Annotated in this window: 56 protein-coding genes and 5 pseudogenes; 42 read left to right on the top strand and 19 right to left on the bottom strand. The window is 56.8% G+C overall.

What is annotated here, in order from left to right:
• Positions 1 to 389 (top strand): IS66 family transposase (locus AACY49_RS24325; protein WP_339526892.1); only part of this gene is annotated, 389 nt, incomplete at its 5' end.
• 69 nt (positions 390 to 458) lie between these two features.
• Positions 459 to 719 (top strand): DUF6429 family protein, encoded by a 261-nt coding sequence (locus AACY49_RS24330; RefSeq protein WP_339526894.1) that lies wholly within the window; start codon positions 459 to 461, stop codon positions 717 to 719.
• Between the two features lie 52 nt (positions 720 to 771).
• Here AACY49_RS24330 and AACY49_RS24335 read toward each other — a convergent pair whose 3' ends face one another.
• On the bottom strand, positions 772 to 1,158 hold the full coding sequence (locus AACY49_RS24335) for a hypothetical protein (RefSeq protein ID WP_339526896.1): 387 nt from the start codon (positions 1,156 to 1,158) through the stop codon (positions 772 to 774).
• Positions 1,159 to 1,832: 674 nt separating this feature from the next.
• Here AACY49_RS24335 and AACY49_RS24340 point away from each other — a divergent pair.
• From AACY49_RS24340 to AACY49_RS24350, 3 genes are read left to right on the top strand one after another with little or no spacing between them, the layout of a single operon-like run.
• The gene (locus AACY49_RS24340) at positions 1,833 to 2,378 is read left to right on the top strand and encodes a PAAR domain-containing protein (protein ID WP_339526898.1); all 546 of its coding nucleotides are present in this window, start codon (positions 1,833 to 1,835) and stop codon (positions 2,376 to 2,378) included.
• 10 nt (positions 2,379 to 2,388) lie between these two features.
• Positions 2,389 to 3,171: a hypothetical protein gene (locus AACY49_RS24345; RefSeq protein ID WP_339526900.1), complete on the top strand. Its 783-nt coding sequence runs from the start codon at positions 2,389 to 2,391 to the stop codon at positions 3,169 to 3,171.
• Positions 3,168 to 3,539: a DUF7079 family protein gene (locus tag AACY49_RS24350; RefSeq protein ID WP_339526902.1), complete on the top strand. Its 372-nt coding sequence runs from the start codon at positions 3,168 to 3,170 to the stop codon at positions 3,537 to 3,539. Before AACY49_RS24345 ends, AACY49_RS24350 begins: the two co-directional genes overlap by 4 nt.
• Positions 3,540 to 4,056: 517 nt before the next feature.
• On the opposite strand, the gene AACY49_RS24355 is transcribed toward AACY49_RS24350, so the two are convergent.
• Positions 4,057 to 4,902: a DNA adenine methylase gene (locus AACY49_RS24355; RefSeq protein WP_339526904.1), complete on the bottom strand. Its 846-nt coding sequence runs from the start codon at positions 4,900 to 4,902 to the stop codon at positions 4,057 to 4,059.
• Positions 4,903 to 5,094: 192 nt separating this feature from the next.
• On the opposite strand from AACY49_RS24355, the gene AACY49_RS24360 reads away from it, so the two are divergent.
• Positions 5,095 to 5,862 (top strand): hypothetical protein, encoded by a 768-nt coding sequence (locus AACY49_RS24360; protein ID WP_339526906.1) that lies wholly within the window; start codon positions 5,095 to 5,097, stop codon positions 5,860 to 5,862.
• Here the strand turns inward: AACY49_RS24360 and AACY49_RS24365 are convergent.
• Positions 5,854 to 6,402, bottom strand: coding sequence for a lysis system i-spanin subunit Rz (locus AACY49_RS24365; protein ID WP_339526907.1), 549 nt, complete (start codon positions 6,400 to 6,402; stop codon positions 5,854 to 5,856). The two genes, AACY49_RS24360 and AACY49_RS24365, sit on opposite strands and share 9 nt — an antisense overlap.
• Entirely contained in the window at positions 6,384 to 6,947 is a 564-nt protein-coding gene (locus AACY49_RS24370; RefSeq protein WP_339526908.1) for a glycoside hydrolase family 19 protein, read from the bottom strand. Before AACY49_RS24370 ends, AACY49_RS24365 begins: the two co-directional genes overlap by 19 nt.
• Positions 6,948 to 7,366: 419 nt before the next feature.
• Between AACY49_RS24370 and AACY49_RS24375 the strand changes: the two genes are divergently transcribed.
• The 4 genes from AACY49_RS24375 to AACY49_RS24390 all read left to right on the top strand — a co-directional run bounded on the left by AACY49_RS24375 (position 7,367) and on the right by AACY49_RS24390 (position 9,454).
• Positions 7,367 to 7,591 carry a phage tail-collar fiber domain-containing protein gene (locus AACY49_RS24375; protein WP_339526909.1) on the top strand — a complete coding sequence of 75 codons (225 nt, stop codon included), beginning with the start codon at positions 7,367 to 7,369 and terminating at the stop codon, positions 7,589 to 7,591.
• Entirely contained in the window at positions 7,591 to 8,412 is an 822-nt protein-coding gene (locus tag AACY49_RS24380; protein WP_339526981.1) for a tyrosine-type recombinase/integrase, read from the top strand. The genes AACY49_RS24375 and AACY49_RS24380 overlap by 1 nt, the downstream gene beginning before the upstream one ends.
• 22 nt (positions 8,413 to 8,434) lie before the next feature.
• Positions 8,435 to 8,980, top strand: a complete 546-nt coding sequence (gene folE, locus AACY49_RS24385) for a GTP cyclohydrolase I FolE (protein WP_320394541.1) — start codon at positions 8,435 to 8,437, stop codon at positions 8,978 to 8,980.
• Positions 8,981 to 9,082: 102 nt separating this feature from the next.
• Positions 9,083 to 9,454, top strand: coding sequence for a glutathione S-transferase N-terminal domain-containing protein (locus AACY49_RS24390; protein WP_129436949.1), 372 nt, complete (start codon positions 9,083 to 9,085; stop codon positions 9,452 to 9,454).
• Positions 9,455 to 9,654: 200 nt separating this feature from the next.
• Here the strand turns inward: AACY49_RS24390 and AACY49_RS24395 are convergent.
• Positions 9,655 to 9,792: pseudogene (locus AACY49_RS24395) on the bottom strand (PLP-dependent aminotransferase family protein); the annotation flags it as partial.
• Positions 9,793 to 10,063: 271 nt separating this feature from the next.
• On the opposite strand from AACY49_RS24395, the gene AACY49_RS24400 reads away from it, so the two are divergent.
• Both AACY49_RS24400 and AACY49_RS24405 read left to right on the top strand, forming a co-directional pair.
• Positions 10,064 to 11,413 (top strand): NCS2 family permease, encoded by a 1,350-nt coding sequence (locus tag AACY49_RS24400; RefSeq protein WP_445262662.1) that lies wholly within the window; start codon positions 10,064 to 10,066, stop codon positions 11,411 to 11,413.
• 72 nt (positions 11,414 to 11,485) lie between these two features.
• Entirely contained in the window at positions 11,486 to 12,112 is a 627-nt protein-coding gene (locus tag AACY49_RS24405) for a LysE family translocator (RefSeq protein ID WP_339526911.1), read from the top strand.
• Positions 12,113 to 12,289: 177 nt separating this feature from the next.
• Here AACY49_RS24405 and uraH read toward each other — a convergent pair whose 3' ends face one another.
• A complete protein-coding gene (uraH, locus tag AACY49_RS24410) occupies positions 12,290 to 12,643 on the bottom strand; it encodes a hydroxyisourate hydrolase (protein WP_339526912.1) in 354 nt (117 codons plus the stop codon).
• Positions 12,644 to 13,077: 434 nt separating this feature from the next.
• Here uraH and puuE point away from each other — a divergent pair, with 434 nt between their 5' ends.
• The 6 genes from puuE (at position 13,078) to AACY49_RS24440 (ending at position 18,983) form a co-directional block, all read left to right on the top strand.
• On the top strand, positions 13,078 to 14,004 hold the full coding sequence (gene puuE / locus AACY49_RS24415) for an allantoinase PuuE (RefSeq protein WP_339526914.1): 927 nt from the start codon (positions 13,078 to 13,080) through the stop codon (positions 14,002 to 14,004).
• Positions 14,001 to 14,516, top strand: a complete 516-nt coding sequence (gene uraD, locus AACY49_RS24420; protein ID WP_339526916.1) for a 2-oxo-4-hydroxy-4-carboxy-5-ureidoimidazoline decarboxylase — start codon at positions 14,001 to 14,003, stop codon at positions 14,514 to 14,516. The genes puuE and uraD overlap by 4 nt, the downstream gene beginning before the upstream one ends.
• 88 nt (positions 14,517 to 14,604) lie before the next feature.
• Positions 14,605 to 15,600: an allantoicase gene (gene alc / locus AACY49_RS24425; protein ID WP_320391298.1), complete on the top strand. Its 996-nt coding sequence runs from the start codon at positions 14,605 to 14,607 to the stop codon at positions 15,598 to 15,600.
• A gap of 139 nt (positions 15,601 to 15,739) precedes the next feature.
• Complete coding sequence (locus AACY49_RS24430) at positions 15,740 to 16,243, top strand: ureidoglycolate lyase (RefSeq protein WP_258700767.1); 504 nt, start codon at positions 15,740 to 15,742, stop codon at positions 16,241 to 16,243.
• 52 nt (positions 16,244 to 16,295) lie between these two features.
• Positions 16,296 to 17,597: a urate hydroxylase PuuD gene (locus tag AACY49_RS24435; protein WP_339526919.1), complete on the top strand. Its 1,302-nt coding sequence runs from the start codon at positions 16,296 to 16,298 to the stop codon at positions 17,595 to 17,597.
• Between the two features lie 600 nt (positions 17,598 to 18,197).
• The gene (locus AACY49_RS24440) at positions 18,198 to 18,983 is read left to right on the top strand and encodes an outer membrane protein OmpK (RefSeq protein WP_339526921.1); all 786 of its coding nucleotides are present in this window, start codon (positions 18,198 to 18,200) and stop codon (positions 18,981 to 18,983) included.
• Between the two features lie 119 nt (positions 18,984 to 19,102).
• Here AACY49_RS24440 and AACY49_RS24445 read toward each other — a convergent pair whose 3' ends face one another.
• Together AACY49_RS24445 and AACY49_RS24450 are read right to left on the bottom strand one after the other, a co-directional pair.
• Positions 19,103 to 20,275 carry a patatin-like phospholipase family protein gene (locus AACY49_RS24445; protein WP_258696838.1) on the bottom strand — a complete coding sequence of 391 codons (1,173 nt, stop codon included), beginning with the start codon at positions 20,273 to 20,275 and terminating at the stop codon, positions 19,103 to 19,105.
• Positions 20,276 to 20,310: 35 nt separating this feature from the next.
• Entirely contained in the window at positions 20,311 to 21,243 is a 933-nt protein-coding gene (locus AACY49_RS24450) for a lipid A biosynthesis lauroyl acyltransferase (RefSeq protein WP_339526923.1), read from the bottom strand.
• A 118-nt stretch (positions 21,244 to 21,361) separates the two neighbouring features.
• Between AACY49_RS24450 and minC the strand changes: the two genes are divergently transcribed.
• The 6 genes from minC to AACY49_RS24480 all read left to right on the top strand — a co-directional run bounded on the left by minC (position 21,362) and on the right by AACY49_RS24480 (position 26,024).
• Positions 21,362 to 22,099 carry a septum site-determining protein MinC gene (gene minC, locus AACY49_RS24455; RefSeq protein ID WP_258696840.1) on the top strand — a complete coding sequence of 246 codons (738 nt, stop codon included), beginning with the start codon at positions 21,362 to 21,364 and terminating at the stop codon, positions 22,097 to 22,099.
• A 201-nt stretch (positions 22,100 to 22,300) separates the two neighbouring features.
• Complete coding sequence (minD, locus tag AACY49_RS24460; protein ID WP_030131659.1) at positions 22,301 to 23,113, top strand: septum site-determining protein MinD; 813 nt, start codon at positions 22,301 to 22,303, stop codon at positions 23,111 to 23,113.
• A complete protein-coding gene (minE, locus tag AACY49_RS24465; RefSeq protein ID WP_007898843.1) occupies positions 23,113 to 23,367 on the top strand; it encodes a cell division topological specificity factor MinE in 255 nt (84 codons plus the stop codon). Before minD ends, minE begins: the two co-directional genes overlap by 1 nt.
• 180 nt (positions 23,368 to 23,547) lie before the next feature.
• Positions 23,548 to 24,183: an RluA family pseudouridine synthase gene (locus AACY49_RS24470; RefSeq protein ID WP_007940846.1), complete on the top strand. Its 636-nt coding sequence runs from the start codon at positions 23,548 to 23,550 to the stop codon at positions 24,181 to 24,183.
• A 187-nt stretch (positions 24,184 to 24,370) separates the two neighbouring features.
• Positions 24,371 to 25,660: a M18 family aminopeptidase gene (locus tag AACY49_RS24475; protein ID WP_258696841.1), complete on the top strand. Its 1,290-nt coding sequence runs from the start codon at positions 24,371 to 24,373 to the stop codon at positions 25,658 to 25,660.
• 187 nt (positions 25,661 to 25,847) lie between these two features.
• Entirely contained in the window at positions 25,848 to 26,024 is a 177-nt protein-coding gene (locus AACY49_RS24480) for a hypothetical protein (protein WP_258696842.1), read from the top strand.
• Positions 26,025 to 26,053: 29 nt separating this feature from the next.
• Here AACY49_RS24480 and phnR read toward each other — a convergent pair whose 3' ends face one another.
• Positions 26,054 to 26,767: a phosphonate utilization transcriptional regulator PhnR gene (gene phnR / locus AACY49_RS24485; protein ID WP_258696843.1), complete on the bottom strand. Its 714-nt coding sequence runs from the start codon at positions 26,765 to 26,767 to the stop codon at positions 26,054 to 26,056.
• A gap of 351 nt (positions 26,768 to 27,118) precedes the next feature.
• Here phnR and AACY49_RS24490 point away from each other — a divergent pair, with 351 nt between their 5' ends.
• From AACY49_RS24490 to AACY49_RS24515, 6 genes are all read left to right on the top strand, one after another.
• Positions 27,119 to 28,186 carry an ABC transporter substrate-binding protein gene (locus AACY49_RS24490; protein WP_258696844.1) on the top strand — a complete coding sequence of 356 codons (1,068 nt, stop codon included), beginning with the start codon at positions 27,119 to 27,121 and terminating at the stop codon, positions 28,184 to 28,186.
• Between the two features lie 181 nt (positions 28,187 to 28,367).
• Positions 28,368 to 29,174: an alkaline phosphatase family protein gene (locus AACY49_RS24495; RefSeq protein WP_258696845.1), complete on the top strand. Its 807-nt coding sequence runs from the start codon at positions 28,368 to 28,370 to the stop codon at positions 29,172 to 29,174.
• Between the two features lie 5 nt (positions 29,175 to 29,179).
• Positions 29,180 to 30,016, top strand: a complete 837-nt coding sequence (locus AACY49_RS24500) for an ABC transporter permease (protein WP_258700768.1) — start codon at positions 29,180 to 29,182, stop codon at positions 30,014 to 30,016.
• A complete protein-coding gene (locus AACY49_RS24505) occupies positions 30,003 to 30,803 on the top strand; it encodes an ABC transporter permease (protein WP_339526929.1) in 801 nt (266 codons plus the stop codon). Before AACY49_RS24500 ends, AACY49_RS24505 begins: the two co-directional genes overlap by 14 nt.
• On the top strand, positions 30,800 to 31,789 hold the full coding sequence (locus AACY49_RS24510; RefSeq protein ID WP_258696847.1) for an ABC transporter ATP-binding protein: 990 nt from the start codon (positions 30,800 to 30,802) through the stop codon (positions 31,787 to 31,789). Before AACY49_RS24505 ends, AACY49_RS24510 begins: the two co-directional genes overlap by 4 nt.
• A 34-nt stretch (positions 31,790 to 31,823) precedes the next feature.
• Positions 31,824 to 32,477 carry an HAD family hydrolase gene (locus AACY49_RS24515; protein WP_258696848.1) on the top strand — a complete coding sequence of 218 codons (654 nt, stop codon included), beginning with the start codon at positions 31,824 to 31,826 and terminating at the stop codon, positions 32,475 to 32,477.
• Between the two features lie 111 nt (positions 32,478 to 32,588).
• Here the strand turns inward: AACY49_RS24515 and AACY49_RS24520 are convergent, their stop codons facing one another.
• Positions 32,589 to 33,551: a zinc-binding dehydrogenase gene (locus AACY49_RS24520; RefSeq protein WP_339526932.1), complete on the bottom strand. Its 963-nt coding sequence runs from the start codon at positions 33,549 to 33,551 to the stop codon at positions 32,589 to 32,591.
• Positions 33,552 to 33,691: 140 nt separating this feature from the next.
• Here AACY49_RS24520 and AACY49_RS24525 point away from each other — a divergent pair, with 140 nt between their 5' ends.
• Together AACY49_RS24525 and AACY49_RS24530 are read left to right on the top strand one after the other, a co-directional pair.
• Positions 33,692 to 35,773, top strand: a complete 2,082-nt coding sequence (locus AACY49_RS24525; RefSeq protein WP_339526934.1) for a carboxy terminal-processing peptidase — start codon at positions 33,692 to 33,694, stop codon at positions 35,771 to 35,773.
• Positions 35,774 to 35,907: 134 nt separating this feature from the next.
• Positions 35,908 to 37,698, top strand: a complete 1,791-nt coding sequence (locus tag AACY49_RS24530) for a bifunctional diguanylate cyclase/phosphodiesterase (protein WP_339526936.1) — start codon at positions 35,908 to 35,910, stop codon at positions 37,696 to 37,698.
• Positions 37,699 to 37,944: 246 nt separating this feature from the next.
• On the opposite strand, the gene AACY49_RS24535 is transcribed toward AACY49_RS24530, so the two are convergent.
• Together AACY49_RS24535 and AACY49_RS24540 are read right to left on the bottom strand one after the other, a co-directional pair.
• Complete coding sequence (locus AACY49_RS24535) at positions 37,945 to 38,268, bottom strand: hypothetical protein (protein ID WP_339526938.1); 324 nt, start codon at positions 38,266 to 38,268, stop codon at positions 37,945 to 37,947.
• A gap of 619 nt (positions 38,269 to 38,887) precedes the next feature.
• Positions 38,888 to 39,217: pseudogene (locus AACY49_RS24540) on the bottom strand (hypothetical protein).
• An 894-nt stretch (positions 39,218 to 40,111) separates the two neighbouring features.
• On the opposite strand from AACY49_RS24540, the gene AACY49_RS24545 reads away from it, so the two are divergent.
• The 3 genes from AACY49_RS24545 (at position 40,112) to AACY49_RS24555 (ending at position 43,111) form a co-directional block, all read left to right on the top strand.
• Positions 40,112 to 41,155: a DUF262 domain-containing protein gene (locus AACY49_RS24545; RefSeq protein ID WP_339526940.1), complete on the top strand. Its 1,044-nt coding sequence runs from the start codon at positions 40,112 to 40,114 to the stop codon at positions 41,153 to 41,155.
• The gene (locus tag AACY49_RS24550; RefSeq protein ID WP_339526942.1) at positions 41,148 to 41,741 is read left to right on the top strand and encodes a HEPN domain-containing protein; all 594 of its coding nucleotides are present in this window, start codon (positions 41,148 to 41,150) and stop codon (positions 41,739 to 41,741) included. Before AACY49_RS24545 ends, AACY49_RS24550 begins: the two co-directional genes overlap by 8 nt.
• A 503-nt stretch (positions 41,742 to 42,244) precedes the next feature.
• Positions 42,245 to 43,111, top strand: a complete 867-nt coding sequence (locus AACY49_RS24555) for a DUF6216 family protein (RefSeq protein WP_223488762.1) — start codon at positions 42,245 to 42,247, stop codon at positions 43,109 to 43,111.
• 68 nt (positions 43,112 to 43,179) lie between these two features.
• Here the strand turns inward: AACY49_RS24555 and AACY49_RS24560 are convergent, their stop codons facing one another.
• On the bottom strand, positions 43,180 to 44,340 hold the full coding sequence (locus tag AACY49_RS24560; RefSeq protein ID WP_339526946.1) for an IS30 family transposase: 1,161 nt from the start codon (positions 44,338 to 44,340) through the stop codon (positions 43,180 to 43,182).
• A 205-nt stretch (positions 44,341 to 44,545) separates the two neighbouring features.
• The gene (locus AACY49_RS24565) at positions 44,546 to 45,502 is read right to left on the bottom strand and encodes a GlxA family transcriptional regulator (RefSeq protein WP_084321207.1); all 957 of its coding nucleotides are present in this window, start codon (positions 45,500 to 45,502) and stop codon (positions 44,546 to 44,548) included.
• A 115-nt stretch (positions 45,503 to 45,617) separates the two neighbouring features.
• Between AACY49_RS24565 and AACY49_RS24570 the strand changes: the two genes are divergently transcribed.
• Together AACY49_RS24570 and AACY49_RS24575 are read left to right on the top strand one after the other, a co-directional pair.
• Positions 45,618 to 46,619, top strand: a complete 1,002-nt coding sequence (locus AACY49_RS24570) for an SLAC1 anion channel family protein (protein ID WP_339526949.1) — start codon at positions 45,618 to 45,620, stop codon at positions 46,617 to 46,619.
• 64 nt (positions 46,620 to 46,683) lie between these two features.
• Complete coding sequence (locus tag AACY49_RS24575) at positions 46,684 to 47,010, top strand: DMT family transporter (protein ID WP_084321209.1); 327 nt, start codon at positions 46,684 to 46,686, stop codon at positions 47,008 to 47,010.
• 164 nt (positions 47,011 to 47,174) lie between these two features.
• Here AACY49_RS24575 and AACY49_RS24580 read toward each other — a convergent pair.
• Positions 47,175 to 47,750, bottom strand: a pseudogene (locus AACY49_RS24580) (GGDEF domain-containing protein); the annotation flags it as partial.
• Positions 47,751 to 47,868: 118 nt separating this feature from the next.
• Positions 47,869 to 48,438 (bottom strand): annotated as a pseudogene (locus AACY49_RS24585) (YceI family protein).
• Between the two features lie 169 nt (positions 48,439 to 48,607).
• Between AACY49_RS24585 and AACY49_RS24590 the strand changes: the two are divergent.
• Positions 48,608 to 48,931: pseudogene (locus AACY49_RS24590) on the top strand (NmrA family transcriptional regulator); the annotation flags it as partial.
• 39 nt (positions 48,932 to 48,970) lie between these two features.
• Here the strand turns inward: AACY49_RS24590 and AACY49_RS24595 are convergent.
• The 3 genes from AACY49_RS24595 to AACY49_RS24605 form a co-directional block, all read right to left on the bottom strand.
• The gene (locus AACY49_RS24595; RefSeq protein WP_339526953.1) at positions 48,971 to 49,618 is read right to left on the bottom strand and encodes a hypothetical protein; all 648 of its coding nucleotides are present in this window, start codon (positions 49,616 to 49,618) and stop codon (positions 48,971 to 48,973) included.
• A gap of 558 nt (positions 49,619 to 50,176) precedes the next feature.
• Positions 50,177 to 51,520, bottom strand: a complete 1,344-nt coding sequence (locus tag AACY49_RS24600) for a sensor histidine kinase (RefSeq protein WP_339526955.1) — start codon at positions 51,518 to 51,520, stop codon at positions 50,177 to 50,179.
• Positions 51,517 to 52,176, bottom strand: coding sequence for a response regulator transcription factor (locus tag AACY49_RS24605; protein ID WP_027926047.1), 660 nt, complete (start codon positions 52,174 to 52,176; stop codon positions 51,517 to 51,519). Before AACY49_RS24605 ends, AACY49_RS24600 begins: the two co-directional genes overlap by 4 nt.
• Before the next feature lie 132 nt (positions 52,177 to 52,308).
• On the opposite strand from AACY49_RS24605, the gene AACY49_RS24610 reads away from it, so the two are divergent.
• From AACY49_RS24610 to AACY49_RS24625, 4 genes are all read left to right on the top strand, one after another.
• Entirely contained in the window at positions 52,309 to 52,632 is a 324-nt protein-coding gene (locus tag AACY49_RS24610) for a PepSY domain-containing protein (protein ID WP_339526957.1), read from the top strand.
• A gap of 92 nt (positions 52,633 to 52,724) precedes the next feature.
• Positions 52,725 to 53,195 (top strand): DUF2271 domain-containing protein, encoded by a 471-nt coding sequence (locus AACY49_RS24615; RefSeq protein WP_339526959.1) that lies wholly within the window; start codon positions 52,725 to 52,727, stop codon positions 53,193 to 53,195.
• Positions 53,196 to 53,220: 25 nt separating this feature from the next.
• Positions 53,221 to 55,401 (top strand): PepSY domain-containing protein, encoded by a 2,181-nt coding sequence (locus tag AACY49_RS24620; protein ID WP_339526961.1) that lies wholly within the window; start codon positions 53,221 to 53,223, stop codon positions 55,399 to 55,401.
• Complete coding sequence (locus AACY49_RS24625; protein WP_339526963.1) at positions 55,385 to 56,362, top strand: FAD:protein FMN transferase; 978 nt, start codon at positions 55,385 to 55,387, stop codon at positions 56,360 to 56,362. The genes AACY49_RS24620 and AACY49_RS24625 overlap by 17 nt, the downstream gene beginning before the upstream one ends.
• The last annotated feature ends 15 nt before the right edge of the window (positions 56,363 to 56,377 follow it).

The raw sequence follows: 56,377 nt of genomic DNA on the forward strand, positions 1-56,377 counted from the left end.
TGCTGGCTCAGTTGAAAAGCTGGATGGAAAAGACCCAACCCCAGGTCACCGCTCAAAACGCCCTGGGCAAAGCCATCAGCTACCTGGCGAGCAACTGGAACAAACTTGAACGGTACGTCGAGGAAGGCTATTTGCCAATCGACAACAACCCTGCCGAAAGAGCCATCAGGCCCTTCGTGATCGGAAGAAAGAACTGGTTGTTCAGCGACACGCCCAAAGGTGCGACGGCTAGTGCCCAACTTTACAGCTTGGTCGAGACCGCCAAAGCCAACGGCCAAGAGCCCTATGCGTGGCTGCGCCACGCACTTGAGCGCCTGCCGACGGCTTCTTCGGTTGAGGATTACGAAGCTTTACTGCCCTGGAACTGCTCGCCGGTATCGCGTAGTTAAACGCGCTATCCATCTTGCTGGCTGGTAGGGTTTACGGTGAGCTTAAAGAATACGAGCGGAGCAACGATCATGGAATACGACGATAAACTGATTGAAGAAGCCGTGCTTGCCCTGTTGGCAACCTTCAGCTTTGATAACGGCAATGCTTGGAAAGGGTTCGACTTCGAGACCATGAGCCGATTACATGAACAGGGTTTCATCAGTAATCCGGTGAACAAGAACAAATCGATTTGGTTAACGGCTGAAGGGCTGGAGCGAGGTCGGCAGATAGCCGACCGGTTGTTTGGGGTAGGAACCCAAGGGGAGCATGTATCCGACTCGGATACCTGACTTCATACCCCGGCCATCCGGTAGGTGGGGTTTATGGATCGCATACGCTAAATCAAGGCCGACCATAAACAGCAAAGTTCAGATTGGTCGAGCTCTTGCCGGCTGGGAAGAGACCTCTAAGGTTGTTCATCGAGACATTACGGATGTTGAACGACTCAGAGGAAGCGTTGGGTGTCACTTCAACGTAGTGAAGGTTCTTGTCGCTACCGCCGGCGTAATCCAGTCGAACCATGAAGGTTCCCGACCCGCCAGCCGAAACCAGCTTGAAGGATTTGTACTGCTGAATTGCAGACTCAACGAAGTTGATGCCTGCCCTCTCTCCTTCTTTGTTTTTGATTTCGCAACGACCGTTGCCTAAGAAAGTGAATCCATCCAGATCTGCTTGCGCTGCAGCAGTAAAGGATTCGCGCGGATCAATCGAATCTTGTTCATCAAGCATGACTCATCTCCTTATAAGTTGAACTTCCTTACAGCACGGCGAACTCTAGTCCAGGGCCGCCTGATATCAAGCTCAGAGCTCTGCGCCACTGACAGACGGTGCCCTCGCTTATCTCCTCACCTTCGGTAATCGGTCAGTACGACCCCTCACGCATGGCGCGGTTTTCTCGAATCTGATTGGCAACGCCGTGCGCCACGACCACTTACAGCGTCCAATTAATGTCATATTGACCGGGGATGGCACACCGCCCTTTTGCGTACAGAATCATGGAAAGCCAATTCCTCCCGCTGCATTGTCTGCTCTCTTCAATCCGGAAAGATGTTATTCCCGCTATGCTGAGGGAGAACCAGGCGCTTGGCGGCAGCATCAATTTAACAGGGAGTTGGTGTCCTGTCTTTCATGGGGCTCGTTCATTTACTTTCTAACACCTAATTTATTGGATTACTCATTGTTCAGAGCATAGTCATTCCGTAGCCAGCAAAAATATCTTTTTGGAATAACGCAACTCAATGCTTGCATTCCGCCATCTACCCTACCTAAAGGACAGGTTTTTCTACCCGGAAAACTCGGCCTGCTGTAGCCGATACGCACGCTCAAGCGCCAAGCCGTGAGTCACCTTTCAAAGCAAGTCTGATACAGTCGCCTTGGTAAATTCGTTGACAGCAAGTCAAAACATGGCAAAACCAGCCGCACGCATCACCGACCCCACCGGTTGTCCCCTGCCAGGGCACGGCCCCAAAGTGATCGCCTCCGGTTCTCCCGACGTGTTCTTCGACGGACTTGCAGCCGCGACCAAAGGCGATACCTGTACCTGTGGCAGCGCTTTAGCGTCGGACGTATCAGCTACGGTGCTCATCAATGGCAAGAATGCTGCACTGGTCGGTACTGTCGGCACCCATGGCGACGTCGTGATCGGCGGCTCGGGTACGGTCATCATCGGTGATTCCCATACACCGGCACCGTTCATTCCGCCTGCCCCTATGACCATCCATGGGAACTGGATCGGCTTTAAAATTCCGGTCGTAGAGAGCTATGAAGGGCTATCCTGCGTTGCACACTTCGAAGACGGATCCGTGATGCAAGGCGTGTTTGATGCAAAAAACACCGTAAAATTTTCAAACCCCACAGGCAATGCCTGTACCGCCATCGATTACGGCACTGAAGATGCCTCAGACGGTATTTCAATCCTCGATAGCATCCTCAGTAAAATCCAGAGATAAGGATCATCTCGTGACAGAACCAATGGTCATTACGGGCAGCTACATTTTAAAAAGAGAGCATGACCTTCACAGCTCACCTTTGGAAATGGCGATTGCCGGCATGGAAGGCGCAGCAGCGCGCTTTGCTACCGATGCTATAAAGGACGCCAAAACCCGCTTGAAGTACCAAAGCAAAATTCAAGAGATGTCTCGACTGGTTGAAGCTGAGGTCATGGCAGGCAAGATCAGCGCTAAAGATGGCGTAGCGTATTGTCAGGAAATGCGTAACAACATCATGACCGAGCATCGAAAATTCACATCCGCCCAAGGCGTCGCTGTTGCGGAAAATATCAAGCTCAACGGCCCCACATTGCAAACCACTTTGGACAAGTACGCTCACTCACTTTACAAAAAGAAATTCGACCTTTTAACCGATTTAGAGAAGTCCAAAGTCCACTACCTGATTTTGAAGAAGTCCGGTGTAGATAATCCCAAGGTTACTCGCGGCACAAAGATCATGAAAGTGACTGGGAAAGTTGCCTGGATCGTGACCGCAGCCTTTGCAGCGTCTGAAATCTATAAAGCCGATAACAAAACCAAGGAAACCGGACGCCAGGGCATCATTCTGGGCGGTGGTGCTGCCGGAGGCGCATTGGCCGGCCTAAGCGTGTCGATGCTGTGCGGCCCCGCCGCTCCGGTTTGCGCCATTGCTGTAGTGTTGGCGGGCAGCGTAGCCGGAGGTATTCTTGGCGAAATCGCAGCGGACAGCATTGACGATGAGCTGGAGGAGTTCCTAACATGGGGCGTTCGATGACCGACGAGGAACGGTCCTATGTCTACTGGGCATTATCCGATGCGTTTGTCGATACCGAGGTTGACTATGAAGCCATTGCACGCGAGACCGAGGACTACGATCCAGAAGAGATCAAGAGAATTCTTTATCATGAAGTAGCCCCCGTCTGTCATACAAACCTTGAATCAGTAATACCCATGATATGGTCAGCTTTCAACTTGGAAAATTTGGAAGCTGACATAAAAAAGACCTTGGAGGCTCGAAAAAAAAACTACTTCAGGCAGCAGAAGGATAGACTGCTAATTCGCTGGCTCAAGTTCAGATACAAATATATATGGGCAGAAATAGCCAAGCACTACAACAAAAACAAACCCACCCTTCCTACATAAACAGCATCGGTGATACCGATAATTCGTTGAGCATGCGCCGGGCAAGTAATAGAAAGCCAGCAGCCGCAAACAAAATGAGAACTGTTTAGTCGCGTTCAACTCAAAGCAGACATTCGGCAATGACCTTCATGAGTCGATAGCGATCAATCCACTACATTGGGCATGACCTTTCTTTCGGATATAGGCATTAAAAAACTGCGACCACCAATAAGTGGTTGCAGTTCCTAGAGAGGTTCAAGTAAATTAAAACTCTAGGTACTCAAACAATGGGAGTGCATGGAAGTATTTGTCGGATACCCCCGCGCGTCGCTTTGCCCACGCCATGATAATCGCGCCCAAACTACTGTACATGCAACCAGCAAATATAATGACTTGTCCTCATGAATTTCGACCAAGCTTAGGCATCGGACTTCAGCAGTGACGGTCGCCCCTCAACGATCACGAGTTTCGAATGCAGTCCCCGATGCCCACTCTCAATGAGCGCTACTTTGGCCAGCGAGGGGTAAATCAATGAACCTCAGCAGTTGGCCTGAACAATATGGACCGTTCCCAATAGGGTCCCCCAAGTCAATAATAGCCCTCCTAATTCAGCCAGCTCCCAATTCATGATCACCAACTCGCCGCTCACCTCAGCCTTCCCCTGACGTTGGTTGGTGTTGCTGTAGCGAATGTCCAAGGTTTCGAAGTGGAAGCCTTCGAACACCCGCCGAATGTCCGGGTGATCGTTGATGCTGACCATCACCTTGCCTTTACAGCGGCGCATGAAGTCGGCCATGCGCTCATAGTTCTCGAACGGAAAGTCCACGCCGTAGCCGGCGGTCTGCCAGTAAGGCGGGTCCATGTAATGGAAGGTATGAGCACGGTCATAGCGTTCAGCGCATTCAAGCCAAGGGAGGTTTTCGACGTAGGTGCCGGACAAGCGTTGCCAAGCAGCCGAGAGGTTTTCTTCAATCCGCAGCAGGTTGATCGTCGGGCCGGTGATGGCAGTGCCGAACGTTTGCCCGGTAACCTTGCCGGCGAAGGCATGGTGCTGCAGGTAGAAGAATCGGGCGGCACGCTGGATGTCGGTGAGGGTTTCGGGGCGGGTCATCTTCTGCCACTCAAATACTTGGCGTGAGCTGAGCGCCCATTTGAATTGGCGCACGAATTCTTCCAAGTGGTTCTGCACGACGCGATACAGAGTGACCAGGTCGCCGTTGATGTCGTTGAGGACTTCAACCGGCGCGGCCTGAGGCCGCATGAAGTACAGCGCGGCAACGCCGGCAAAGACTTCGACGTAGCATTCGTGCGGTGGGAAGAGCGGGATGAGGCGGTCGGCCAGGCGGCGTTTGCCGCCCATCCAAGGGATTATGGGTGTAGACATGAAATGCAAGACCTTTACTGTATGAATAAACAGGCGCTAGGCTCGCCGCGCTTTGTGCACGAAGCAGGAGCCTTGGCTGGACTTGCAGGGGCAATCTGCAGGTGAGGCGACGGGGTGGATGTTGACGCATCCTACCCGTCGCTCCTTTTTTAGAACGGATTATTCGGGCAACCAATCAGGGAGTTCATGAGCATGAAGCGATTTTGGCAACGAAGTGAAAAAATTGTAAAAGTTGAGATTGTAAATCAGCAACTATCTTGCCAAGAGAAAGATAACGCTCAAACCTCATCATTCGGCACTCCGCAAAAACCGCCTGGAAAAGAATTAAATTTTGATCTTTCATTGAAAGTACTGGCGTTCACAGCGGTAGTACTCAACAGCTGTCTCGCGATTATGGGGTATGTAGACTTCACGGGGTATCTGCAAGCGTTTGGAATAAGTACAAATGAGTTAGACCTGAGCTTATCCACCTTACTTTTTCAAGGTTACATAGAAATTATAGTTACCTCTTTCAACGCAGCCGCAGATCACTCTCTTCTAGGCGCCCTAGCAATACTGATCGTGATGACTTGTATCTTTTTGTTTCCCGTATCGATTTTTTTTAAGAACAGAGATCGTATTGACAAAACCGTAGCTGCCATGATGATTGGTTATCTCGCCTTTATAGTACTGATAATCCCTTTGGTTGGACTCCACAGAGGTGAAGAAAGAGCCAACAAACTCTTCGACAAACAAAACAGCATTGACCCAACGCAAAAACTTAAAGTCAGCCTCTCGATGAAAACCAAAGAAGGAGTCTCTGTCTCGGGAGAAACTATTTTTGCTTCGCCACAATATACCTATATATTGCAACGACGCGAACTGTATAAGATCGCAAACAGAGACAACCACATTGTGAGCATCGCAAATGTACTAGAAACCCCCAAAAGAAGCGCTGCATCTTCCGGCAACTCACAATGATTTTTCCTCGATTACTAACTTTATGTAATTTTGACACGCAGATAGGGCGATCAGTCCTTGGTCGCCGGCATCGGTGATGCCGATAATTCGTTGAGCATGCGCCGGGTCAAGTTGGGCTCTTGTGGGGCCATGAACCACGCCGCTGGTTGAGGGGGTGGCTGACATTGAGCCGCTGCTGGCCGACTGGGTGGTGTCGAGTAGGACTGACAGGCGCAGATCAGCAGTGGCAAGACGGTCGCGCAGGCGACCTTGATCACGTTGGGCATCGCTCAGAACTCGGTAATGGGTTTGTTCGCTGGCGGAGAGCTGCTGCTCCAGGGCCAGGCGCTTGGCCTGCTCAGCCTGTTGTTGCGCTGCAGCGGCCAGTGTTTGTTGATTGAGACTTTCCGCCTGCAGGCGGGCTTGTTGGTCCAGCTCCCGGCCGTAGCGCCAGTCCTGAACCTGCCACGCTAACGCGGCAGATCCGCCGGCCAATGCGGCCAGCAGCACGCCTTGGGCCAACAGCCGATACGGTGCCGGGATCAGGTCGACGAGACGCATAGCACCGCCCTCGCCCGAGCCCACAACTCCAGCCGATCCTTCAGGCCGTTGAGTCCGCCGTTGATTTGGCGGGTGATCGCATTGAATTCATCCCGATCCGCCAGGGCGTTCAGCTCACGACCCCACCAAAACCACGCGGCCGACTCGGCAGCCCATTGCGGCAGCTCCATCAGCTCCGGGGTGCGCAGCAATCGTTCGTCGCCGAACAGCGCCAGGCTGCAGCGCAGGTAGTTGCTGCGACCAGTGATCTGGATCAGGCCACGACCGCGATAGCGCTGACCGTCACCATCCGGCTCGGGCGTATTGCCCAGTTTCGTGGCCAGATTACCGGTGTCGTACTTGCTCAGGTACTGATCGCCCCCCAGTTCGCGGACGTACTGCAACTGGCCGGATTCGTGCCCGACCTGAGCCAGGAGCGCGGCTTGGCGCTGGGGGGTGTTGATTTGCCGATGAGCCATCGCTGTGTTTAGGGCGGATACAAAAACGCCCGCTTGGCGGCGGGCGTTGGGCATGATGAATTGGATCTGCTGGGTCGTTATCTGCATAGATGCTCCAAATGCAAAAAAGCCCGCTTTGCGCGGGCTTTTCGGTTAATAGACCTTCCCGATCAGAAGGTACATTTCGAGGTGGTAGGGTGACGGATCATTTCATGTACGCACTCTGATTTAGCGTTCTGCCTCTCAATAAATGGCGGGTAAACCAAGGCTGCGCACAGGAGCAATGGCACGAGATAAAATGACAGGTACAGTCTTCCAAGCATTACGAGCTACCTTTCTGGTTGGTCTTCAGAAAAGCTAACGAAAAACAAAACGCCCTGCCACCGAACTCGTGCGATTTACGCACAGCAGAATCTATTCGTACGACTCTTAACTCAGTAACGCTGCGCTACTGCTTATCGACGTGGTGATTCAGGGTTACAAGGGCGTCAGCAATTACATACTCGACGAATTGGACGTGTACCCCCATGGTTGATACGAACACTCTTTTTGGCGGCATGCTCACGACTCTGGGGGCGGCGAAGAAAACCAACTGTGACGCGCTGGGGATTCCCTGGGAGCCCAAGTATTTGTCGATCGGTGATGCAAACGGCACCGATCCAGTTCCAAGTCCCACGCAGACGGCGCTGATCCATCAGGTTCATCGCGCCCAGCTCAATCAACTGCGCGTGTCGACAGCATCACCTCGGTGATGCTGCGCAAGGTTGTAGCGAACACCGAATGGCCTTCACCGGGGGTGAAGCGCTCAGCGATCCAGCGCCTGACCACGGTGCTTGGTACGGCGGTGAAAGACGGGCTGATCACCCGCAACCCGGTCGAGTCCCTCGAACTGCCGGCGAAAGCCAAGAAGCCGATCAACCCCTTCACGGTGGGCGAGGCGAACAAGATCATCGATCACCTATATAAGTCGCTGACCCATTCGATGCGCATCTACGCGGCGTACTTCGAGTTCGCCTTCTATACCGGCATGCGCCTGAGTGAAATGGCGGCGTTGCGCTGGGAGGAGGTCGACAAAGAGAAGCGCCTGGTGAACGTGTGTCGGATCGTCGCGGACTACAAGATCGAGGAGCGGACCAAAACCCGCAATATCCGCCAGGTCATGCTCAACAGTCGCGCTTTGCATGCCATAGAACAAGCCGAGCACATGGCCAAACAACGCACACAGCAGAGCCGCCGGAAGCAGGCAAAGTCGTCGTTTGTGTTCCCGCCGACCAAGAACTTCGAGCTCATCCAGCAGTCGAGTGTGACCGACAAACACTTCCAGGTGGCGCTGACCGATTTGAAGCTTCGCGCCCGCCGGCAATACAACTGCCGACACACATACGCTACCATGTGCCTCATGGCGGGGATGAACCCTGCGTTTATTGCCACTCAGCTCGGTCATAGCGTTCAGATGCTGCTATCGACCTACGCCCGATGGATAAACTCCAGCACCGACTGGGGTGAACTCGGGAAGCTCGAAAACAGCTGGATTGGTACAAAATTGGTACAGGCAGAAACAGTACCCCTCTGAAACCCTTATGGAATCAGCCTCTGTGACACTGGAACAGAATTACACCGAGATTCTCGGCCAATTGGGCGAGGACGCCTCCCGCGAGGGCCTGCTCGACACGCCAAAACGTGCCGCCAAAGCCATGCAGTACCTCTGCCGCGGTTATGAACAGACACTGGAAGAGGTCACCAACGGTGCCTTGTTCAGCTCCGACAACAGCGAGATGGTGCTGGTCAAGGACATCGAGCTCTACTCGTTGTGCGAGCACCATCTGCTGCCGTTCATCGGCAAGGCCCACGTTGCCTACATTCCGAGCGGCAAGGTCCTGGGGCTGTCGAAAGTCGCGCGCATCGTCGATATGTACGCCCGCCGCCTGCAGATCCAGGAAAACCTCAGCCGCCAGATCGCCGATGCGGTCCAGCAAGTCACCGGCGCACTGGGCGTGGCGGTGGTGATCGAGGCCAAGCACATGTGCATGATGATGCGCGGTGTGGAGAAACAGAATTCGACGATGATCACCTCGGTGATGCTCGGCGAGTTCCGCGAAAACGCAGCCACCCGCAGCGAGTTTCTCAGCCTGATCAAGTAACGCGCAGCACGAAGAAAACCGGCACTCATCGCCGGTTTTTTTTCGCCCGTGAAAAATCAGGTAAGCTGCGCGCCTTCTGTTTGCCCCTGAGAGGCTTATACCGTGTTCGTAAAAGCGCTTCGTGTCGGCCTCGGCCAACTGATCATCTTCATCGACTTCATTACTCGTCCAGGCAAGAAGCAGCGCCCCGCCGCCGCTCAGGCTCAGGTCGAAACGGCCGCCAAGGACCTGACCCTGTATCAGTTCCACGCCTGCCCGTTCTGCGTGAAAACCCGCCGCACCCTGCGTCGCCTGAACGTTCCAGTGGCCTTGCGCGATGCCAAGAACAACGAACAGGATCGCCAGGCCCTGCTGGAGCAAGGTGGCAAGATCAAGGTGCCGTGCCTGCGCATCGAAGAGAATGGCCAGACTACCTGGATGTATGAGTCCAAGGTGATCATTGATTATCTGGATAAGCGGTTTGCTGCGGCCTGATGGTTTTTGTGGTGCTTCGACCGGCGCCATCGCGGGCAAGCCCGCTCCCACAGGGATTTGTAGAGTAAATGGGATCTGTGTTTAAGACAGATCCACTGGTGGGAGCGAGGCTTGCCCGCGATGAGGCCAGACCAACCGCCACAAACTTCAGACAAAAATAAACCGGCCCATAGGCCGGTTTATTTGTTTACGCCCTCCCCTCAAGCTGCTTCTGCCGCCTGTGCCTGACGCACCACCGCCGCCAAACGCTTGAACCCTTCGTCCAGATGCGCCGGGTCGATGTGACTGAAGTTCAGCCGCAGATGACCGGGGTTATTGTCCGGCTCAGGGAAAAATGGGGCAAGCCTCGCTCCTACAGTCGTACACATACCCTGCAGGAGCGAGGCTTGCCCGCGAAGGCGTCCTTCCTGGCGATATATCCCTATTGCCAAACTTTTCGTCCACAAAATCAAAAACATTATTTGCATTATTTGTATACAAAAGCATAATTCGCTTCGTGCGAGTTCCTGACCAACAAGTCAACAAATTCGCAAGTACCTCAAAGGGTCGCTGCCACCCTCATGGGTCCGGCCCTGGAAATAACAATAAAACTCTTGAGGAGTACTCGCTGTGGAAAGCCGCAAATCCGAAGCCTCGACGCTGGAACTCTCGCCGCCATTACGCAATGGCTGGCTGGAGCGCATCTTCAAACTCAGCTTGCACGGCACCACGGTGAAGACCGAGCTGATCGCCGGCCTGACAACCTTCATCACCATGGCTTACATCATCTTCGTCAACCCCAACATCATGGCCGACGCCGGGATCGATCACGGTGCCGCGTTCGTCGCCACCTGCATCGCCGCCGCGCTGGGTTGCCTGCTGATGGGGCTGTACGCCAACTGGCCGGTCGGCCTGGCACCGGGCATGGGCCTGAACGCGTTCTTCACCTACACCGTGGTCGGCACCATGGGCTACAACTGGGAAACCGCTCTCGGCGCGGTGTTCGTGTCCGGTGTGTTGTTCATGTTCCTGACCTTCTCCCGGATCCGTGAATGGCTGCTCAACAGCATTCCAGTGAGTTTGCGCTTTGCCATGGGCGCCGGCGTGGGCCTGTTCCTGGGGCTGATCGGCTTGAAAACCGCAGGCATCGTCGTCGATAGTCCGGCAACCCTGATCAAACTCGGCTCCCTGCGCGAACCTGGCCCACTACTGGCTGCCATCTGCTTCCTGATGATTGCCGTGCTCAGCTACCACAAAGTGTTCGGCGCGATCCTCATCAGCATCATCACCGTGACCCTGGCCGGCTGGGGCCTGGGCCTGGTGCATTACGAGGGCATCATGTCGGCGCCACCGAGTCTGGCCCCGACCTGGATGGCCATGAACATCGCCGGCGTATTCAACGTCAGCATGATCAGCGTGGTGCTGGCCTTCCTCTTCGTGCACATGTTCGACACTGCCGGCACCTTGATGGGCGTTGCCCAGCGCGCCAATCTGGTGAACGCTGACGGCCGGATCGAAAACCTGTCCCGCGCCATGAAAGCCGACAGCGCCTCTAGCGTCTTCGGCGCCATGGTCGGTGTTCCGCCAGTTACCAGCTACGTGGAAAGTGCCGCTGGCGTAGCCGCTGGTGGTCGGACTGGTCTTACCGCTGTGACCGTAGGTGTGCTATTTATTGCCGCGATGTTTTTCGCACCGCTGGCTGGCATGATTCCCGCTTACGCCACCGCCGGTGCGCTGATTTATGTGGCGATGCTGATGATGGGCGGCATGGCTCATATCGAATGGGACGAAGCGACCGACAGCATTCCGGCGATCGTCACCGCGATCATGATGCCGCTGACCTTCTCGGTCGCCGACGGCATTGCGCTGGGCTTTATCACTTACGTGACGCTGAAGGCTGGCACCGGCAAGTACAAGGAAATTTCCGTCAGCCTGTGGGTGCTCTGCGCGATCTTCATCGCCAAGTTCATCTTCTTGTAAGCGTCACGCGGTACCCGTTTCAAACCAGCCTCACCCCGTCGGGTGGGGCTTTTGCACATAGGGAGGAAAGTGATGAGTCTGGAAACCTGGCTGCTGTTCAGCGGCGCTGCGCTGGTGGCGATCCTGATCCCGGGGCCACTGTCTTTGCTGATGATCAGCAACAGCTTGAATTACGGTTTGCGCCGTTCTTACCCGGCGTTTCTGGGCGGCGTGATTGCGTCGATCTGCCTGCTCAGTGCTTCGGCGCTTGGCTTGGGCGCATTGTTGCTGGCGTCGGAACAGCTGTTCAGCGCCCTGAAAATCGTTGGCGCGCTGTACCTGTTCTACCTCGCCTGGCAGAGCTGGCAGCAATCGCGTCAGCCATCCCAAGGCGCTGAAGTGCCTCAGGCTGCGCCGGTGCCACGCTTTCGTGCGCTGTTTGGGCGCGCGTTCATGCTCGGCGCCAGTAACCCGAAAGACATTTTGTTCTTTGCCGCGTTCCTGCCGCAGTTTCTGAGCGCCGAGCAACCGTTCCTGCCGCAGTTGCTGGTGATGATTGCCACCTGGACGGTGCTGGATCTGCTGTGCAAGCTGGCTTATGGCCTCGGTGCCCATGGCGCGGCGCGGTATCTGCGCAGTGGCAAGGGGCAGAGCTGGTTTAACCGGGTCAGTGCGGGGTTGTTCAGTGGCGCCGGTGCGGCGTCGTTATTGAGCCGCTAAAAGCAAAAGCTTCGCGAGCAAGCCCACACATTGGAATGCGTACTCCTGTGGGAGCGGGCTTGCTCACGAAGGCGTCATTCGCAACACCACATTATCTACAGACAAAAAAAAGCCCGCAGTGTGAGCGGGCAAAAGACCAAAGAAGCTATATGCGCAGGATTCTTGGGGGGGAGAGTCCTAGCTTCCTCTATAGGTCGAATAGCTGTAAGGCGAAATAAGCAACGGCACATGGTAGTGATCCTGTTCGGCAGAGATACCGAACCGCAGCACCACCACATCCAGGAACGCAGGCTCTGGAAGCTGAACACCACGGGCGCGGTAGTAATCGCCCGCGTGAAACTGAAGCTGATAGACCCCGGACCGATAGTCATCGCCTTGCAGCAGCGGCGCGTCGACCCGGCCATCGCCATTGGTGAGCGCCGTGGCGACCAGTTCCAGCTGCGAACCTTCAACGCGGTACAGCTCGACCTTGATCGAGCTGCCCGGGCAACCGTGTGCAGCGTCCAAAACGTGTGTAGTCAAACGTCCCATTGATTCTGCGCGCCTGCCTGCGTGGAGCAGTCAGACCTCGCGCCTCCCGAAGTCAGTTGAAAAGGAGGCCGCACCGTTTCGGAGCACGAAAAGTTGCGGCGAGCGACTGATTAAGACATTTTTCAAAAAAATTGTACACAATAAAAACGACATTTTTACCACCATCGCCGTCATTCAGGGTTTGACGGCGAATCTTGCACCGAACCATAAGATCAGCGGACCTTCTATCCATTAGCTGACCAGTCAGGCAGGTTTCTTGCAGTACCCTCCAAAGAGGGCAGTCAGTGAAAAAGGCAAAAAATCAGGCTTACAAAGTGAATATAAAGTTGTATACAATCAACCCATCGCTGTGACGCCAGCCTGTCATCCCACTGCCTGGCCGCCACACAACCCTGACCTTGAACAAGTCGACACGAACAAGAAGGAAGACTGCAGTGAGCGCTGACTACCCACGCGACCTGATCGGTTACGGCAGTAACCCTCCTCACCCACACTGGCCGGGCAATGCCCGCATCGCCTTGTCCTTCGTGCTCAACTACGAGGAAGGTGGCGAGCGCAATATCCTTCACGGCGATAAAGAGTCCGAAGCCTTCCTTTCGGAAATGGTCTCGGCGCAGCCGCTGCAAGGCGAGCGCAACATGAGCATGGAATCCCTTTACGAGTATGGCAGCCGTGCCGGCGTCTGGCGGGTTCTGAAACTGTTCAAGGAATTCGACATCCCGCTGACGATCTTCGCCGTGGCCATGGCCGCCCAGCGCCATCCGGACGTGATCCGTGCCATGGTCGAGGCCGGCCACGAAATCTGCAGCCACGGCTATCGCTGGATCGATTACCAGTACATGGACGAAGCGCAGGAACGCGAGCACATGCTCGAAGCGATCCGCATCCTCACCGAAATCACCGGCGAGCGCCCGTTGGGCTGGTACACCGGCCGCACCGGCCCGAATACCCGTCGGCTGGTGATGGAAGAAGGCGGTTTCCTCTACGACTGTGACACCTACGACGACGACCTGCCCTACTGGGAACCGAACAACCCGACCGGCAAGGCGCATCTGGTGATTCCGTACACCCTGGACACCAACGACATGCGCTTCACCCAGGTCCAGGGCTTCAACAAGGGCGACGACTTTTTCGAATACCTCAAAGACGCCTTCGACGTGCTGTATGCCGAAGGCGCCGAGGCACCGAAAATGTTGTCGATCGGCCTGCACTGCCGGCTGATTGGCCGCCCGGCGCGCCTGGCCTCGCTCAAACGCTTTATCGAATACGCTAAAAGTCATGAACAGGTGTGGTTCAGCCGTCGCGTCGACATCGCCCGTCACTGGCACGAAACCCACCCGTATCAAGGGGCCGCGAAATGAGCCACTTCCAAACCCTGAAGCCCTCGACCCTGAGCCGCGACGCGTTTGTCGCCGCCTTCGCCGACATCTACGAGCACTCGCCATGGGTGGCCGAGAAGGCCTTCGACCTGGGCCAGGACGCTTCGATCGATGAGATCGAAACCCTGCACCAGCGCATGAGCGACATCTTGTTGAGCGCTGATCACACAAGCCAACTGGCCCTGATCAACGCTCACCCGGACCTGGCCGGCAAAGCCGCCGTCCAGGGCCAGCTTACCGCAGCCAGCACTGAAGAACAGTCTGGCGCGGGTATTCACCAATGCACGGCCGAAGAGTTCCAGCGCTTCACCGAGCTGAACGACGCCTACAAGGCCAAGTTCAAGTTTCCCTTCATCATGGCGGTAAAAGGCAGCAACCGGCATCAGATCCTCGCAGCGTTCGAAACGCGCATTCACAACTCGGTCGACACCGAATTCAAATGCGCGCTGGCGCAGATCAACAAGATCGCGTTGTTCCGATTACTGACCCTATAGCAAGCCTGGCCCGACGTTGACGAACGCAAAAAACGCCCCGGGCCCTGCAAGCATCCCAAGCCAACTTATTTAAAGGCAGACAAGAAGAATGAAAGCTTACGCCGTACCTTTCGAGAAGTTCGTCAACCTGGCCGACGCCCGCCTGGGCACCAAAATCATCTCGGTCACCGATGACTGGTTCGCAGACGCCAACCGTCTGTTCCAGCCGACCCCGGCCGTGTGGAAGGAGGGCGTGTTCGATGACAACGGCAAGTGGATGGACGGCTGGGAATCGCGCCGCAAGCGCTTCGAAGGCTACGACAGCGCGGTGATCCGCCTGGGCGTACCGGGTTCGATCAAGGGCGTGGACATCGACACTTCATTCTTCACCGGTAACTACCCACCATCGGCCTCGCTGGAAGCGTGCTTCCTGGCCTCGGGCGAGCCGGACGAAAACACCCAGTGGACTGAAGTGCTGTCGGCCGTCGAGCTGCAAGGCAACAGCCACCACTACCACGAAATCAACAACGACCGGGCGTTCAGCCACCTGCGCTTCAACATCTACCCGGATGGCGGCGTGGCCCGTCTGCGCGTGTACGGTATTCCGCACCGCGACTGGTCCGCTGTGGGTGACAACGAGCAAATCGACTTGGCCGCAGCCCTCAACGGTGGCCGCGCCCTCGCCTGCTCCGACGAACACTTCGGCCGCATGAGCAACATCCTCAACCCGGGCCGTGGCATCAACATGGGCGATGGCTGGGAAACCGCCCGTCGTCGCACGCCGGGCAATGACTGGGTGATCGTCGCACTGGGTCATGCCGGCGAGGTCGAGAAAGTCATCGTCGACACCCTGCACTTCAAGGGCAACTACCCGGACACGTGCTCGATCCAGGGTGCATTCGTGAAAGGCGGCACCGACAGCCAGATCGAAACCCAATCGCTGTTCTGGCGCGAATTGCTGCCGAGCCAGAAGCTGGAAATGCACGCCGAACACACCTTCGCCGAGCAGATCAAGGCACTGGGCCCGATCACCCACATCCGCCTGAATGTGTTCCCGGATGGTGGTGTGAGCCGCCTGCGCGTTTTGGGCAAGGTCGCGAAGTAAGATTGCGATGATCGTTCCCACGCTCTGCGTGGGAATGCATACCGTGACGCTCCGCGTCACAGTGGACGCGGAGCGTCCATGGCGGCGTTCCCACGCAGAGCGTGGGAACGATCAAATTCAAAAGATTAAGAAGACCAGCATGCGCACATTGACGATTGAACCGCTGACCAAAGAAGCCTTCGCCCCTTTCGGTGACGTGATCGAAACCGACGGTAGCGATCACTTCATGATCAACAACGGTTCGACCATGCGCTTTCACAAACTGGCTGTGGTCGAAACCGCCACGCCAGAGGACAAGGCGATCATCAGCATCTTCCGCGCCGACGCGCAGGACATGCCGCTGACCGTCCGCATGCTGGAGCGCCATCCGCTGGGCAGTCAGGCTTTCATTCCGCTGCTCGGCAACCCCTTTCTGATCGTGGTCGCGCCACTTGGCGATGAACCTGTATCAGGCTTGGTCCGCGCCTTCGTCACCAACGGCAGGCAGGGCATTAATTACCATCGCGGCGTCTGGCACCACCCGGTGCTGACGATCGAAAAGCGGGATGACTTCCTGGTGGTTGATCGCAGTGGCACAGGCAACAACTGCGATGAGCATTTTTTCAAAGAGGATGAGTGTTTGATCCTCGCCCCCCACCAATAAGAGAAGAGTCCGATCACTTGACAACAAAAGTGACGGGCGAGAGGTAAAGACTGTGGAAGCACATCTGTTGGAATGGCTGAACCTGAGCGTGCGCTGGGTTCACATGATCACTGGCGTGGCCTGGATCGGTGCATCGTTCTATTTCGTCTGGCTGGAAAACAACCTCAACCGGGTCAACCCGAAAAACGGGCTGGCGGGCGATTTGTGGGCGATCCACGGCGGCGGCATCTACCACCTGGAAAAATACAAACTGGCTCCACCGACCATGCCGGACAACCTGCACTGGTTCAAATGGGAAGCCTATTTCACCTGGCTGTCGGGGGTCGCGCTGCTGTGCGTGGTGTTCTACTCCAACCCGACGCTGTACCTGCTGGCACCGGGCAGCACCTTGAGCGGCCCTGAAGGCGTGGCCATCGGCCTCGGCTCGCTGTTCATCGGCTGGTTCATCTACTCCTTCCTCTGCGACTCGGCCCTGGGCAAACGCCCTGCCCTGCTGGGCTTCATCCTGTTCGTGCTGATCATCGGCGCCGCTTACGGCTTCAGCAAAGTGTTCAGCGGTCGGGGTGCGTACCTGCATGTCGGCGCCATCATCGGCACCATCATGGTCGGCAACGTGTTCCGCATCATCATGCCGGCCCAGCGCGCCCTGGTGGCGGCGATTGCCGAGAACCGCACGCCCGATCCGACGCTGCCAGCCAAAGGCTTGCTGCGTTCGCGGCACAACAACTACTTCACCTTGCCGGTGCTGTTCATCATGATCAGCAACCACTTCCCGAGCACCTATGGCAGCCAATACAACTGGCTGATCCTGGCCGGGATCGCGGTGCTGGCGGTGTTGGTGCGTCACTACTTCAACACCCGTCATGACAGCCACAAATTTGCCTGGACCCTGCCCGTCGCGGCAGTTGGCATGATTTGCCTGGCGTACGTCACGGGGCCGGCGCCGATGTCCAGCGCGCCTGAAGTGGCCAAGGCACCTGGGACTATCGAGTACCAGCCGCTGCCGGAAACCGCCCTTGGCGGTGGTGCCAAACCTGAAGCTGCAAAACCCGCTGCACCTGCCGCTGCACCGGCCCAAGCCTCGAATCAGGGCCCGACGTTCGACAAGGTTCACAGCGTCATTCAGGAGCGTTGCGCGGTCTGTCACTCGGCCAAACCCACCAGCCCGCTGTTCAGTGCGGCACCCGCCGGCGTGATGTTCGACACGCCAGAACAGATCCGCCAAAACGCCGCTCGCATTCAGGCTCAAGCCGTCACCAGCCAGATCATGCCACTGGGCAACATCACCCAGATGACCCAGCAGGAACGTGACCTGATCGGTGCGTGGATTGTTCAGGGAGCTGCGACCCATTAAGTAGCAAAAGCTTCGCGGGCACGCCTCCTCCTACAGGATTTGCATTGACCTTGCAGGGGCGAGGCTTGCCCGCGAGTGGCCGCATTGATCTGAACCTGTGACGAGGGGTTCGCCCTCACATCAGGGCAAGCCCCCTTATCACAGTGCACCTCAAACAATAAAAACAAGAGGGAGCAACAGATGATTAATCCCCAGACAAGCCTGTCGCTTGGCAGCGTCGGCCTGACTGCCTACAACCGTGCCCCAAACCTGTCGCCAGTGCTCTGTTGCGGGGCACTTGAGCCGTGGCACGGGAGTCAGCGTTCTCCGCGACCGCCCGAATCCGCTCTAAAAAAAAGCGCAGATTTAATTCCTGACCAGAAAGCCAACTTACCCCGACTCTGGACCGCACCAAGGCAACCCGAATTGACACTCAATCGACTGTTTTCGAACAGCCGAACGGGCGTTTTTTGGCTTTTTTAAAGCCTTGGCTCAGCTCTTGCTAACAGCACCAAAGCTGACCGACTGGATGACTTTTAACCGCAGCAAGAAAAGGCGCCACACCAGAGCGCCGACCTTAGAAAAACAACGTGGAACCACCTACTTTTTGGGAGCAACCGAATGAAACGTACGTGCACCAGCCTGATGCTCGCGGCAACCTTGCTGGCCGGGGGCCAGGCAATGGCCGGCGACTTGCTGCAATGGCAGAACAACAGCCTGACCTACCTCTACGGCAAGGACTTCCAGGTCAACCCGCGCATTCAGCAAACCGTCACCTTCGAGCACGCCGATGCCTGGAAATACGGGGACAACTTCGTGTTCGTCGACAAGATTTTCTACAACGGCAAGGACGACAGCGGCGTTGGCTCGAACACCTATTACGGCGAAATCAGCCCGCGCTTGTCGTTTGGCAAGATCTTCGACCAGAAGCTGGAATTCGGTCCGGTCAAGGACGTACTGCTGGCGATGACGTACGAGTTCGGTGAAGGTGATACCGAGTCCTACCTGATCGGTCCGGGTTTCGACCTGGCCATTCCCGGGTTCGACTACTTCCAGCTGAACTTCTACCAGCGCCACACCGAAGGCAGCCGCCCGGGTGACAACGTCTGGCAGATCACCCCGGTCTGGGCCTACACCATTCCTGTCGGCGATTCGAACATCCTGATCGATGGTTTCATGGACTGGGTGGTCGACAACGACCAGAACAGCAAAGGCACCTACCACGCCAACCTGCACTTCAACCCACAGATCAAATACGACTTGGGCAAAGCCTTGAACATTGGCGAGAAGCAGTTGTATGTGGGTGTCGAGTACGACTACTGGTCCGACAAGTACGGGATCAAGGACAGCCAGGCCTTCAAGACCGATCAAAGCAATACGAGCTTGCTGGTGAAGTTCCACTTCTGATCGCAAAAAGCATCGCGGGCAAGCCACGCTCCCACAGGTTCTGTGTCGTTCACATCATCGGCGAACGACACAAAACCTGTGGGAGCGTGGCTTGCCCGCGAATAGCCACACCGCCAATCTCAAGCCGGCACCGCAGGCTCCATCAACCCCAGAAACCGGCACAACTCATCCCGCTTGGCCAAGGCATCGCGCCGCCCCAGATCGATCAACTCGCTGCAATACCCCGCCTCGAACAACAGATAACTCAGCACCCCCGCCCCGCTGGTCTTGGTCGCCCCCGGCCCGCGTAAAAACAGACGCAAGGCCGCCGGTAATTCCTGTCGATGCCGCGCCGCAATTTCATCGATCGGCTGACTCGGCGAAATCACCAGCACCTCCACCGGCGCCGCCCCCAATGCACGACTCGACATGCCGTCGGGCAGCAGATGGCTGAACTGATTCAGACGCTGCAACAACTCGATGTCACTTTCCAGGCTGTCAATGAACGTACTGTTGAGCATGTGCCCGCCAATCTGCGCCAGGGTCGGCTGCTGACCGGTGTAGGCGCGTTGCAGCGGCTGTTGCGGGTCGACGCCGCGCGGGTTGCCGCTGACGCCCACCACCAGCACGCGGCTGGCGCCCAGGTGCAGGGCCGGGCTGATCGGCGCCGACTGGCGCACTGCGCCATCGCCGAAATACTCTTCGCCGATTTTCACCGGTGCGAACAGCAACGGAATCGCCGAACTGGCGAGCAGATGGTCGACGCTCAATTGAGTCGGTACGCCGATTCGCCGATGGCGCAACCAGGACTCGATGGTGCCGCCGCCCTGATAAAACGTGACAGCCTGACCGGACTCATAACCGAACGCCGTGACCGCCACCGCCTTCAATTGTTTTTGCGCGATCGCTTCGGCAATCCCGGGCATGTGCAGTTTGTGATTGAGCAAACGGCGCAGCGGCGAACTGTTGAGCAGGGCCACTGGCACCGGCGAACCAATGCCCATCAGGTTGTGACTGACAAAACGGGTGGCCTGATGAATCACCCCCGGCCAATCGCTGCGTAATACCAGATGGCTGCGAAAACCTTGCCAGAAGGCCGTCAGACGCTCGATCGCGCCACGAAAGTCCATTGCTCCACTGGCCAGGCTGACCGCGTTGATCGCACCGGCCGAGGTGCCGACGATCACCGGAAACGGATTCGCCGCCCCCATCGGCAGCAGCTCGGCAATCGCCGCGAGCACGCCCACCTGATAGGCCGCCCGAGCCCCACCGCCGGAAAGAATCAACCCTGTAACCGGTTCAGCAGAACTCATTGCAACACTCCATGGTGCTTAAAGGGGTCGGTGACTCAACCGCGTTTGACGTACAGCTTCGGCTCGCCCGGTGGACGGCTCTTGAAGCGGCGATGCGCCCAGAGGTATTGCTCCGGACATTCGCGCAAGGCACTTTCGACCCACTGGTTGATCCGAATGCAGTCAGCCTCTTCCGTCTCGCCGGGAAAGCCTTCGAGCGGCGCGTGAATCACCAACCGATAACCGCTGCCGTCAGCCAGGCGCTCCTGGGTGAACGGCACCACCAGCGCCTTGCCCAGCCGTGCGAATTTACTAGTGGCGGTGACAGTCGCCGCCTGAATCCCGAACAGTGGCACGAAGATACTTTGCTTGGCGCCGTAGTCCTGATCCGGTGCGTACCAGATCGCTCTCCCTGCCCGCAGCAGTTTGAGCATGCCACGCACGTCGTCGCGCTCCACCGCCAGCGAGTCGAGGTTGTGCCGCTCGCGGCCACGACGCTGGATGTAGTCGAACAGCGGATTCTTGTGTTCGCGGTACATGCCATCGATGGTGTGCTGCTGACCGAGCAGCGCCGCGCCGATTTCCAGCGTGGTGAAATGCACGGCCATCAGAATCACGCCCTTGCCCTCCGTCTGGGCCTGCTTCAAATGCTCCAGGCCTTCGACATGGGCCAGTTTCGCCAGACGCTTGCGCGACCACCACCAACTCATGGCCATCTCGAAGAAGGCGATGCCGGTGGACGCGAAGTTTTGCTTGAGCAGGCGCTTGCGCTCGGCCGCGGATTTTTCAGGGAAACACAGCTCAAGATTGCGCTTGGCGATGCGCCGTCGGTCGCCGGCCACCCGGTACATCAATGCACCCAGGGCGCGACCGATCGCCAGCAACGCCGGATACGGCAACTGCACAATCAGCCACAACAGCCCCAGGCCACACCACAGCGGCCAGAAACGCGGAGAAAGAAATGCTGTTCGAAAACGCGGGCGATCCATTAAAGGTTCCGTCAAGACAGTGGCCGCGCATTCTACATCGTTCGACCCGGCTTGCGGCCCGCGGGCGTTCTCGTTATAAGTCTCGGCACTTTTAGTGACAAGCCGTTGTATGCCGACCATGAGCCAAACCGAACCGCTAGACCAAGATCCCGTGTTCCAGTTGAAGGGCAGCATGCTCGCCATTACGGTGCTGGAACTGGCCCGTAACGACCTTGAGAGCCTTGATCGACAACTGGCCGCCAAAGTCGCCCAGGCGCCCAACTTCTTCAGCAACGCGCCGCTGGTACTGGCCCTGGACAAACTCCCGGCCAGCGAAGGCTCGGTCGACCTGCCGGGATTGATGCGCATCTGCCGTCAGCACGGCCTGCGCACCCTGGCGATCCGCGCCAGCCGCATCGAAGACATCGCAGCGGCCATCGCCGTCGATCTGCCGGTGCTGCCGCCGTCCGGTGCGCGTGAGCGCCCGCTCGACCCGCTCGAAGGCGTCGTTGCGAAAAAACCGGAAAAACCACCGGAACCGACCATCAAACCGACGAAAATCATTACCTCGCCAGTACGCGGTGGCCAGCAGATTTATGCCCAGGGCAGCGATCTGGTGGTGATTTCGTCGGTCAGCCCGGGGGCGGAACTTCTCGCCGATGGGAACATCCATGTATACGGCGCGATGCGCGGTCGTGTGTTGGCCGGCGTCAAAGGCGACACGAAAGCCAGGATTTTCTGTCAGCAAATGACCGCTGAACTGGTCTCCATCGCCGGCCACTACAAGGTTTCCGAAGATCTGCGTCGCGATCCGTTGTGGGGCGCGGGCGTACAAGTCAGCCTGTCGGGCGACGTGTTGAACATCATTCGGCTTTAACGGATACTGCCGCATTTTCCAAGCATCTCTAAAACGTAGCGAAAACGGCTCAAACGAAGTAGGAAAAAGGCCAAAAGCAGTGTTTACCGGGGGTAAGCACCGCTCAGAACCGGATTCCAGCCAAGGCTGTCCGACTGCAGTAGTTTTTCAAGAGATGTTTTTCAGGGGCTAAACGTCCTTTTTCCTTAGGGGTAAAACACCTTGGCCAAGATTCTCGTGGTTACATCCGGCAAGGGTGGTGTGGGTAAGACCACCACCAGCGCCGCTATCGGTACCGGCCTCGCTCTGCGTGGTCACAAAACAGTAATCGTCGACTTCGACGTCGGTTTGCGTAACCTCGACCTGATCATGGGTTGCGAGCGCCGCGTGGTATATGACTTCGTCAACGTGGTGAACGGCGAAGCCAACCTGCAACAGGCCCTGATCAAAGACAAACGCCTGGAAAACCTCTACGTCCTGGCCGCCAGCCAGACGCGCGACAAAGACGCGCTGACCGTCGAAGGCGTGGAAAAAGTCCTGATGCAGCTCAAGGAAGACTTCGATTTCGTGGTCTGCGACTCCCCGGCCGGCATCGAGAAAGGTGCCCACCTGGCCATGTACTTCGCCGACGAAGCGATTGTCGTGACCAACCCGGAAGTTTCCTCCGTACGTGACTCGGACCGCATGCTGGGCCTGCTGGCCAGCAAGTCCCGTCGTGCCGAAAGAGGCGAAGACCCGATCAAGGAACACCTGCTGATCACCCGCTACCATCCAGAACGTGTCAGCAAGGGCGAAATGCTCGGTGTCGAAGACGTCAAGGATATTCTCTCGGTGACATTGCTCGGCGTGATCCCTGAATCCCAGGCGGTGCTCAAGGCATCCAACCAGGGTATTCCGGTGATTCTCGACGACCAGAGCGACGCTGGTCAGGCCTACAGCGATACCGTTGACCGCCTGCTGGGCGAAAATCGCGAACACCGGTTCCTCGATGTCGAGAAGAAGGGATTCTTCGAGCGACTTTTTGGAGGTAGGTAATGAACCTTTTTGACTTCTTTCGTGCCAGTAAAAAGGTCAGCACCGCGTCGGTAGCGAAAGAGCGTCTACAGATCATCGTGGCGCATGAACGCGGCCAGCGCAGTACGCCGGACTACTTGCCAGCCCTGCAGAAGGAACTGGTGGAAGTGATCCGCAAGTACGTCAATATCGGGTCCGATGACGTGCACGTCGCTCTGGAAAACCAGGGCAGCTGCTCGATCCTGGAACTCAATATCACCCTGCCAGATCGCTGAGTCGATCCGGCGGGAGCCACGGCGGCTCAGAACCTTTGAGCCTGTGTAGGAGCTGCCGCAGGCTGCGATCTTTTGATCTTGTTTTAAAAGCAAAATCAAAAGATCGCAGCCTGCGGCAGCCCCTACACGGGACAATGGAGGTTCTGAGCCGCCGTTGGCGTTTGTTACGAGGCTGTTTTAATGCCGTTGTCCAACATCCGTATCATCCATCAGGACGCCGCCGTACTGGTGGTGGACAAGCCGACCCTGCTGCTCTCTGTCCCTGGCCGGGCCGATGACAACAAGGACTGCCTGATTACCCGCCTGCAAGAAAACGGCTACCCGGAAGCGCGAATAGTTCATCGGCTGGACTGGGAAACCTCCGGCATCATTCTGTTGGCCCGTGATCCGGACACTCATCGTGAGCTGTCTCGGCAATTTCACGACCGAGAAACCGAAAAAGCCTACACCGCCCTGTGCTGGGGACAACCGGAACTGGACAGTGGCAGCATCGACCTGCCCCTGCGCTACGACCCGCCGACCAAGCCACGTCATGTGGTGGACCACGAATTCGGCAAGCATGCCCTGACCTTCTGGCGCGTGCTGGAGCGTTGCGGCGACTGGTGCCGCGTCGAGCTGACGCCGATCACCGGCCGCTCCCACCAGTTGCGCGTGCACATGCTCTCCATCGGCCATCCGCTGTTGGGTGACGGGCTCTACGCCCATCCGCAAGCCCTGGCCGCCTGGCCACGCCTGTGTCTGCACGCGAGCATGCTCAGTTTCACTCATCCGCAAAGCGGCGAACGCTTGCGTTTCGAGTGCCCGGCACCGTTCTAGAGCAACAACCGAAAAAATGTGGGAGCGAGCCTGCTCGCGATGGCGCAGGGACAGGCAACATGGATGTCACTGAAACGCCGCCTTCGCGAGCAGGCTCGCTCCCACAAGGGACCTTCCACAGCAGCAGCCCGCCGCCAATTCTGCGGCCAATACGTTAGACTTGCGCCACTGCTGTCTGGAGCTGCTTATGCGCGAAGAGTTGAACCAAGGCCTGATCGATTTCCTCAAGGCCTCCCCTACCCCGTTCCATGCCACCGCCAGCCTTGTTCAGCGTCTGGAAGCCGCCGGCTTTGTGCGCCTCGACGAGCGCGAGCCGTGGAACACCGAAGCCAACGGTCGTTACTACGTCACCCGTAACGACTCTTCGATCGTCGCGTTCAAAATGGGCCGTCATTCGCCCCTGCATGGCGGCATCCGCCTGGTCGGCGCGCACACCGACAGCCCGTGCCTGCGGGTCAAACCCCAGCCGGAGCTGCAACGCCAAGGCTTCTGGCAACTGGGTGTCGAAGTCTATGGCGGTGCACTGCTGGCGCCTTGGTTCGACCGCGATCTGTCCCTGGCCGGCCGCGTGACCTTCCGCCGTGATGGCAAGGTCGAGAGCCAATTGATCGATTTCAAGGCACCGATCGCGATCATTCCGAACCTGGCCATTCACCTTAACCGTGAAGCCAACATGGGCTGGGCGATCAATGCCCAGACCGAACTGCCGCCGATTCTCGCGCAATTTGCCGGTGACGAACGCGTGGACTTCCGCGCCGTGCTCACCGATCAACTGGCCCGCGAACATGGCCTGAACGCCGACGTGGTGCTCGATTACGAGCTGAGTTTCTACGACACCCAAAGCGCTGCGGTCATCGGCCTGCATGGCGATTTCATCGCTGGCGCACGCCTGGACAACCTGCTGTCGTGCTACGCCGGCCTGCAAGCGTTGCTGACGGCCGAAACCGACGAAACCTGTGTGCTGGTCTGCAACGATCACGAAGAAGTCGGTTCCTGCTCGGCCTGTGGCGCCGACGGTCCGATGCTTGAGCAGACCCTGCGCCGTCTGTTGCCCGAAGGGGATGAATTCGTACGGACCATTCAGAAATCCCTGCTGGTCTCGGCCGACAACGCCCACGGCGTGCACCCGAACTACGCCGACAAGCACGACGCCAACCATGGCCCGAAACTCAACGCCGGCCCGGTGATCAAGGTCAACAGCAACCAGCGCTACGCCACCAACAGCGAAACCGCCGGGTTCTTCCGCCATTTGTGCATGGCCGAAGAAGTACCGGTGCAGAGCTTCGTGGTGCGCAGCGACATGGGTTGTGGCTCGACCATCGGCCCGATCACCGCCAGCCACCTGGGCGTGCGCACCGTGGACATCGGCCTGCCGACGTTCGCCATGCACTCGATCCGTGAGCTGTGCGGCAGCCATGACCTGGCGCATCTGGTCAAAGTGCTGAGCGCGTTTTACGCCTGCCACGAATTGCCGTAAGAACGCAGTTCCCCGTAGGAGCTGCCGAAGGCTGCGATCTTTTGATGTTGATCTTTTGGCGTATTCAAATGTGCTGAAAATCAAGATCAAAAGATCGCAGCCTTCGGCAGCTCCTACGCCACACATCACCAACGCCCGCCCGAAAGCCGCCTAGACTTGCAGTACACCCTCCGACAAGGCTGGCACCATGATCTCGATGTCTGCGTTTCACGCCATGCTGATCCCGATTCTGTCCGGGATGATCATGCTGGCCATCGGCTTCAACTTTCGCGACAAGAACGCCGGTGTGTTCGCGATGTGGGTCGGCATGCTGATGATCCTCGCCACCGTGATCTACAAGATCCTCGCCAAACTCAACGAGTAAAATCCTCGCGCCTACGCAAGATCAAACAATCAGACCACATCCACCCCGACATGAATCGCATCATGACGCCAAAACTCCAGGTCACAATCGATCAAGCGTCCATGCTGATCATAATTGACCCGGACAATCCGCAACCCGGGGCTCCCCACCGACACCCGTAAAGCCGCCGCCGCATCCACCGACAACGCCGTCGGCACAATCTCGAAACGCACACGCCCATAGTGCAAATCATAGTGCCGTGCATACAGCTCGGTGATCGACTGATTCAGATCGAAGTCCAGAATCCCCGGAAAAAACTGCGGGTTCAGGTAATGCTCCACATACAGCACCAATCGCCCGTCAATCCGTCGCGAGCGGCAGATCTGGATCACACTCGACAGCGCCGGCAACTGCAACCACGCACACACCGCCGCCGACGCCGGCTGCAACCGCGCTGAAATCACCTCGGTGGACGGCACTCGCCCCTGGGCACTGACCATCGCGTGAAAGTGGCTGCGCTGCATCAGGTTATAAGCCAGCCGCGGGGGCGACACGAACCAGCCGCGCCGCTCCTCGCGATAAATCTGGCCCTGGGCCTCCAACTGCAGTAAGGCCTCACGCACGGTGATCCGCGTGGTACCGAACAACTCACTGAGCTTGCGCTCGGCCGGCAACTTGCTCCCGGGCGCCAACAGACCGTGGTCGAGCTGTTCTTGCAGAACCTGCCCGATCGCTGTCACCGCTTTGGTTGTCTCGATGCGCATCAACGTTACCTATCTGGACTAGACCAGCACTGTTTCAGGGCAGAACCGCGATTGAAACCGGGCTCCATCAACTGCCTGCAAGCCTAGGCACTGCACATGACTGGCAGATGACAAAGCCGCCGAACGGTTGTGCCAGACACCTGCAATTTTATGGCCAAGTCCCTTTTATATCAGCCCTTTAGCCATGGTCTACGCTTATCTCGCACCCCGCGTATCCGAGCGCAGGAAATTCAGGCCGACCGGTCGTCGACATCAAAATGTCATCCAGGACGCCTAAATTGGCTCAGGTATTGCTGACCTAGACCAACACAACCGCAATCGCAGCGTTGAAAACGCCCAAAGGAGCTTCGGATGAAACAGTTTTTCCTGGCATCACTGTTAGGCTCGACCATTGCCCTGTGCACTGCCGCCATGGCGGCGGATACCGATCTGAAAACACTCGAAGCCGCTGCGAAAGCGGAAGGCGCCGTCAACAGCGTCGGCATGCCCGATGACTGGGCCAACTGGAAAGGCACCTGGGAAGACCTGGCCAAGAAATACGGCCTGAAACACATCGACACCGACATGAGCTCGGCCCAGGAAATCGCCAAGTTCGCCGCCGAAAAAGACAACGCCACTGCCGACATCGGCGACGTCGGTGCCGCCTTCGGCCCGATCGCGGTCAAGCAAGGCGTGGTGCAACCTTACAAACCCACCACCTGGGCACAGGTTCCGGATTGGGCCAAGGACAAGGACGGTAACTGGGCGCTGGCCTACACCGGCACCATCGCGTTCATCGTCAACAAAAAACTGCTGCACGGTTCCGCGGCGCCGACCAAATGGGCCGACCTCAAGACCGGCAAGTACAAAGTCTCCATCGGTGACGTGAGCACCGCCGCACAAGCGGCCAACGGTGTACTGGCCGCCGCCCTCGCCAATGGCGGTGACGAGAAAAACATTCAGCCGGCCCTGTTGCTGTTCGCTGACATCGCCAAGCAAGGCCGCCTGTCCATGGCCAACCCGACGATCGCCACCATGGAAAAAGGTGAAATCGAAGTCGGCGTGGTCTGGGACTTCAACGGCTTGAGCTACAAGGCCAAGATGGCGAATCCGGATGACTACACCGTGCTGATTCCATCCGACGGCTCGGTGATTTCCGGTTACACCACCATCATCAACAAATACGCCAAGCACCCGAACGCCGCCAAGCTGGCCCGCGAATACATCTTCAGCGACGCTGGCCAGATCAACCTGGCAAAAGGCAACGCCCGTCCGATTCGCGCCGAGCACTTGACACTGCCGGAAGAGGTCAAGGCCAAGCTGCTGCCTAACGAGCAGTACAAAAAGGTTACGCCGATCAAAGACGCCGACGCGTGGGAAAAGACCTCCAAGGCGCTGCCGCAGAAGTGGCAGGAAGAAGTCATCATCAATATGCCGTAATGCAGTAGATCCCCAGCTGGGGATCTGATGGAGATCCAAATGTGGGAGCGAGCCTGCTCGCGATGAGGGACTGTCAGCCAACATCAATGTTGAATGTCAGACCGCTATCGCGAGCAAGCTCGCTCCCACAGGGGATTGGTTGCGTACTTGAATCATCTGTTTTTGCGGAGTTCCAGCCCCTATGAAGCACAACGTCATCCTTGTCGTGCTCGACGGCCTCAATTACGAAGTCGCGCGTCACGCCATGGGGCATCTGCAGGCTTACGTTGGCGCAGGACGCGCAGCGCTCTACAAACTGGAGTGCGAATTGCCGGCCCTGTCCCGCCCGCTTTACGAATGCATCCTGACCGGCGTAACGCCGATCGACAGCGGCATCGTTCACAACAACGTCTCGCGCCTGTCCAGCCAGCGCAGCATTTATCACTACGCCACCGACGCCGGCCTGAAAACCGCCGCCGCGGCCTATCACTGGGTCAGCGAGTTGTATAACCGTTCGCCGTTCGTGGCCGCCCGGGATCGTCACACCGACGACCCGAAACTGCCGATCCAGTACGGTCACTTCTACTGGAGCGACCACTACCCGGACTCGCACCTGTTCGCCGACGCGGAAAACCTGCGCCTGCGCCACACGCCGAACTTTCTATTGGTCCACCCCATGAACATCGACGACGCCGGGCACAAGCACGGCCTCGACACCCCGCAATACCGCAACAGTGCCCGCTCGGCCGACATCATCCTCGCCGACTACCTGCAAGGCTGGCTCGACGCCGGTTATCAAGTGCTGGTGACCGCCGACCACGGCATGAACAACGACCGCTCGCACAACGGCCTGCTATCCGAAGAACGCGAAGTGCCGCTGTTCGTCCTCGGCGACGCCTTCAGTTTCAACGCCAGCGCCGCACCGAAACAAACCGAACTGTGCGGCACCGTCTGCGAACTGCTGGGCGTGCCCCACGACAAACCTGTGTGCCGGGAGTTGCTCAAGTGAACGCCATGACCCGTGGTAAATGGCTGGCCGCTCTGTGCCTGGTGCCCTTCACGCTGTTCTTTATCGTGTTCGAGATTGCCCCGCTGCTCTGGGTGATGATCAACAGCCTGCAATCGGAAGAGTTCGGCTGGGGCCTGGCCAACTTCAGCAAAATCTTCAACTCGAAATTCTATTTGCAGGCGATCCAGTACAGCCTCGAAATCAGTTTCTGGTCCAGCGTGTTCGGCATCATCATCGCCGTACTCGGCGCCTACTCCCTGCGCCGGGTCGACTCGAAACTGCGCAACTTCGTCAACGCCTTCGCCAACATGACCAGCAACTTCGCCGGCGTGCCCCTGGCCTTCGCATTCATCATTTTGCTGGGGTTCAACGGCAGTATCACCATCATGCTCAAACAGGCCGGGATCATTCAGGATTTCAACCTGTATTCGAAAACCGGGCTGATCATTCTCTACACCTACTTCCAGATCCCCCTGGGCGTGCTGTTGCTCTACCCGGCGTTCGATGCCCTGCGCGAAGACTGGCGTGAGTCCGCCGCCTTGCTGGGCGCCAACGGCTGGCAGTTCTGGCGGCACATCGGTTTGCCGGTGCTGACCCCGGCGCTGCTGGGCACGTTCGTGATTCTGCTGGCCAACGCCCTCGGCGCGTATGCCACGGTCTACGCCCTGACCACCGGCAACTTCAACGTGTTGCCGATCCGCATCGCGGCGATGGTCTCCGGCGACATTTCCCTCGACCCGAACCTGGCCAGTGCCTTGGCCGTGGTGCTGGTGGCGTTGATGACCCTGGTGACCATCGTGCATCAGTTGCTGTTGAAGAGGAGCTACCATGTCTCGCGCTGAACTGGGCCCCGTTGGTGTCTACCACCGGGTCGTGGTGTATTTGCTGTTTGCCATTCTGCTGTTACCGCTGCTCGGCACCTTGATCTACTCGATCGCCAGCAGTTGGTCAGCGACGATTATGCCCAGCGGCTTTACCTTGAAGTGGTACATCCAGCTGTGGAGCGATCCGCGCTTTCTCGATGCGTTCGGCCAGTCGTTGCTGGTCTGCATCGGTTCGCTGATTCTATCGGTGGTGCTGATCCTGCCGCTGCTGTTCGTGGTGCATTACCACTTCCCGAAACTCGACGCGCTGATGAACATCCTGATCCTGCTGCCCTTCGCGGTGCCACCGGTGGTGTCGTCGGTGGGGCTGTTGCAGCTCTATGGCTCGGGGCCGTTCGCGATGGTCGGTACGCCGTGGATTCTGATCGGTTGCTACTTCACCGTGGCGCTGCCGTTCATGTACCGGGCGATCACCAACAACCTGCAAGCGATCAACCTGCGCGACCTGATGGACGCCGCGCAACTGCTCGGCGCCAGCACCTGGCAAGCGGCATTCCTGGTGGTGCTGCCGAACCTGCGCAAGGGTTTGATGGTGGCGTTGTTGCTGTCGTTCTCGTTCCTGTTCGGTGAATTCGTGTTCGCCAACATCCTCGTCGGCACCCGCTACGAAACCCTGCAGGTCTACCTCAACAACATGCGCAACAGCAGCGGCCACTTCACCAGCGCGCTGGTGATTTCCTATTTCTTCTTTGTGCTGGTTCTGACCTGGGCGGCCAATATCTTGAACAAGGACAAAAGCGAATGAGCTATGTCAGCGTCCAACACCTGCAGAAAAACTACGCAGGCACTACCGTATTCAGCGACATCAACTGCGAAATCAAGAAAGGCGAATTCGTCACCCTGCTCGGCCCGTCCGGTTGTGGCAAATCCACCCTGCTGCGCTGCATCGCCGGGCTGACCTCGGTGGATGGCGGCAAGATTCTGCTTGAAGACCAGGACCTCGTGCCACTGAGCCCGCAAAAACGCGGGATCGGCATGGTGTTCCAGAGTTATGCGCTATTCCCGAACATGACCGTGGAGCAGAACGTCGCCTTCGGCTTGCGCATGCAGAAGGTCAACGCCGACGACGGCCACAAGCGCGTCGCCGAAGTGCTGAAACTGGTGGAGCTGAACGACTTCGCCGCCCGTTATCCGCATCAGCTGTCCGGTGGCCAGTGCCAGCGGGTCGCCCTGGCCCGTTCACTGGTAACCCGGCCTCGCCTGCTGTTGCTGGATGAGCCGTTGTCGGCGCTGGATGCACGGATTCGCAAGCACTTGCGCGAACAGATCCGTCAGATCCAGCGCGAACTTGGCCTGACCACGATCTTCGTCACTCACGATCAGGAAGAAGCCCTGACCATGTCTGACCGAATCTTCCTGATGAATCAGGGAAAGATCGTACAAAGCGGCGACGCCGAAACCCTTTACACGGCGCCAGTCGATGTTTTTGCCGCAGGCTTCATCGGCAACTACAACCTGCTGGATGCCGACAGCGCGACAAAACTGCTGCAGCGGCCGATCACCCACCGCATCGCGATTCGCCCGGAAGCCATCGAGCTGAGCTTGAACGGCGAACTCGACGCGCAAGTGCGCAGCCACAGCCTGTTGGGCAACGTGATTCGCTACCGGGTAGAAGCCCGGGGCGTGGAATTGGTGGTGGATGTGCTGAACCGCTCGGCGGCCGACCTGCATCCCGATGGTCAGCGCCTGGCACTTTCCATCGATCCAACGGCCCTGTGTGAGGTAGCCTGATGACCTTGCTGATGTTGAAGAGAGAACTGCACTGATGGCCCTGGCAATTTTTGATCTGGACGAAACCCTGATCCACGGCGACTGCGCCACCCTCTGGAGCGAGCAAATGGGTCGCCTGGGCTGGGTCGATCCCGAGTCGTTCATGCGTCAGAACAACGAACTGATGGACGCTTACAGCCACGGCAAGTTGCGCATGGAGGAGTACATGACCTTCAGCCTGGAGCCGATGATCGGTCGCACACCGCAAGAGGTCGAGCACTTGGTGGCGCCCTGGGTGGAAGACTTCATCGAGCCGATCATCTTCAGCGACGCCACCAAAGCCATCGCCGCCCACCGCAAGGCCGGCGATCGGATCCTGGTGATTTCGGCCTCGGGCACGCACCTGGTCAGGCCGATTGCCGACCGTCTGGGCATCGACGAAATTCTCGGCATCGAGCTGGAATTGGCGCACGGGGTATACAGCGGTAACACCGTTGGCACCCTGACCTACCGCGAAGGCAAGATCACCCGCTTGCTGGAGTGGCTGGATGCGCAAGAGGAGAACCTGGAAGGCGCGAGCTTCTATTCCGATTCACGCAACGATTTGCCGTTGTTGCTGAAGGTGGATTTCCCGCATGTGGTGAATCCGGATCCGGTACTGCTCGAACACGCCGAAAAAGCCGGCTGGCCAATCCATATCTGGAAGTAACCAGATCCTTGTGGGAGCGTGGCTTGCCCGCGATGAACGATAACGCGGTTTAACTGACACACCGCGTCGCCTAAATCGCGGGCAAGCCACGCTCCCACAGGTTCAGTGTTGTTAGTTCAAGCTTTCGTCGATCACCAACACCAGTTTGCCCGACACCTTATTGGTCGCCAGCTCAGCAAACGCCGCTTCGGCATCCTCTATCGCAAACGTCCTGGCCAGTTGCGGGCTCAACCGCCCTTCGGCAAACAGCGGCCAGACGTGCTGGCTGAGATCGCTGAACACATCGGCCTTGAACTGCTCATCGCGATTGCGCAGGGTCGAACCCAGCAGTTGCACACGCTTGGCCAGCACCTGTGCCAGATCCAGTTGCGCCTCACGACCGCCCATCAAACCGATCAGCACCCAACGCCCATCGCGGGCCAGCAGCTTTAGGTTCAGTGCAGCATAATTACCGCCCACCGGATCGAGGATCACGTCGAACGGGCCCAGATCATTCAAACGGTCCAGATCCTTGCTGCGCACGACGCCACCCTGGGCGCCCAACGCTTCACAGTAGGCCAGACGTTCCTCGGAGCCGACGCTGACCCAGCACGGGTTGCCAAACGCCTTGCACAGCTGAATGGCAGCTGAACCGATTCCACTTGCTCCGGCGTGCAGGAGAACTTTCTCACCCGGTTTGATTGCAGCCAATTGAAACAAATTCAGCCAAACGGTCGCATACACTTCCGGCAATGCCGCGGCCTCGGCCAGGGACAACCCCTCGGGAACCGGCAACACGTGCCGTCCGTCGACAACTACCTCTTCGGCCATCCCGCCCCCGGCCAGCAAGGCGCAAACCCGATCGCCTACCTGCCAGGACGAGCCCGGACCGACCTCGCTGATCACCCCCGAACACTCAAGACCCAGTACCTGACTGGCCCCCGGCGGTGGCGGATAAAGGCCTGCTTTCTGTAACAAATCGGCGCGATTGAGTCCTGCAGCCGCCACTCGGATACGAACTTGTCCTACATCGCATGTAGGACTCGGCTCTTCAACCCACTCCACTCGCCCCTCAACGCCTTGCAATGCTTTCACAGTGCCTCCATAGTGAGTCTGGACTGAGCCCGTAGCTGTAGCGCCGGGCTTTCTTGCATTATGCGACCGGCCCTTGTGGGAACCGGCGACTTCAAAGACGGCCTAATATGCGTGATCAATTGTCCCCGCGTCGAATCAGCATGAAGCATTTTTTCCCCAGCACCGCCCTCGCGCTTGTCATTGGTCTCGGTCTTTTGCCGATGTCGAGCAATTCGTTCGCAGCCAACAGCTGGGACAAGCTTCAGCCCGATCGTGACGAAGTCATCGCCAGCCTGAACGTCGTCGAATTGCTCAAGCGTCACCACTACAGCAAGCCACCGCTCGACGATGCGCGCTCCGTGATCATCTACGACAGCTACCTCAAGCTGCTGGATCCATCGCGCAGCTACTTCATGGCCAGTGACATTGCCGAATTCGACAAATGGAAAACCCAGTTTGACGACTTCCTCAAGAGCGGCGACCTGAACGCCGGGTTCACCATCTACAAGCGCTATCTGGACCGCGTAAAGGCGCGTCTGGACTTTGCCCTTGCCGAGCTGAACAAGGGCGCCGACAAGATCGACTTCACCACCAAGGAAACCTTGCTGGTCGATCGCAAGGATGCTCCTTGGCTCAAGACCAGCGCCGAGCTGGACGACCTGTGGCGCAAACGCGTCAAGGACGAAGTGCTGCGGATGAAGATCTCCGGCAAAGAGCCGAAGCAGATTCAGGAAACCCTGACCAAGCGTTACAAGAATCAGCTGGCGCGTCTGGACCAGACCCGCGCGGAAGATATCTTCCAGGCGTACATCAACACCTTCGCCATGTCCTACGACCCGCACACCAACTATCTGTCGCCGGATAACGCGGAGAACTTCGACATCAACATGAGCCTGTCCCTGGAGGGCATCGGCGCCGTGTTGCAGAGCGATAACGATCAAGTGAAAGTCGTGCGTCTGGTGCCTGCCGGCCCGGCCGACAAGACCAAGCAGGTCGCACCGGCCGACAAGATCATCGGCGTGGCCCAGGGCAACAAAGAGATGGTCGACGTGGTCGGCTGGCGCCTGGACGAAGTGGTCAAACTGATTCGTGGTCCGAAAGGCACCGTGGTGCGCCTGGAAGTGGTCCCGGCCAGCAATGCGCCGAACGACCAGACCACCAAGATCGTGCCAATCACCCGCGAAGCGGTGAAACTTGAAGACCAGGCCGTGAAGAAGTCGGTCCTCAACCTCAAGCAGGACGGCAAGGACTACAAGCTCGGCGTCATCGAGATTCCAGCCTTCTACCTGGACTTCAAGGCCTTCCGTGCCGGCGATCCGGACTACAAGAGCACCACCCGCGACGTCAAGAAGCTGCTGACCGAGCTGCAGAAAGACAAGGTCGACGGCGTGGTCATCGACCTGCGCAACAACGGCGGCGGCTCCTTGCAGGAAGCCACCGAGCTGACCAGCCTGTTCATCGACAAAGGTCCGACCGTTCTGGTGCGTAACGCCGACGGCCGGGTCGATGTACTGGAAGACGAAAACCCGGGGGCGTTCTACAAAGGCCCGATGGCGTTGCTGGTCAACCGTTTGTCCGCCTCGGCGTCGGAGATCTTCGCCGGTGCCATGCAGGACTACCATCGCGCACTGATCATCGGCGGCCAGACCTTCGGCAAAGGCACCGTGCAGACCATTCAGCCGCTGAACCATGGCGAACTGAAACTGACCCTGGCCAAGTTCTACCGGGTTTCCGGCCAGAGCACCCAGCATCAGGGCGTGCTGCCAGACATCGATTACCCGTCGATCATCGACACCAAGGAAATCGGCGAAAGCGCCCTGCCGGAAGCCATGCCGTGGGACACCATCCGCGCGGCCATCAAGCCGGCGCTCGACCCGTTCAAACCGTACATCACGCAGCTCAAGTCCGAGCATGACGTGCGTTCGGCCAAAGACGCGGAGTTCGTGTTCATTCGCGACAAACTGGCCTTGGCCCAGAAGCTGATGACCGAAAAAACTGTCAGCCTCAATGAAGCCGACCGTCGTGCACAACACGCCGATATCGAAGCCAAGCAACTGGCCATGGAAAACATCCGTCGCAAGGCCAAGGGTGAAGAACCGCTCAAAGAGCTGAAGAAAGAAGACGAAGATGCCATCGCGGCCGAGTCGGACAAGACCAAGCCAGAAGACGACGCCTACCTGAGCGAGACCGGGCGGATTCTGCTGGATTACTTGAAACTCAACACCGCGGTCGCCAAGCACTGAGTGGTTACAATCCGAATGATGGCAATTTAATGCTGACGCTCCCCGGAGCGTCATCAAACAGACATCATTCTGTCGTGAAATAAAGGACTGGGAGCTTTGCGCTCCCGGTCCTTTTTTTATCGCCAGAGATCGCCATGACCACGACCGAACAGCTGAGTGCCTTGAGCTCAATACTGACTCAAAGCGGTTTGCACAGCCTGTTCCAGCCGATCATCTCCCTCTCTGAACGACGTGTCATCGGCTACGAAGCCCTCAGCCGTGGCCCCTCCAACAGCCCGCTGCACTCCCCCGTTGCCCTGTTCGCTGTTGCCCAGCAGGCCGGTCGCCTCAGCGAACTGGAGATCGCTTGTCGCCAAAGCGCTTGCCGACGCTTCAATGAACAGCAACTGCCCGGCAAACTGTTCCTCAATGTGTCCCCGGAATCCCTGCTCGAAGCCGCCCACCAACCCGGCCGCACCCTGCAACTGCTGCAGGATTTCGGCATACCGCCAAGCCAGGTAGTGATCGAACTCACCGAACAGACCCCGACCGACGATTTCCAGTTACTGCAAACCGCCCTGCATCACTATCGGGCGATGGGGTTTTCCATTGCGCTGGATGATCTGGGGGCGGGTTATTCGAGCTTGCGGCTCTGGTCTGAATTGCGGCCGGATTACGTCAAGATCGATCGGCACTTTATCGACGGCATCCACCAGGACGCGCTCAAGCGTGAATTCGTCGGTTCGATCCTGCAAATCGCCAAGGCCTCCCGGGCAAAAGTGATCGCCGAAGGCATCGAATTGCCGGAGGAACTCGCCGTGCTGACCGAAATGGGCGTCGATCTCGTGCAAGGCTATCTGCTCTGCCGTCCCCAGGAGCATCCGCCCCGCGATACCCGGACCTTGATGCCCAAACCCAACAGCACCGCAGCGACACTGAACGAGGAAGTCAGTGACCTCAGCGCCCTGCTCAACGACCAACCGGCGGTCACCAGCGACACCCCAACCGCCACCGTGCTGGAAGCCTTCCGCCGCCAAGCCAACCTGAACTCCCTGGCAGTGCTCGACGAGCAAGGCCAGCCCTGCGGCATCGTCCACCGTCATTCCCTCTCGGACGCCCTGCTCAAGCCCTTTGCCACCGACCTGTTCGCCCGCAAACCCATCAGCCGCTTGATGAGCGACGACTTCCTCGCCGTAGAGCTGAGCCAGTCGCTGCAACAGGTCAGCCGCTTGATCACCAGCCGCGCCCGACAGCGCATCGAAGAAGACTTCATCATCACCCTCAACGGCAGCTATCTGGGCTTGGGCCGAGTGATCGACGTGCTCAAACTGATTACCGAACTGAAAATCCAGCAAGCCCGCTACGCCAACCCGCTGACCCTGCTGCCGGGCAACGTACCGATCCAGCAATGCCTGACACGGCTGCTGCAACAGGAACGGGAATCGGTGATCTGCTACGTAGACATCGACAGCTTCAAACCCTTCAATGACATCTATGGCTACGGCCGCGGGGATGAAGTCCTACTGTGTTTGGCGCAATGCCTGAACGACCGCGTCGACCCGACCCGCGACTTCGTCGGCCATATCGGCGGCGACGACTTCCTGCTGGTGCTCGGCCCGGAAGACTGGCGCAAACGCCTGAATCAACTGCTGGACGACTTCCACAGCCAATGCCGACGCTTCTACCGCAGCGAACACCTGGAAGCCGGCTGCTTCATCGCCCCCAACCGCCAGGGTGTGCGCCAGGAGTTTCCGCTGTTGTCCCTGTCCATCGGCGTGGTGCATTTACATCCACAGGCCTGCGGACAGCTTGATGCCAGCCAGTTGGCGGAGATGGCGTCGCAGGCCAAACACCACGCGAAGAATGTGCCGGGGTATAGCGTGCATGTAATTGATAGCCTGGCGGTGCCGGCAACCGAGGAAGCGTTAGTCGCCGGACATCGATGATTTGCCGTACATCCCGTAGGAGCTGCCGAAGGCTGCGATCTTTTGATCTTGCTCCCCCAACGACCCAGTGGCAAAGGGACCTGCCCTAATGCCAGTCGATAAGGTTGAACACCCATCCTGTGGCGAGCGAGCTTGCTCGCGCTGGGCTGCGTAGCAGCCCTAAAAAATCCGGCTATACCGCAGATTTCATGAGTGCTTCGCACTCAAGCGGGAGCAAGCTCCCTCGCCACAAAAAGCCATTCGGCGCTAATCCGAAGACCGAGCCCGCAACCGCCGCCCAATCACATCCAGCACATCACACCCATCACGCAATGGAATGGCACAAAGCAAGGCAAAGTCGCTGAGAATCATCGAATCACATTCGACTGAGCCGCGCATGGACAGGTTCTCAAGCACTTGGGTGACAGCACGAATTCGGTAGCTGGCGGCGTCGGTCAGAATATCCAGCGGTGCATGGGTATCGACAAACAGGGTGGGCATGTCGTTGCAGTTACTGGTGAGCGCCATGTAACGGTTTTCGGGGTGGGGAATTGGCTTTTCATAGGGTGGATCAGGCGTAATGGCTGTCATCGTTTGATTCCTAACGTATGGATTGGAGCCGCCAGAAATCACTTCCACGCAATAGGTGGCGGCTGTACGCAGGTGTGGAAGACCAGGACGTTAGGCACCCGGCGCACTCGAAAGCGCCCCGCGCACAGCCACCATAAAACACAGACGATAAAAAACGCCGAACTGGTGGCGCTTGACGCGCCTAACGATAGAAGGGCTTCCACGCCCTGTCACTGATTTTGCAGTGACAACCCCAAGACTATCGATGGAGCGCATCGCGCACCAGTTCATGCAAATCGCTACAACTTGAAGGAAATCTCCGATGGATCTACCCAGCAATAAACGCGCGAGACTTTGCGGGGGATCGATCAGGAAAGAAGTCGGGGAAGGATGATGTTGATGTAGGTCGATTCGCTAATGATCACTCCAATATTCAACAAGCAGGCAGAAACGCAAACGTGGCGAGAGGTTTTCCTCACGCCACGTTCGTTTGTCAGACACGCAATTGTTTAATCCGCATTTGTGTCGTTCGCAATATTCACAAACGACACAAAGCCTGTGGGAGCGAGCGGTGCGGCGATCCGACTTGCCGGCGAAGAGGCCCGCTCAGACACCGCAAATTTCCAGGACTAATCCGTCACTAGACATCGCACGAAGGCCGAGCCCGCAACTGCCGCCCAATTACATCCAGTACATCGCAGCCATCACGCAGTGGAATGGCACAGAGCAAGGCAAAATCGCTGAGGATGATCGAGTCGCACTCGAGTGAGCCGCGCATGGACATGTTTTCGAGCACCTGAGTGACGGCGCGGATTCAATAGCCGGCGGCGTCATACAGAACATCGAGCGGCGCGTGGGTATCAACGAACAAGGTGGGCATGTCGCTGCAATTGCTGGTCAGCGCCATGAAGCGGTTTTCAGGATGGGGAATTGGTTTTTCGTAGGGTGGATCAGGATGTAGTGTTGGCATTTTAAGCTTCCGATGAAAATGGGAGCTGCCAAAAGCCTTCCTACAGGCTTGGGTGGCAGCTATACGCGGGGTAGGAATACCGAGCATCGGAAAACTCGACCACGCCGAAACGTGCCCACGCATAGTCGCCGCGACAGATATTACGGACGCACATTGACGGCCGCAAATCTGACTTCGATTGCTAACGCATTACCGATGCTATTAAAGGGTTCCTACACCCCCTCACTGATATTCAGTGACCACCAAAGCCTATCGATTGAACTCACTACGCACCAGTTCACGAAAACCGCCACAACTTGAAGGAAACTTCCGAAGACCTTGCCCAGAAATTTCGCTCAAAAAAGAAAACTTGGCGGAAGGCTTCGCTGAAGCCTGGCTTGATTTCTCTACCGTGGGTTAACCGGTTTCGACCTATAGCTGCCGGTAGCGACAGGCAGAAATCGGCCATTTGTTGCCGGTGACGACAGGCAGCAATCGGTCGATTGTGTTGAAAAGGTCAACCCAGCCACCTCGCCAGTGCGAGGTGCGGTGAATACGCCATATTTACACGCTGCTACGTAAATCTGTACGCAGAGCGTTCTGCGACCAAGAATAGACTTCAATCTCAAACGCTTACTTTTCTTCCGTGAAAACCGACCTCGACTTTTTCAACAGAATTGACCAGAAGCAGTCTTTCGCAATGGACAAAACCTCAGCAAATAAAATAGTCTCTAACCAGAAGCCACTAAATCGCTTTCGTGAATAATTACCTTCTGTGGTCACTTGACCGCTACAGCTCCACGCTTTACAGGAAAGCAAAGAGGACAAGGAATGTTACACACCGCGATCCTCGAAGCGCTCTCACACGATTTGGCGCCCATTTTTATTACGCAAAAATATAACTAAGGAAGTATTATGGCTGATCAGCAAGATGACAAAACTCTCAATCTCTATCCTATTGACTACCCATTTGAAACTTTGGTTTCACGAATAAATTCCGATCAGCCAAAATTAATATTAGACCCTGATTTTCAAAGAAAATATAAGTGGGATAAAGGAGGTTGGTCTAGAGCATCACGGTTTATTGAGTCCTGCCTGATGCGTATACCGCTGCCTTCCTGTTATTTTGCTGAGGATGACGAGAGAAGGCACTTGGTTATTGATGGCGTACAGCGACTGACAACCGTTACCAGATTTTTTAATGACGAATTTGCTCTTGAAGGCCTGACCACTTTCAAAAATCTTGAAGGCAAGAAATTTTCAGAGTTAGGCGAGTATCAAGCGGAATTAGAAGCTACAACAATTCGGTGTATTGTTCTTAGGAAAGAAAACCCCAAAAAACTTATAAGGGAAATATTTTCAAGATTAAATCAAGGTGCTGTAGAACTTTCCTCGCAGGAAATTAGGCATGCCATCTACCCTGGGCGACTGGACAATTTGGTCATCGAATTAAGCCAGATACCATTAATAGCTACTTTTGGACTGGCTGAAAATGCAACAAGGACAAAGGATGATAGAGAAGCTGAAGAACAAGTTTTAAGATTCTTTGCATTCCATGAAAAGCTTGACTCGTACGAGGGGAATCTAAAAGAATTCTTGGATGATTACATGGAAGAAAAGAGTGGACTTCTAGAAAGTGAAGCTGAGCAGATGAAGGCGCTTTTTTCGTCTTCACTGAATAAATGCGAGTCAATTTTTGGTGAAAATGTCTTCTGCGACACAACAAAACAAAGAGCCAAGCAAGGTCTAGTTTACTATGATCTTTTAATGCCTACTGTTGGCGTACTAGATCAGACCATTGTTGACACTAAATCGGAGGAAATTCGCACTGCATTCATAAATCTATGTAGTTCTGAAGCATTCAGAAGAACAATGTCCGGAGGTCTTCAAAAACAATCATCCATATTAAGAAGGCGAGCCCTCTGGCAGAAACTACTAACGGAAGCTATCAATGAATGACTGGGCATTACTAACCAAGTATGAAAACCTCTATATATCACTGAGGGGGATAATCAAGGAGTCTGAAAATAGAGTTCTTAGTAATAATCCTGACAATCTATTTATAGATAATGTGAATTTTTTTGTTAAGTCATACTTGATAACTATATGTACTTATTTGGAGTCATTCTTACAGGATCTGGCCCTAAAGTATGCGAAGGAAATTAGTCTAAGAATAAAAAAAGCCGAAATTCCACATAACTTTGTCTACTGGAGACTAGCGCCAGAAGTCAAGGACAAGGACCTAAAATTCTTAAATATTGACTTATCGATCAATAAGAAAGAGATATCAGACAACCTGTCGGCCAATCCATATAGGACAGTTAAATTATTTAGATATCTAGGTGTCGACCTTACTTCGGAGGAGGATTTCGAGAGCAATAAGGGACTCGTCAATTCGATCGTCGCAAAAAGAAATAATATAGTTCATCACAACGACAAGGCAATGGATATTTCGTTTTCCGACTTACTGGCATATATTGATATATTTACTCAATATATGAATGCAATTGATATGGCGATATGTAAAAAAATTATACCGGTATAACAATAGGCCGCGGAAACTGTCGGGCTCTCTGCTCCTGCTCGACTTACTAAGTCCTGAGCATCCCATAGAGATGGGCTATCGATAAGAGAGCAAGACGTAAATGGGTAAATGGAATCATAGGGTTGCGGCCCTTGGGTATGTGCCTTTGATATGTGGAGAGGGTGGATAGGGATTCGAACCCCTTCTTACATACGTCTAGGCCGCTTCATGCCAGAAAAATCGGCACTTTAGTTCTGTGTTGATGGCGTCTAGCGGACAACGGCGGCCTGGAATATGCCCTAATTTTGCCCTAAACGTCTCAGTGCAAATGGCGGCATTCGGCCGGTCGTGACAGACAGAAAACGGCCAAAAGCAGACGGTTACGCAGGGTTAATAGCCGTTTCTTGAGGCTTGGAAGTGTCTACGGAAGGAGGGGCGATTCAAACCTTACGGTTCTGGCCAAACCACTAGCTCTTTAGACGCAATCTAGACTGTATGTTTTTGAACTTCAATAGGGAAAAGTAATGGATCCACAATTCTTTGGCTATATTTCTGTCTCTGTGGACAAATGGCAGAAAGTCGCGCCTCTATTTGTGGCTGGGATGGGTGCATTATATATAATTTATATTTGCACAATTACGGAGTCCCTATCCATAATCAGAAACAGGATATCTGATCTTATCGGGATGAAGCACTCATTCAATCACGAAAAACTAAAAAAACATCAACAACAAGAGCTAGACCTAGATTATTTTAATTTCAAGTTCAAGTTAAATGTCAAAACACCTTATGCAATGGATAAATTAATCGCTTGGGCAGACAGATCCGGCGTACGACTGAACGAGATCAAACGAGCGCGCCCCTATTTCAATGCAACTGAGCAAACTTTCAAAATCCCTCAGCCAAAATTTGTAAAAACATTCACTGTAATAGTCCTGCTTTTTGCCGCGCTGGTATTTTTCGCAATTTACACTCCCAATGCCGCATTATTTAAAGTCAATAAAACCGGTCAATGGTTTTGGGTTACTGATAGCCATGCTTTCTCATTCACCTCCTACCTTCCGCAATCACTGCATGTTTCTGGCTCTTGGAAAATGAGCACAGGAAATTGTTTGCTGGATAATACGTCAGCTCCACTATCCAACGAATGGGATAAAAAAGTTATATGTTATCTTTTACTGGAAAACCAGAAAGGGCAAGTAGCCAAAACCATCAGAGAGCAGAAAATTTTGGCATGGACTTTTTCGCTCCCTTGGCTCCTTGTGCCTCTTGCTGTACTGCAAGGAAGTAACAGGCGACGATACGCAATAGAGTTTCAAAAACGCAGCCAGAAAAAGCTCCGCTTCGGGGACAGCCCTCTTCCAGAATATGCAAGGTACTATTATGACTAAGTCAAATGGTGACGAGTAAGGCATAGGGGATTTAAATCTGCCTTGAACGGCAGAAATCGGCTGTGGATTCAACCGGTCGATGCAACAGATTGGCTAAATCGCTCAGCGGGTGTTTCGTAGTTTAGTGTTTTCCTAGGACGGCTATTTAGTTGCCTTGCCACTTCATTGAGCGCGTCTTGCGAGTGATCCGCAAGGTCAGTTCCTTTCGGGAAGTACTGCCTTAAAAGCCCGTTGGTGTTCTCATTCGTTCCCCGTTGCCAGGGGCGATGAGGGTCGCAAAAGTAGACCTTGATGTCGGTAGCCACCGTAAATCGCTTATGGTCAGCCATCTCTTTTCCGCGATCCCACGTCAACGATTTGTAGAGTTCCAGGGGGAGCTCACGGGCGTTTTCGATCAGGGCGCTGATGACCGTCTCGGTGTCCTTACCGGCTACCTTCACCAGCATCACGTAGCGGGTATGTCGCTCAACAAGAGTGGCAATCTGGCTGTTCCTGCTACCGCACAGCAGGTCACCTTCCCAGTGACCTGGCACCGCCCGATCTTCAGCCGCGGCTGGGCGTTCGCGGATCGATACCGCGTCTGTGATTCGACCGTGATTTTCTTTCTTCTGGGTGTGATGGCGCGAGCGACGCATGGCTCGCGTGCGCCGTAAATGCTCAAGCAACTCCTTCTTCAGAGCCCCGCGAGCCTGTATGAAGAGGGTGCGATAGATCGTCTCGTGTGACACCTGATAGCTCGTATCGTCCGGGTAGGTTCGCTTTAGCCAGCCGGCAATTTGTTCCGGTGACCACTGCAATTGAAGCTTGTCTGCAACAATTTGCGCCACCGCTCGGTTCTCAACAAGCTTGCAGTCCTTAGGTCGATGGGCGCGATCCCAGGCAGCCTGATCAGCTCGATTAGCCCGGTAGCATCCTTGGCCACCGTTGCGTCTGATCTCACGACTGATCGTAGAGGCGGCTCGCCCTAGCAGCGCGGCTATGGAGCGGATCGAGTTACCTGCCACCACTGCACGCGAAATCTCTTCGCGTTCAGCCAACGTCAGGGCCAATCTGGATCTGCGGCGTACAGCGGGTCTGATCCCCCCTGTCTCCGCCAAGATGCGCTGTATCGATGAGTGGTTTCGTTCAAACAGTTGGGCGATCTGCTGGAGAGAGTCGCCTTTCTGCCAGTGATCCCACATCAGTTTTTTCTGGCTTTCGGTGTAATAGATCCGAGGTCTCTGCTTCATCTGCAACACTCCTTCTGCTTACACAGAATGTAGTTGTGTTGCATCGACCGGTTGAATCCACAGCCAAGAGCGGACATTGAAGTACTGGACCTATGCAAATGAATCACCAAGGTGATGCAAGCGCATAAAAATGCCGGCCGCTATCAAATATCTCCGTAGACGCACCATCAATATCGTGATGCGTAGCGATTGGGCCATTCTTGCATCACATCAATGAAAACCGCTTTCGATAATCACTTGGCCCAACTCCGAGACGCCGCATAAATGCCCTTCGGAACCCGTCCGTATTGGCATAACCGACTGTATCGGCCAAGCGCTTGAGTGAAACGTCAGAATCTTCGATCAACCGTCTGGCCGCATCGATCCGGGCCAGTTCAACAAATTCGGCCGGGGTCGAACCGGCTTCAGCCTTGAAGGTACGGGCGAAGTTTCGCTCGCTCATACCGGCGCGGGCGGCCAGGATGGGGACGCTTAAGTCGGCCTTCAGGTGCTCCACCACATAATCCTGCACGTCTCGGATCACGCTGCGTTCGGCGGTTTGCGCTGCTAGTTGCGCGCTGAACTGCGATTGCCCGCCAGGCCGCTTGAAGAACATCACCATTTCACGGGCCACGCTGAGCGCCAATTCTCTGCCGTAATCTTCTTCGACCAGCGCCAAAGCCAGGTCCATGCCCGCCGTGACACCCGCCGAAGTGTAGATGTTGCCATCCTTGATAAAGATGCTATCCGGATCGACGTGTGTTTGCGGGTGCTCCTTAGCGAGTTTTGCGCTGGAATTCCAATGGGTGGTGACACGGCGCCCGTCGAGAAGGCCAGCGGCGGCCAGTAGAAAAGCACCGCTACAGACTGAGCCGATACGACGTACGGATTTCGCTTGCCGACGTAGCCAATCTTGCAACGCGGGGTCATGCGCGATTTCGTCGATATGTGGGCTGCCGGCCACAAGCAAGGTGTCGATCTTGCCTTTATAAGTTTCGAAGGTTTCATCAATGCCAAGCTTCAAACCACTTGAGCCTTTGATCATGCCCTTGCTGGTACCGATGACTTCGACCCGATAGGCGCGCGGATTACCCAGTTGCTTGGCTGCTTCGGCGAAGACGTCGGCGGGCCCGACGACGTCCAGCAGTTGCACACGGGGGAATGCCAGGAGGGTTATACGCATGATGTCTGTCCTCGTCGAATCATTGGCTGAATACGTCGTTTTACGACTATTTCAGCCAACAGCTGTTTGGCTGAAAATAGCCCCAACAGTAAATTCAGTCAAACGGGAGACTGCCATGAACACTGCATATACCCCCACCGTCGATGCCGCTCAAACGGTAACCGCCAGCAAAACATCGATCAAAAACCTGCCTATCAATTTGTTCGGTTCAGTGATGGGTTTGGCCGGCCTGGGCCTGGCCTGGCGCTTGACTGGCCAGTATTACGGCGTCGGCGGCATCTTGGGTGAGGCAATTGGCGCTCTTTCCGGCCTGGTATTCGTGCTGTTGACCCTGGGATACCTGACCAAATGGGTGAAACATCCAGCAGCGGTCAGGGCCGAGTTCAACCACCCGATCGCCAGCAACTTTTTTGGCACCGTCACCATTGCACTGTTGTTGCTTTCGGCAGTCGCGGCACCCCACAACGAATTGCTCAGACGGGTTCTCTGGATACTGGGCAGCGCACTGACGGTGTTGCTCGCAGGCCTCGTGGTTTCCCGTCTGTTGTCGGGCAATCAAGACTCGTTGAATGCCGTACCTGCCTGGCTGATTCCAGGTGTTGCCACCCTCGATATCGCGGTAACCGGTGCGCATATGCCTATGGCCTGGGCTACTGAGTTCAACCTGTTTGCCCTCGCCGTGGGTGCAGTGCTGGCGCTAGTATTCTTCACCCGGATCTTTTCGCGGCTGGTGCATGAGGCAGCTCCGGCCAAAGGCATGGTGCCTTCGCTGATGGTCCTGATTGCACCCTTTGAAGTAGGTTTCCTGGCCTACACCAACGTGTTCGGCGAGATCGACCGGTTTGCCAGTGTGTTGTTCTACTTCGGCCTGTTCCTGTTCGTGGTGTTGAGCTTCAAAGTGTTCCGTCGGGATGTGCCGTTTGCCCCTTCGTGGTGGGCAATCAGCTTCCCCATCGCAGCTCTGAGCAACGCGGCGTTGAAATATGCACATGCCCAGGAGAACACCATGTTGATGGTCATCGCTGCTGTGATCCTGCTGTTCCTCACTGTGGCACTGACCGTGCTGATGGTGAAAACCCTGACCAGCCTTTTCAGCGGAAAACTGTTGGCCAACTGACCTTTTACCTCCCTTTGGCGAGCCTTAACCGGCTCGCTTTTTTTTGCCTATAAGGTTTTATCGAATGACTTACAACACATCGTGGTTGCTGCTGATCGTTGCCGGATTCCTGGAGATTTTCTTTGCAGTCGGATTGAAATCTGCAAACGGTCTTGAACGGCCCTGGCTGCTCCTGGGCACGGTCGTAACGTTGGCGGGCAGTTTGTGCTTATTGACGATAGCGTTGCGGGTGCTGCCCGTAGGAACCGCCTATGCGGTGTGGACCGGCATCGGCGCTGCCGGCACAGCCATCGTTGGAATGTACTGGTTGGGTGACGCGGTATCGTTCTGGAAACTTGTCTGGATTGGCTTGATTCTCTTGAGTGTCGCCGGACTACGCTGGGCGGCCTAAACAGAGCGAATACTTAATTGAATCGATAAACAACCCTATGTTGAAGACCATTGAGAAAGAGGGATTGTTGTCGTTCGTGACAGGAAGCAATCGGCCATAAGTAGCCCTTCGTGAAAAGTAGCTCACAACTAGAATCGGAACACGACTCACCCTTGTTACCTGGCGCTGACGTTGTGTATTGCCCTGGCGACTAATGAAGCGAACACCACGACGGCCAGGGCCATACCGACTTGCAAGGTCGAGTGTTGAAACAACAGCCACGTGGTACATGGCAACAACACCAGGGCAATCGACACCAGCGTCATATACCGATAGGACGAGTAACACGACACGGCACTGACCGACATGCCAACGGCAAACAGCATGACCAGCGCCTGGGCCAGCAGGTCGTCTGCCGGCATGACGGCTAACGCGCCAGCGCCCCAGATACCGGCAGACAACACCAGCGTCACCCAATAGATCCGCTCCCAGCGTTGCGGCGTGCGCTCACTGTCAGGGCTGCGAAAATAGACCACAAACATTAGGATACGCAGTAACGACGAGGCACTCAGCAGGCCAATCCAGCCGATCATCACGCTGTGATCCATGCGCTCCCAGCACAGCCCGCAGAGCATAAGCGCGGCCAGGTAACTGCCGAACACCGTGGACACGGATTGGTGGAACAGTTGTCGCAATCGGTCACCGCGCACTTGCGCCGCGATGAAAGTCTCCTGGTCGTACCGAAATCCTGGGCCATCAATGTGAACCGCCTGATCATGATGCTGCGACAAAAAAAGCGATTGCGGCACCCTGCCACCTAGACAAACAAATGAATAACACGCCTGACCTCATGCCGATCACACGGACGACACCGCTGCATCACTGCTGCGGCGTAACCATCTTGAACCGGATATTGATGTCGTCGGAAACCATGGTATTGGCATATTCACCTTCGCCGATCTTGAAATCGCTGCGTTTAAGCGTTAACTCGCCGTCGAAGATGCCGATGGTGTTCTCGGCTTTCAGCAGGACCGGAACCGCTACATCACGGGTAACGCCCCTGAGCGTCAGTTTGCCGATGATCGTGTATTTGTTGTCGCCAAGCGCCTTCACAACGGTCGATTCAAAAGTCGCCACGGGATAGGCCGCCGAATCGAACCAGGCGGGCTTTTGCAGTTCCGTGTTGGCGTCACTGCTGCCGGCATCGATACTGTCGAGCTGGATGGTGAGCGATGCCCGGGCTGCCGCAGGGTTGGTCGTGTCGAAATCCAGCTTGGCTTCGAATACGCCAATCGTGCCGTATACCCGCGAGGTGAATTGGTTTTACGTGAAGGAGATCTTGCTCGCGGCTTGGTTGACTTGTTTGTATTGCACCGCTTGCGCGCAGGGCAAGTAGCCAACAGTCAGCACGACGGCCAGAACAGCTAGCCGCGGGAATCGAACATTCATGGGATACTCCGTCAGAGGGTTCCCGTTATGAGCCGAACCGCCCGCACACGTGGGCCAGCGATAGGAGGACTAAAGCAAATAACTCGCGTTTCTTCCACTGGCTGCAGGACTTTCGACCACCTGTCGGCCACTCCGGGGCAGCGCCCGATATTGCCACCTTGGCGGGTGTTACTCCGGGCGTGAAGTAAGCGACACCATTCACCTGACGTCCGCCGCGTTGCAACCGGTGGCCTCGGACGATGTCGCGGCGGCGCTGACCGATATTGCGTTGAAAGCGCCGGTCAATCAGACCGTCGAAGTGGCCGGACCTGATAACCGCCCGCTCGTCGAGTTCGCCAGCGATTACCTCAAGCACACCCAGGACCCGCGCCAAACCGTCGCGGACGACACGGTTCCTTACTTTGGTGCGCCGATCAATGACCAGTCACTGACACCGGGCGCCAATCCCATCATTGGCAAAACCCGGTTTCAGGACTGGCTCAAGACCCACTAGGCCACTGTTTGACCAGGAAAACTTAAACGCTGAACGGACCTAACATTGGCTCGCCACCGTCCGCGAAGAAATAGCGGCGTAGTCCTGTTGTTTCACTCGCTGCGTCAACACCAGCATGCTCAGGAAACCCAATGCGATCAGCACTGGATACGCCATCAACAGTTCGAACAGGGAGTATTTCCAGGCCAACGGCCGACCGACGCCCAGCATGGCCGCATACATCCAGGACACGGCCGACAGCGAGCCGCAGAACAGCGCGAGCATCCGTGCGCTGAACCCGAGATAGAGCAAGGAGCCTGCCTTTTGCAGCGCGGGCAATACCAGGCGATGCAACAAGATGCCGTTGTAGGTCAGCAGCATGACAATGATCACCTTGGCGTGAAGTTTCGGGTTCATGAAGTAGCTCATACCTTTTTCCAGGTAATCAATACCGATGACCGCGGCGCCCGTCACCCACAAGGCTATCAAAGCAACGATCACAGACTTCTGCAGACTTTCCATATGTGCATGATCGTGCTCAGTGAATGTTTTTCGCTTTAACAAATCTTTAACCATTGCAATATCACTGGTCAATACCAAACCAATGGCCACACAACAAGACACTAAATGAACGTAAATAACGCCCAACCGCAAAAACTCCATACATTCTTTATTTTCGAGCAGGCTCATAATTGTATTTATCGCCACGGTACTTTCTCCACCTTGTTCGATAGTACAGATCGACAACTAACAGGGCATTTAACTCTTCTAACCCCTGTGCGATCTTACTTTTATAAGAGATGCCAAATCGCAGACCTGACACTGCGTAGCCCATTGATTCACTTGGCAAACCAATGATCGACTTGTTTACTGCCTCCTGAATTACAGATAAAAAAATCCCCATTTGCAGTCACTGCATATGAGGTTCGTTTTCCACTTCTTTTCTACGATTGCTGGAGCAGATCATGGTGACGCGCTGAAGTATCAGAGGGTGTTACGCCTCGAATGTTCATTTTTTAAGCAGACTACCGACAAACGGTTACTTCAGCGCAAATGATCTAAATCGACAATGAACCGATAACTTCTCCGTAAGCCGCTGGCTAACTGGCCCGCTTTAAATTAGATAAGCCTCAGACTCTTTCATTGGATCCATTAGTTGTTGCGTTACTTACGGAAAGTGCAATAGAGACCCGCTCGCATTTACCCCCATGCACGACTGAAACAGTCATACTTTTTCACGTCAGAAACTCGGGGACCCGCCCCCCCTCAACCGTCGATCGCCGACGCGAGCGGGAGCCAGACGCACACTTCGAAACCCTCTTGCCGACCTGTTGCAGGGGAGCTCAATTTCATTCTCGCGTTAACCCCCTGCACAATCGTTTTGGCAATCGCCAGGCCCAATCCTGAACCGCTGATCTCACTGTGACCTCGTACAAAGCGCTCGGTCAGGTGCTGCAACACTGGCGCCGGCACCACCGGCCCGCCATTGACTATCCGCAGTTGAGCCTGTTCAGTGAGGCTGACTTCGATCGGTTGCGCCGTCGCGCCATACTTCAGAGCGTTCTCAATCAGGTTGCGCAACAAGATGCCAAAAGCGTCCGGGTCAATGTTCGAGTACACGCTGGCCTGGTGTGGCAGTTGCAACTTGATGCGCTGGCCGCTGCGTTGGTTCCACTCATCGACGCCATGGGCCAACAACGGAATCAGGTCCTGAGGCGTTTCGGACAGCAGCCCACCGCCCTCGGCCTTCGCCAGTTGCATGAGTTTTTCCGACAGCCGCGCCAGCTCGCGCAAGGCGTTTTCGATCTTCGCCGCACGCACTCGCAAAGGGCCTTCAGGCGCCTCCTGGTGCAAACGCTGGATCTGCGCGAGGGTCGCCGCCAGTGGCGTACGCAACTCATGAGCGCTGTTGGCGGTAAAGCTGCGCTCGGCTTCGAGGGCCTTGCGCAAGCGCTCCAGCAGGTGATTGACCGCCTCGGCCAACGGATCGATTTCTGCGGGCAGGCGGACCACTTTGATCGGTGACAGATCACCCACACCACGCGCCTCGACCGCACGTCGATACGCCAACACGCTACGCAGGCTGATCCGCACGAACAACCAGGTGCCCAACAGGCTGACGGGAATCAGCGCCAAAAGCGGCAACAACAAGGCAAACAAGGCTTCCCGCGCGGCTTCACGGCGATGATTCAGCGGCTCGGCGATTTCAATGAACAGCGTCCCGCGCAATGCACTGGCGCCATACAAGCGGTACTTCTCAGAGGTCGAAAAACCCTCGGTCGGCTGTCGATTGAAGATCTTCGGGTTGGCATCGTGGGACTGCATCAGGATCTTGCCACTGGCATCGCGCACCAGGTACGTCAGGTATTCCTTGTGCATTTTCAACGTCGCAACGTGCTGTGCCTCTCGGGGTTCCTCCCGGTTGCTGATTTCCAGCACGGCCAACGGCAAGATGCGTTGCGCGGTCTCTTCCAGTGCGCTGTCGAATGCCTCGTCCAACTCATGTTGCACCACCAGCCAGGCGCCGACGGTTGCGCCCAGCCAGAGCAAGGTCATGCCCAAGGTCAAACCCAGGCCGAGACGTTTTTGCAGGCTCACGGAAGGCTTCATACGGCCATCAACCGGTAGCCCATGCCGCGCACGGTTTCGATCAGATCGCGCCCCAGTTTTTTACGCAGCCGGCTGATATAGACCTCGATGGTATTGCTCTCGATTTCGGCACCGAAGGCATACAGCCGTTCTTCCAGCTGCGACTTGGACAACAGTGCGCTGGGGCGCTGCACAAACGCTTCGAACAGCGCCCACTCACGCGCCGTCAGGTCCACGGTGGTGCCGGCACGCTGCACGGTGCGGGCGTTCATGTCGACCTGCAAATCACCGAGTCTGATCTGCGGGTTGGGGTTGCCGCTGTAGCGTCGGGCCACCGCGGCCACACGGGCCGAGAGCTCAAACAGGTCGAACGGTTTGACCAGGTAATCATCGGCCCCGGCATTGAGGCCGGCGATACGGTCGGAGATCTGATCCTGAGCGGTCAGAATGATCACCGGGGTCACGTCCCCTGCCGAGCGTTGCTGACGCAAAAAATCCAGCCCGCGCCCATCCGGCAGCATCAGGTCAAGCAGGATCAGGTCGTAAGGCGTGGTGCGCACGCTGTTGCGCGCATGGTCCAGGCGCTGCACCCAATCAACGGCGTGGCCGTCATCGGCGATCTGCTCGCGCACCGCCTCCCCCAACCCAGGTGCGTCCTCGACCAATAAAACCCGCATCTGGTACCCCCCGTGATGGTTGTCGTGCAACACCTTAATTGCCTTACCTGACGTCAATCTGAAGATTCAGCTGGTTGTCAGGAATGCACCTTAGGGTATGCCACAGACGCCGACCTCGGCAGGAGACAGATCATGAAAACAGGTTTTATTGCCCAGGCCGCGCTGTTGAGCCTGCTGCTCAGCGGTTATGCCCTGGCCGATGACGATTGCAGCGACCCGGTGAGCGACTGGCAACCGCGCGAAACCTTGCGCCAGCAGGTCGAGCGGCAATACGGCTGGAGCGTGCAGCGCATCAAGGTCGACGACGGTTGTTATGAGCTCAAGGGCCTGGACCGCAAAGGCAATGCCATCGAAGCCAGCTACTCACCGGCCTCGCTGCGCCTGCACACACTTGAGATTCATTTCCGCGACGACGGCGATGCCAGGGATTACCTCGGCAGCCCGCTCACCGAATGACGCCTCACTTGTCGATGAATTTTTCCTGCGCTTCAGGTTGCTGTCAGCCAGCAGGTCCAGTCTCTCGACCTAACGATCAAAAGGACACCCTCATGAAAAAGATCATCGCAGCCACCTGCCTCGCCAGCGCCATTGCCTTGCCGGGTCTGGCCCAGGCCCGTGAAGTGACCCTGACCACTCAGCTCAAGGACTACAGCGGCAATGATGCCTACCTGGCGATCTACGTCACCGACGCCAATGGCCAATACCAGAAAACCCTGTGGGTGGCCGGCAAGAAGGCCAAGTACTACAAGCACCTGGGCGACTGGGCCCGTGGCAGCGGGATGAACCCGAGCGAGTTTGACGGGGTCAGCGGCGCCAGTGTCGGCAGCGGGCGCACGCTCAAAGTCAGCGTCGAACTGGCAGACACCCTGATTGATGCCGGGTACCAGATCCGCATCGACAGTGCCGTCGAGGACAAACGCGACGCCCGCGCCGACGTCAACGTCCCCCTGACCTCCAAAGGCTCAGGCAAACCGGCACCCGGCAGCGCCTACGTCGACTCCTTTACTTACGATCTGTAGCACCCGCCATCTCTGGAGGCTGAACATGCTTCGCCAGTCCCATTCCCTGCCCGGCCTGATCGCTGCCCTGTTGGTCATGCTGTTGGCAATCAGCGGCGCGATCCTCTCGGTCAACCCGGCGCTGGAACGCTTGCACAGCACGTCCACGCCTGCCGGACAACTTAACGTCGGCCAACTGGCCGGGCGCGTTGCCAGCCACTTTTCGGGCGTAGAGCAGATCCAGCGCACAGCGTCTGGCACGGTGATCGTCTACTACAACCAGAACGGCCAGGCCGGGGTGGAAAAAGTCGACCCAATGACCGGCCAAGGCCTCGCGCCCGACGAGCCATCCGCGTTCTCACGCTGGGTGAAAGAACTGCACCGCTCGCTGTTCCTTGGCACGCCGGGCCATGGCGTGTCGGGTGTCGGCGCGCTGTTCATGCTGATGCTGTCGGTGTCCGGCGCGCTATTGCTGGCCCGGCGCCTGGGTGGCTGGCACAACCTGCTGCGGCCGCTGCGGGGTACTTTCAGCCAGCGTTGGCATGCTGAAGTCGGGCGACTGGCCTTGCTGGGGCTGCTGCTGTCGGCATTGAGCGGGCTCTACATGTCCGCCACCACTTTTGGCTTTATCGCCGACGGCAGTCAGAGTGAACCCGCCTTCCCCGACCACGTCAGTGCGGGTCCGGCCCTGCCGGTGGCGAAGCTGCAAGCCTTGCAGGCCATCGACCTCAATGATCTGCGCGAACTGGTCTACCCCAGCCCCAATAATGCGCAGGACGTGTTTTCTCTGCGCACCGCCCAGGGCGACGGCTACGTGGACCAGGCCAGCGGCGCCTTGTTGTCCTATCAGGCCCACGACTCGATGCACAACCTCTACGAATTGATCTATCAATTGCACACCGGCGAAGGCCTCTGGTGGCTGGGCCTGCCGCTCGGGCTCTGCGCCCTCTGCGTACCGTTAATGAGCGTGACCGGCATTGTGTTGTGGTGGCGCCGCCGCAAGGCGAGTCCGACCCTCCGCCACAACAGCCCTGCTCACTCCGCCGACAGCGTGATTCTGGTGGGCAGTGAAAACAACAGCACCTGGGGCTTTGCAAAAACCCTGCATGACGCTTTGCACCTGGCGGGACACCGGGTACACAGCGCGACAATGAATCAATACGCCAATAACTACAGCAACGCCCAGCGCGTGTTCATCCTCACCGCGACCCACGGTGACGGTGACGCGCCAGCCTCGGCTTCGCAGTTTCTGGCGCAATTGGCAAAAACCGGCCTCAAGCCTGGGCTGCCCTTTGCCGTACTGGGCTTTGGTGATCGGCAGTTTACGCAGTTCTGTCAGTACGCCCATCAGGTGCAGGACGCGATGTTGCAGGCCGGTGGCTCGCCATTACTGGGGCTGGAAACCGTCAACCGTCAGTCCTCTCAGGAGTTTGCGCGCTGGGGCCATGCCTTGGGCGAAGTGCTCCAGCATGACCTGCCACTGGTCCATACCCCACAGCAACCACAGACCCATCCATTGGAGCTGACGGAGCGCATTGTCTACGGTGAACAGGTGAACGCACCGACCCACGTCTTGCGCTTCAAGGCACCCGGCAAGCTGCCGGACTTTCTGGCCGGTGACCTGGTCGGGATTTTGCCCCCAGGCAGTACGATCCCACGCTTCTACTCGCTGGCCAGCGGCTCGCAGGATGGCGTGCTGGAAATCTGCGTACGCAAACACAACGGTGGCGTGTGCTCGGAGTTTCTCCATGGCCTGGACATCGGCGGGCCAATCGAAGCGTTTATCCAGCCCAACCCGCACTTTCGCCCGGCGTCGGGCACGCACCCGGTGATCCTCATCGGTGCCGGCACCGGCATCGGCCCCCTGGCGGGTTTTATCCGCAACAACACCGCTCGACACCCGATGCACTTGTATTGGGGCGGGCGTAACCCGGCCTCGGATTTCCTTTATGAACCGCAGCTTAATCAGTACTTGTCGGACCGCCGCCTCACGGCATTGCGTGCAGCCTTCTCTCAGGTTCAGGACCGCAGCTACGTGCAAGACCGGCTGATCAGCGATGCCCTGGCCTTGCGCCGACTGATTGAAAAAGGCGCCCAGGTGCTGGTGTGTGGCAGTCGCGAGATGGCCAAAGGCGTGATGCAGGCCCTCGATGAAGTGTTGGCGCCTCTCAACCTGAGCGTGCTGACCCTCAAGGCACAAGGACGCTACCGTGAAGACGTCTACTGAGCTGCAACGCTACAGCCTGAACGGCGAGACCATGGGCACCCGCTACACCGCCCTGTTCTATGCCGCTGCCGGGATTGATACCGAAGCAGTGAACCACAGCCTGGCCTGCGCCGTGGCCCGGGTGGATCAGCAAATGTCCACCTGGAAACCCGACTCTGACCTCAATCGCCTCAACGCCGCCCCAGAACAGCAATGGGTGTCAGTGCCTGAAGAACTGGCGACGGTGCTGTCTGCGGCACTGCGCGTCAGTCAGCAATCGGGCGGTGCCTTCGACATCGCGGTCGGTGATCTGGTTGACGCCTGGGGGTTCGGCCCCGGAGAACACGCGATCACAGCGCAGGCGCTCGCCACGCCGTCGTCGCACGCACGACCGTCCGCCAGCGCCGCGCTGGTGGTTGATGCGCAACGCAATCAGGTGCGCAAACGCGCACCACTGCAGCTTGATTTAAATGGCATCGCCAAAGGGTTTGGCGTGGATGAACTGGCCCGTTGCCTGGACGGATTGGGCATCACTCGCTACCTGGTCGGTATCGATGGCGAGATGCGCGCCCGGGGCGTCAAACCTGATGGCCAGTGCTGGGCCGTGGCCCTGGAAAAGCCCCGCCGGGGCGTGCGCGAAGTCATGGGCGTGATGGAACTGGGTGATGCCGCTATCGCGACCTCCGGGGACTATCGACACTGGGTCGACGTCGCCGGTCAGTCCTATGCCCATACCATGAACCCGGCCACCGGCGCGCCGTTGTGCAACCCGCTTGCCGCCGTCACCGTGGTGGCGTCCTCCTGCATGCTCGCCGATGCCTGGGCCACGGCGTTGATGGTGCTGGGTGAAACCGCAGGTCCACGTCTGGCCCAGGAGCGCGGGATGGACGCCTTGTTCGTGCTGCGCGACGGCCAACAGTTCAAGGAAATATCCATTGTCGGCGGCCAATTGCAGGCGCAGATTGAAACCCGTCCGATGTGAACCGCCCAATGACAG

Source organism: Pseudomonas sp. EL_65y_Pfl2_R96, from assembly GCF_963970905.1.
Lineage (GTDB): Bacteria > Pseudomonadota > Gammaproteobacteria > Pseudomonadales > Pseudomonadaceae > Aquipseudomonas.

Excerpts from the sequence above, each read along its gene's own strand:
- AACY49_RS24330 (WP_339526894.1), top strand. The coding sequence starts at position 459 with ATGGAATACGACGATAAACTGATTGAAGAAGCCGTGCTTGCCCTGTTG.
- AACY49_RS24335 (WP_339526896.1), bottom strand. The coding sequence starts at position 1,158 with ATGCTTGATGAACAAGATTCGATTGATCCGCGCGAATCCTTTACTGCT.
- AACY49_RS24340 (WP_339526898.1), top strand. The coding sequence starts at position 1,833 with ATGGCAAAACCAGCCGCACGCATCACCGACCCCACCGGTTGTCCCCTG.
- AACY49_RS24350 (WP_339526902.1), top strand. The coding sequence starts at position 3,168 with ATGACCGACGAGGAACGGTCCTATGTCTACTGGGCATTATCCGATGCG.
- AACY49_RS24355 (WP_339526904.1), bottom strand. The coding sequence starts at position 4,902 with ATGTCTACACCCATAATCCCTTGGATGGGCGGCAAACGCCGCCTGGCC.
- AACY49_RS24360 (WP_339526906.1), top strand. The coding sequence starts at position 5,095 with ATGAAGCGATTTTGGCAACGAAGTGAAAAAATTGTAAAAGTTGAGATT.
- AACY49_RS24365 (WP_339526907.1), bottom strand. The coding sequence starts at position 6,402 with ATGCGTCTCGTCGACCTGATCCCGGCACCGTATCGGCTGTTGGCCCAA.
- AACY49_RS24370 (WP_339526908.1), bottom strand. The coding sequence starts at position 6,947 with ATGCAGATAACGACCCAGCAGATCCAATTCATCATGCCCAACGCCCGC.
- AACY49_RS24375 (WP_339526909.1), top strand. The coding sequence starts at position 7,367 with ATGGTTGATACGAACACTCTTTTTGGCGGCATGCTCACGACTCTGGGG.
- AACY49_RS24380 (WP_339526981.1), top strand. The coding sequence starts at position 7,591 with ATGCTGCGCAAGGTTGTAGCGAACACCGAATGGCCTTCACCGGGGGTG.
- AACY49_RS24405 (WP_339526911.1), top strand. The coding sequence starts at position 11,486 with ATGAGTCTGGAAACCTGGCTGCTGTTCAGCGGCGCTGCGCTGGTGGCG.
- uraH (WP_339526912.1), bottom strand. The coding sequence starts at position 12,643 with ATGGGACGTTTGACTACACACGTTTTGGACGCTGCACACGGTTGCCCG.
- uraD (WP_339526916.1), top strand. The coding sequence starts at position 14,001 with ATGAGCCACTTCCAAACCCTGAAGCCCTCGACCCTGAGCCGCGACGCG.
- alc (WP_320391298.1), top strand. The coding sequence starts at position 14,605 with ATGAAAGCTTACGCCGTACCTTTCGAGAAGTTCGTCAACCTGGCCGAC.
- AACY49_RS24430 (WP_258700767.1), top strand. The coding sequence starts at position 15,740 with ATGCGCACATTGACGATTGAACCGCTGACCAAAGAAGCCTTCGCCCCT.
- AACY49_RS24440 (WP_339526921.1), top strand. The coding sequence starts at position 18,198 with ATGAAACGTACGTGCACCAGCCTGATGCTCGCGGCAACCTTGCTGGCC.
- AACY49_RS24445 (WP_258696838.1), bottom strand. The coding sequence starts at position 20,275 with ATGAGTTCTGCTGAACCGGTTACAGGGTTGATTCTTTCCGGCGGTGGG.
- AACY49_RS24450 (WP_339526923.1), bottom strand. The coding sequence starts at position 21,243 with ATGGATCGCCCGCGTTTTCGAACAGCATTTCTTTCTCCGCGTTTCTGG.
- minC (WP_258696840.1), top strand. The coding sequence starts at position 21,362 with ATGAGCCAAACCGAACCGCTAGACCAAGATCCCGTGTTCCAGTTGAAG.
- minE (WP_007898843.1), top strand. The coding sequence starts at position 23,113 with ATGAACCTTTTTGACTTCTTTCGTGCCAGTAAAAAGGTCAGCACCGCG.
- AACY49_RS24470 (WP_007940846.1), top strand. The coding sequence starts at position 23,548 with ATGCCGTTGTCCAACATCCGTATCATCCATCAGGACGCCGCCGTACTG.
- AACY49_RS24475 (WP_258696841.1), top strand. The coding sequence starts at position 24,371 with ATGCGCGAAGAGTTGAACCAAGGCCTGATCGATTTCCTCAAGGCCTCC.
- AACY49_RS24480 (WP_258696842.1), top strand. The coding sequence starts at position 25,848 with ATGATCTCGATGTCTGCGTTTCACGCCATGCTGATCCCGATTCTGTCC.
- phnR (WP_258696843.1), bottom strand. The coding sequence starts at position 26,767 with ATGCGCATCGAGACAACCAAAGCGGTGACAGCGATCGGGCAGGTTCTG.
- AACY49_RS24490 (WP_258696844.1), top strand. The coding sequence starts at position 27,119 with ATGAAACAGTTTTTCCTGGCATCACTGTTAGGCTCGACCATTGCCCTG.
- AACY49_RS24495 (WP_258696845.1), top strand. The coding sequence starts at position 28,368 with ATGAAGCACAACGTCATCCTTGTCGTGCTCGACGGCCTCAATTACGAA.
- AACY49_RS24500 (WP_258700768.1), top strand. The coding sequence starts at position 29,180 with ATGACCCGTGGTAAATGGCTGGCCGCTCTGTGCCTGGTGCCCTTCACG.
- AACY49_RS24505 (WP_339526929.1), top strand. The coding sequence starts at position 30,003 with ATGTCTCGCGCTGAACTGGGCCCCGTTGGTGTCTACCACCGGGTCGTG.
- AACY49_RS24510 (WP_258696847.1), top strand. The coding sequence starts at position 30,800 with ATGAGCTATGTCAGCGTCCAACACCTGCAGAAAAACTACGCAGGCACT.
- AACY49_RS24515 (WP_258696848.1), top strand. The coding sequence starts at position 31,824 with ATGGCCCTGGCAATTTTTGATCTGGACGAAACCCTGATCCACGGCGAC.
- AACY49_RS24525 (WP_339526934.1), top strand. The coding sequence starts at position 33,692 with ATGAAGCATTTTTTCCCCAGCACCGCCCTCGCGCTTGTCATTGGTCTC.
- AACY49_RS24530 (WP_339526936.1), top strand. The coding sequence starts at position 35,908 with ATGACCACGACCGAACAGCTGAGTGCCTTGAGCTCAATACTGACTCAA.
- AACY49_RS24535 (WP_339526938.1), bottom strand. The coding sequence starts at position 38,268 with ATGACAGCCATTACGCCTGATCCACCCTATGAAAAGCCAATTCCCCAC.
- AACY49_RS24545 (WP_339526940.1), top strand. The coding sequence starts at position 40,112 with ATGGCTGATCAGCAAGATGACAAAACTCTCAATCTCTATCCTATTGAC.
- AACY49_RS24550 (WP_339526942.1), top strand. The coding sequence starts at position 41,148 with ATGAATGACTGGGCATTACTAACCAAGTATGAAAACCTCTATATATCA.
- AACY49_RS24555 (WP_223488762.1), top strand. The coding sequence starts at position 42,245 with ATGGATCCACAATTCTTTGGCTATATTTCTGTCTCTGTGGACAAATGG.
- AACY49_RS24560 (WP_339526946.1), bottom strand. The coding sequence starts at position 44,340 with ATGAAGCAGAGACCTCGGATCTATTACACCGAAAGCCAGAAAAAACTG.
- AACY49_RS24565 (WP_084321207.1), bottom strand. The coding sequence starts at position 45,502 with ATGCGTATAACCCTCCTGGCATTCCCCCGTGTGCAACTGCTGGACGTC.
- AACY49_RS24570 (WP_339526949.1), top strand. The coding sequence starts at position 45,618 with ATGAACACTGCATATACCCCCACCGTCGATGCCGCTCAAACGGTAACC.
- AACY49_RS24575 (WP_084321209.1), top strand. The coding sequence starts at position 46,684 with ATGACTTACAACACATCGTGGTTGCTGCTGATCGTTGCCGGATTCCTG.
- AACY49_RS24600 (WP_339526955.1), bottom strand. The coding sequence starts at position 51,520 with ATGAAGCCTTCCGTGAGCCTGCAAAAACGTCTCGGCCTGGGTTTGACC.
- AACY49_RS24605 (WP_027926047.1), bottom strand. The coding sequence starts at position 52,176 with ATGCGGGTTTTATTGGTCGAGGACGCACCTGGGTTGGGGGAGGCGGTG.
- AACY49_RS24610 (WP_339526957.1), top strand. The coding sequence starts at position 52,309 with ATGAAAACAGGTTTTATTGCCCAGGCCGCGCTGTTGAGCCTGCTGCTC.
- AACY49_RS24615 (WP_339526959.1), top strand. The coding sequence starts at position 52,725 with ATGAAAAAGATCATCGCAGCCACCTGCCTCGCCAGCGCCATTGCCTTG.
- AACY49_RS24620 (WP_339526961.1), top strand. The coding sequence starts at position 53,221 with ATGCTTCGCCAGTCCCATTCCCTGCCCGGCCTGATCGCTGCCCTGTTG.